This window comes from Edaphobacter sp., from assembly GCF_035763405.1.
In the GTDB taxonomy this organism is placed as follows: Bacteria; Acidobacteriota; Terriglobia; order Terriglobales; family Acidobacteriaceae; genus Edaphobacter.
In genome coordinates, this window is record NZ_DASUBE010000168.1 from 1 (window position 1) to 45,047 (window position 45,047).

Sequence of the window (45,047 nt, forward strand, 5' to 3'; positions counted from 1 at the left end):
CGCGCTGGTCCAGCTTGGCTTTGCCGCCGCCGGAGATCCCGCCGCGCAGTACGGCGCGACCATCAATTCGATGGCCTTTCGCGCGCAGGGAGCGGAGGCGGAGATTGAGTACAGCATCACGCACCACCTCTTTGCGCGCGGGGGCTACACGTATCTCGACGCCGTGGTGCAACGCTCGTTTTCCAGCTCGTCGGCCCCGGTCAAGAACAGCAGTTCCAACTTCAGCGACATTCTCATCGGCCAGTACTCGCCGCTCAAGGGTGCACGTCCATTCCGCCGCGCACCGCACACCGGCTACTTCGACCTGAACTACATGCGCTCGCGCTGGTACGGATCGCTGACCGGAACGCTGGTCGGACGCCGCGACGACAGCACGTATCTCTCGGACGAAAACTTCGGCCCGAGTCTGCTGCTGCCCAATCGCAACCTGCTGGGCGCGTATCAGCGGCTCGACCTCAGCGGAGGGTACGAGGTCAGCCACGCGCTCACCGCCTATGCCGCAGTGCAAAACCTGCTGAGCGAGCACTACTACGAAGCGTTCGGCTACCCTTCGATGCCACTCACTTTCCGGGCCGGGCTCAAGCTCAGCTTCGGCGGCGAATCGTGGAGTTTGAAGTAGAGGAGTCTAAAGTCAACGAGTCTGAAGTCAACCCTGCGCGGATGCCGGATCGTGCGTATCCGGCATCCGCGCAAACATCGGCGTATAAAGGCAGGGACCACCATGAGCATTGCAACGAGACATGGAGACAGCGGCAAGACTGGCCTGGCGGGAGGCGCGCGCGTCTCGAAGGCCGACCTGCGCGTCGAGGCCTACGGCTCGGTCGATGAGCTGAACACGGCGCTCGGGTTCGCCCGCAGCATCTGCTCCAACAAGGAAGTCCACGACTGGACCGAGCAGATTCAGCGAATGCTCTTCACGGTCGGCGGGGCGCTGGCTTCGCCGCCGGAAAATGAGAACGCGCCCGTCATCACAGAGGAGAACGTCGATCACCTCACCGGGCTCGTCCACAGGATCGAAGCGATTGAAGGTATCCTCTCGGACTGGTCAATCCCGGGCGGGCATCCTGAATCGGCTGCCTACGAGGTGGCTCGCACCACCTGCCGCCGCGCGGAGCGCAATGTGGTGCGGCTGGCCGAAAGCGGAGTTGCAGTGCAGCCCACGATCCTCTCCTACCTGAACCGACTCTCGGATCTGATCTGGCTCTTCGGCAGAGTGATTGAGAAGAACGCGGGCGTAGACGCGCGTCTGCGCACGGACGAGACGCAAGGCCCGCGATGGTCACGAGCCTGGAAGTAAAGCCACTTCTCGTCCGCTCAACCTGAAAACACACAGGCAAAAAAACGGCCCCTCATTGAGGGGCCAATCTGCCTTGGTTCTCTCTGGTTAGGAGAGGTTTTTTGCGGGAACAGTCTGAGCCGTTGTCCCGACAAACTTGCGGGCGGCGGGGAGAACGCCGCCGCCCTTGGGGGGAGGGCTACGGATTCATCTCAGGAGGATTGCTGACCCCGGTCTGAGATGAGCCTGCCGGCGACGACGGCGCAACGTTGGCCGCCGAACTTGGATTCATGGTCGCCAGGCTGTTGTGGAGCAACGATACCCGGACGCCATTGGTGATGGTCTCTTCGCCACTATCGGCTTTGGCCACATTGCGGCCCATGCCAGTCTTGTAGATGCGGTACACCGGAACCTGGTGCTCGGTCACGAGATAGCGTGCCACCGAGCTGGCCATCGCCTGCGAAGCGGCAACGCCTGAGCGGCTGTAGCCCTGAATCTCGATGATGTAGCCCTTCTCGTTGGCCAGTTTGGTAGCCAGGTCGTCGAGGTCAGCCTTGCCCTTCGGGCCGAGCGAGGTGCGCCCGGACGCGAACGGAATGGCGGTTGCCGAGACCTGCTGGTACTGATCCAGGTTGCCCACGGTCGTGCTCAATGCATTGGTGCGGCCGTCGGCGTTGTCGGCCAGCGACTGAGCGGCGTTCGCGCGGTTCTGCGCGTCCTGCGCGTGCTGGTCGGCCGTGTTGGCCGCATCCATCGCTTTATGGATGCCTGCCTGCGCGCGGCTGTCTACGTCGCGGATGTCGTTCGCGTTCTTGGCCTGAAGCTGGTCAAGCTCATTGTCGCGGTCGCGGATCGGGTCGAGCTGTCTCTTCACCCACTTCTTGCGGGCAAAGGGGTTCATGTGACCCCAGAAGCCTTCCTTCGACTGCATCTGCAAGGGCTGACCGGTGGCATAGCTCGAAGCGTCATCGGGATTCATGCTGTTCGCCGTGGCACTGGCGGCTGGCTGCGACGCAGGCGTAGCGGGCGGCGCACTCGTCTGAGCAGCAGCGGTCATGCCCAAAGCGCCTCCAAGCAGCAGTACGGAGAAACCTAAATTAAGTCCGGTTTTCATCATTGTCCAAGCTCCTGAATTCTAGCGGTGCCTCATGCGTTGCAAACGACCGCACGCAGTCTCTAGAGCAGGTAGCGTGCCAAAGTAGAGCTACGCCAACATATGATTGAAAATGAATGATTTACACCAGATGAAACGACTCGCGGCTCTCCGGAAAACCTGCCCGTTCCCCGCAATTTGTTCCGGGTGCCCGGAAAGTATTGCTGACCGGCAAGGGCGCCGAATCTACTTCGTCTCTACCTGAATGACTCGAACCTCAGGCATCTGATAGTTCCAGTTGTCAGGAATCGACTCGAAGATCAGGCGAAAGTCCCGGTCGTCGCCGGGTTTGAGCGGGTTCTGCGCCACGGGCTGGGTATCGATATATGGCTCCCGCGTCCGAATCAGCGCCATCGGCAGCGTCTCGATCCGGGGCGGCAACCCTTCGTCATTGCGGAAGATGACCTGCACCATGATGCCCGTCACCGTCTGGCTGCCCCCGTTATGGATATGACCATCGACGAAGGTCGATTTGCCACCCGAGTAGCTGGTGGACTCGCTCATGGAGAACTGCGACAAGGGAAGGTTAGCTGCATAGGCCGCCAGCGGCTGGAGCGTATTCGGCGGCGGTCCGCTCTTGCGACGTCCCGCAAACACCAGGGCCACCAGCACGGCCAGCACCACCACTCCAGCCACCACCCATGCCATCACAGGAACGCGCGCGTCGCTGGTGGGCTTTGCTTGAAACATAGCGGACTCAGCAGCTCCGCTTTCCGCCTTCGCCTCATCGCCACCTGCGCCGCCAGTCCGCTGCTCTTCGCTCATAGGCCAGAATTTTATACTGGCCGCCGACGACGCCCGGACGAAACCGATTCGAGGCATCCCATCAGCAAACTTCACCTGATTTTCATGCCGGGGCAGAACTTTCTGGAGCTAAATGACGTTAAAGATCATCAGAAGGAGTAAGGAAGGTCATGATGAGCCGACAAAATTTCAATGCACCTGACCAGACCGGGCAAGCAGTGCTGACCGCGGCCACCTCGGCTCCTTCGGACCGGCTGTACCAGTTCGCGGCCCTGACCGTCGTGCTCTTCATGCTGGCGACAATGATCTGAGGGAACACACGGCTCAGCCGAAGCTCGCCCGTTTGACCTTCTGGCGGAAGTCTTCTCCCTGCATCTCGACCACAACGCACATCTCCTGCAACCTGGATCTCATGCGTTCGCCAATCCTGTCGCCGAGCGTCTCTTCGCGCACCGCACCTCGCGGCCCCTGCTCCATACCCAGTGGCGCAAGATTGGCGTAGTTCGTGGTGATAATCGTCGTGCGACGGTCGTTGTAGCGCGTGTTTAGGATGTGGGCTACGGTGTCCCAAACCCAGTCGGTGGGTTTGGACGCGCCAAGCTCATCTAAAACCAGCACTTCTGCGTCGAAGACGGGGGCCAGAATCTCCAGCTCCGTTGCCGCAACCTGCCGGTTGTAGCTGTTCTGCACCTGCTTGAGCAGGTCACGGTAATCATAAAAGAGGCCTGTGGCCCCGCGCTCGGCGACCAGCGCCTGCAGGATGCCGACAGCCAAATGAGTTTTGCCAACACCGATCGAGCCGGTCAGCAACAGCCCTGTTCCGGCCGTTTCCAGTGGATAGCCCTCGACAAACTTCCGCGCCCGCAGCAGGGCAGCGCCCAACGACCGGTGCGAAGAGGGAAAGTTCGTCTCGTAGTTATCGAGCGTGCAGTGCTCATAGCGCCGTGGAATCGCCGCGCGGCCCAACCTGCGGGCAGCCCTGCGCTCAATCCGACAGGAGCATTCCTGGGCAAACTGCGTTCCGTCGTCGCGCCGCACAATCCGCAGCCCCGATCCTTCGCACTTTGAGCAAACCTCGATCATTGCCTTCCAGTATCGCAGCACCTGAATCGAATCGGCCCTGTGCGAATCTGTGAGAGATGTAGGATAAGCAGGCCAAATCGGCTAAACTAAAGAGACTGCCCGTACTCCGGAAGCGCGACAGGCACTTCGATGTGACGGTGAGCACACCCGTTCGCAAGCGATCCGCGCGCCGGACGGCAAAAGTTCCGCAAGAGGGCCGACAGGCTCCGTGCGATCAAAAGGATAGATACCATGCCCAAAGAAGGAATCCACCCGAAGTACGAAACCATCACCGTCAAGTGCGCCTGCGGGACCCACTTCGAGACGCGCTCGACCCACAAGGGCGACATTGTGCTCGAAATCTGCTCGGCCTGCCACCCGTTCTTCACCGGCAAGCAGAAGCTGGTCGATACCGCCGGCCGCGTCGAACGCTTCCGCCGCAAGTTCGCCAGGAGCGACGCAGGCAAAGCCGAAGCCGCCGCCGCGAAGTAAGCGGAGCCCATAAACCCGGAGGCCTCCGCCAGCGCGGGGGCCTCTGCATTTCTGATCCCTATTCCCTGACCTCTGTCCCTATGAAGAAGCGATACACACTCGAGCAGAAGCGGTGGGACGACCCCATTGAGCACGCGATGCCCGAGCAGAGCCGCGTCCCGGCCGGCTTCTCCATCGGCAAAGTGAACATCGCTCCTGCAACAGTACTGGCCCCGATGGCCGGCGTGACTGACACCGTCTTCCGCCGCTTCATCAAGAATGCCAGCCAGTTCAGCTCCGCCGTGACCGATGCTGACGTGGCGCAGGAGACCACCAACCAGCAGTCGGGCTGCGGGCTCATCATGACGGAGTTCACCTCCGCCGACGGGCTCTCGCGGATGCGCGAGACCAAGCGCAAGCGTTATCTGACGTACTACGACGACGAGCACCCCATCGCCGCGCAGCTCTTCGGCTCGAACCCCGAGACGCTGGCCGAGTCGGCGCGCATCGTCGAGGACGCAGGCTTCGACATCGTGGACCTGAATCTGGGCTGCCCGGCCAAGCGCGTCGTCGCCTGCAACGGCGGTTCGGGCCTCTTGCGCGATCTGCCGCAGATCGAGCGCATCTTCAAGGCCATCCGCGCCTCAGTGACCATTCCTTTCACCGTGAAGATTCGCATGGGATGGAACGACCAGAACATCGTCTGCGTCGAGTTGGCGAAGCTGGCCGAAGACTCCGGCCTGAACGCCGTAGCCCTGCACGCCCGCACGCGCGAGGACGGCTACACAGGCCAGGCACGCTGGGAGTACATCGCACAGATTAAAGACGCGGTCAACATTCCGGTCATTGGCAACGGCGACATCCGCACGCCGGAAGACGCCGCCGCGATGGTCGAAAAGACCCGCTGTGACGCTGTGATGATTGGCCGCACCGCTCCGGCTAACCCGTGGATCTTCCGCCAGATTGCCCAGTACACCGCCACCAAAGACGCCACGGGCATGGGAAGTTACGATGTTCCCACAAACGAAGACCGCTACCACATGATCCGCACCTACTTCCAGATGCTGGTCGATGAGATTGCCCTCGAAGAGGCCGCCGAAGCCACGCGCGCCGCGGCCATCACCGCCGCCGGACAGACGGCGCGCGAGCAGCGCCACCGCGACTGTGTCGGCAAGATGAAGCAGTTTGCAAGCTGGTTTACGCACGGCGTCCCTGGCGGTGCGGCGCTGCGCAGGCAGATCTTTGAATCGAAGAACGGCAATGCGGTGCTCAGCGCGATCGAGGGGTTCTTCGAGTCGCGCCACGAAGCCGCGTCCGAAGACGCCATCGAGGAGAGTGCGACCTCGCTTGAAGCCCTCGGCACCAGTTGCGGCTGATTGGCCTCTTATCTGTGGGCCTTGGCCTCTTCGCGCCCGAGCGCCTCGTGGATCAGCATCTTCAGATAAGTCTGGTAGCGTAATCCCTTCTTCTCCGCCTGCGTCTTTGCAAGCGACAAGTCCGTCGGATCGAGCCGAATGGTCGTGCTCCTGGCCGCCTGTCGTTCAGCCGCCAGCCTTTTTACCGTGCCGTGTCCTAAACGGCCTTCGGCTTTGGCGCGTTTGAACTCCTGCAAAATAAAATCCGGATTGTCTGCCCACCAATCCGCTTCTTCTCGTTCGGTCTTGAACTTCGGCATTACGATCTCTTTTTTCGTCATGTTAGCCTCTCTCCGCCGCATAAAAGCTCCGCAAACCGGGTGGCGCAGGAAACGCACTGACAACACGGACCAAATCACCACGCCAAGTGACAATCACAACCAGCACTCTCATGGCATTCGTCACGCCAATCTGCATGAACCGCTCCTCGCCATCCTGATGTTGCCGCCAGCCATCGACTGGATCGTTCAAAATAACCTGTTCAGCTTCCTCACGCGCAACCCCGTGACGCGCTATGTGGTCCAAATTCGCTTCGTCCCAATCAAACATTCAACCCCTTAAGTGTACATACAGTGCAGCTACACATCTACCCACCGCTTCGCTTGCGCCAAACCGCCTTCACCTTCTCGCGCCATCGCTCGTCGAGCGCAACCAGCATCCACTCGACACGGGGCGAGAGATGGCGCAGCACCACATCCGTCGCCGGATGCACGCGCAGCGCAGGGGCAACAAGATACAGCCGCGGTGCTTCCTCCGACAGATAGCGCCCACCGAAGTAGCCGTGCCGCTGAAACTCACCCAAACCAGTCATGCGGTCTGGATTTTGCAGGTGATGCCAGCGGACGCGAATCCAGTAGTCCAACCCTTGTAGCGCAAGGTGCAGGTCTTCGTCGGCCTTCAATTCGATCACAGCCAGACGCCCGTCGTTCGTCACACCGAGAAGGTCCAGCATCCCACGATCCGCCGCGGCAAACGCGGGCACCTGCGTGTAGACGTGCGCCGGATCAAGCCGTGCGTCGAGTGGTTCGACATTGCGGCGAAGCACGCTTTCAAGCCATCGCTCCGGCTGCATGCGATAGAGAGGATCGCGCATGTCGCCGCCCGCTGCACGCCGCGTAAATAGTCGTGCCACCAGTTCGCTCAACTGGTCTTCGCTGGCTTCGCCCAGCAAGGTCTCATTCGCGCCGGCGCCGAAGGTAATCTCCTGCGCGCTGTTGAAGGAGTTGCCGGAATAACCCATTTTGACGCGCGCAAACTCTAGTCCATGCAGCAGGAAAGCCATCTCCGTTGCGCTTCGCACGCGCTGTTCGACGACTTCCCGCATCGGCTCGGGAACAAGAGTCATTACACGCGCCGCCGCTTCGGCGAATCTCTCCCGCACCATTTGCTCATTCGGCGCACGCACCAGCCGCGTCAGAAGATTGCCATGGTCGGCGGCGTCGCGTTCGACCAGTTCTTCGGTGCGCTCGTCCAGTTCGTACAACTCCCACTGCGCGACGGCGGTGTTGAGCCACGCCAGCCGCGAGAGCGTCAGCGCCGACATGCCGTGCGGGACGATCACCTTCAATCCCTGATACACCCTGCGTCCGCTGCCAGACTCGCGGCAATGATGGAGCCACAGAATCCCAAGCGTCAGAATGCCGTCCACCGTAACCTGCGTCTCTTCGTCGTTGACTGCGATGACGGCCCACGCCTTCTGTCCCTGCACCAGCGAGCCGCGCGCATAGGCCGGACCGAAGCTGTGCTCAAGATCCATTGCCGTGCGAAATGCCTCAGGCTTGAATTCGGGAAAGTTCCGTGCCAGCACGCGGTCCAGCACGCGCAGATATTTCGCGCGCGTGGCCTGGCGCGTTGACGGCGTGCGACGATCCCGGTCCGCCACCAGTTCCAGTGTCTGCGGTTTCGTCTGTCCGAAGCGCAACGTGCTCAGCAGCAGCATGTCCTTGCGCACTCTGGTGGCGCTGACGCGACGAACCAGATTGTGCTCTTCGCTCCACATCTGTAACGTGCAGCGGCCATGTTCGGTTGCAAGGCTGTACTTCGCCTCTCGCATGTCGAAGATGGCCTTGCCTCCCTCGAGCACGATGGCGCAAGGATGCTCGGCAAGGAATGCCTCGATGGCGGCAGCAATCTGCTCGACCGTCTGCTCGTCTGCAACGGAAGTCCTGCGCGCGGGCGCTGTCTCCATTCGGCGCTACCGGCCCTTCCGCCCGCCGAGTCGCGTGATGCGCGCAGTGTGATGTAGCCTTGAAAACCAGCCAATCGGGTATCGCGGGTCCATCTCCAGCGTGCTCATCCTGCTCTCCTTGAGGCACACCATGCTCTCAAGAGCACGTTAGCACAATAGTTGTGTACCTTAAGAGAAGCATGACCTCCCCTCGTCGCCTGCTCGCCACCTGCCTCACCTTGCTCGCGCTCACGCCATTTCTACAGGCCCAGCAGACTTCATCGGCACACAAAAACTACATCGGCTTCGATCTGAACCTCTATCCCGGCGATGCCGCCCTGCCCGCGCTGCGCAAGGACTTTTCCTTTGCCGGATACTGGCTCAACGCGCCTCCGGGCGAAGACGCAAATACATGGCAGGGCAAGCGCGACACATTGCTGCGTGCGGGCTTCGGCTTCCTCGTTTTGTTCAATGGCCGCCTTGATACGCAGATCGTGAAGGCGCAGCGCGCGCATACAACTCCTGAATCGCTGGGCAGGCAAGACGCCGCAGCCGCCATCGCCGCAGCCGGGCGCGAACACTTCCCCGCCCGCACCATCATCTTTCTCGATCAGGAACAAGGCGGGCGCCTCCTTGACGAGCAGGCGGCGTATCTCTTTGCGTGGACCGAAGCGGTCGCGCACTCCGGCTATCTGCCTGGTGTCTACGCCAGCGGCCAGCCCGTGAGCGAAGGCCACGGCCACACCATTACAACTGCTCAGGACATCCGCGAACACGTCTCGCACGATCATCTTCATCCCATCGCGCTATTCGTCTACCAGGACGCCTGCCCGCCCTCGAACGGCTGCACGCTGCACCCTCCGCCGCTTGAGCACAGCGGAACGCCGGATGCAGTCGTGTGGCAGTATGCACAGTCGCCGCGCCGCAAATCGTCCACGCGCGCCTGTGCGGAGACATACGCCAGCGACGGCAACTGCTACGCGCCGGGGGCGCCGAAGCTGCTACTCGACATGAGCGTCGCCGCTTCTCCAGATCCTTCGCACGGGCGATAGCCAGCCGCATGGGCGATAGCCAGCGCCATTCGGGGCATTTGCCGCACCCGTGTGCCGCGCCTATCATCTAACTCAAGATGACAACATCCGCCCCGGACCACAAACGCTACTTCATCGACAAGCTCGGCGTCTCCGAACGCCTGATGGAACGCTGCCTCGGCGAGGCTCTTTCAGCGGGTGGAGACTATGCAGACCTCTACTTTGAGTCCGTCACCTCGACCTCGCTCGGCATCGACGAGTCGCTGGTCAAGACGGCCAGCCAGGGTATCAGCGTAGGCTGCGGCGTGCGCGTCGTCTCCGGCGAGCGCACTGGTTACGCCTACACCGACGATCTTTCAAGCGACCGCCTGCTCCGCGCCGCGCGCACTGCCGCGCTCATCGCCAGCGGCCCGGCCAAGGAACTGATGAGCGGCTTCCGCCAGCCCGATGGCGCGCCGTCGCTCTACCCCATCACTGGCGCGACCAGCGATGCCGAGATCGCCGCCAAGCTCGCGCTGATCGAGCGCGCCGACAAAGCTGCACGCGCCTACGACCAGCGCATCGTGCAGGTCCGCGCCGGATTCAACGACGAGCTGCGCCGCATCCTCGTCGCTGCGTCTGACGGCACCTTCGCCTCGGACACGCAACCGCTCGCGCGCTTGAACATCTTCGTCATCGCCAAGGACGCCACCAACACCGCACGCGGAACGAGCGGCGGCGGCGGGCGCGTGACGATGGACTTCTTCGAAGGCACCAAGTCACCAGAGCACTTCGCCACGGAGGCCGCGCGTACCGCGATCCTGCAACTCAGCGCCGTCGAGGCGCCCGCAGGCGAGATGCAGGTTGTACTCGGCCCCGGCTGGCCGGGCGTGCTGCTGCACGAAGCCGTCGGCCACGGTCTCGAAGCCGACTTCAACCGCAAGAAGACCTCCGCCTTCGCCGGACTCATCGGCCAGCAGGTCGCCAGCCCAAAGGTCACGGTCGTCGATAACGGCCTGATGCCCGGCCGCCGCGGCTCGCTCAACGTGGACGACGAAGGCACGCCCACGCAGGAGAATGTGCTGATTGAAAACGGCATCCTCAAAGGCTTCCTCTCCGACAAGCTCAACGCGCGACTGATGGGGATGCCCAACACCGGCAGCGGACGCCGCGAGAGCTACCACCATATCCCCATGCCGCGCATGACGAACACCTACATGCTCAACGGCGAAGACATGCCCGAGGACATCATCAAGTCCGTCAAGCGCGGCCTCTATGCCGTGAACTTCGGCGGCGGCCAGGTGGACATCACCAACGGCAAGTTCGTCTTCTCGGCAAGCGAGGCTTACCTGATCGAAGACGGCAAGGTAACGCAGCCGGTCAAAGGCGCGACGCTAATCGGCAACGGCCCGGAGGCGCTCAAGCATGTCTCGATGGTCGGCAACGACCTCGCACTCGATGAAGGCATCGGCACCTGCGGCAAAGCGGGCCAGAGCGTCCCGGTCGGCGTCGGCATGCCGACGGTAAAACTCGACCGCATGACCGTGGGGGGAACAGGGCAATAGATATGGCGTTCGAGCGCGACGAGGTCTATGAGTTCGAAGCGATCGAATCACAATTTCTGCAATAACGTGGCGGATTTCCTCCGCGTGCATGATACCGGAGAGTACGATTCAACCCAACAAGTCAACCGCACCATGGAATGAGGCACGGAATGGCAGTCGAACGGGAAAGTTTTTACCAGTGTGAAGTGAAACGTCGTCGAGTTAGAGCGAGCGGTGGTTACGAACCGTTCTGGAAGGTCAAGACGATCGCCGAAGCGCTCGAGGACAACGACACGGAGTTCCGCTGCATGAATTGCGGCGGTGCGGTCAAGGTATTCAAGCGCAGCCCGGAAGGCGGACAGGAAACTCACATCGGGCACAAGTTCAAGAGCGACTCCGAGTACTGCTCCGCCGGTATGTATTTTCTCAAGGCGACCGACGGCCGAGTGGCGCGTCAGTCCTCATCCCCTGTCCATTGAGGTTTGGAACTTGTCCCAGATAGCACCCGCAATCACCTCCGATCTGAAACAGCTCGCCACGGACGTCGTAGTCAAAGCCATGAAGGCCGGGGCTACAGACGCCGAGGCTGTCATCTTTGAGGGCGATGAGTTTTCTGCGCTCGTCCGTCTCGGGCAGGTGGAGCAGCTTAAGGAGTCCGGCTCGCGCGCCATCGGACTGCGCGTCTTTATCGGGCAGCGCGTGGCGAGTACTTCGTCTTCCGACTTTTCTGCTGAGAGCATCGAGCGGCTGGTCGAAGGGGCCATCACGCTGGCAAAGATTACCAGCGAAGACCCGTTCGCCGGGCTGCCTGAGCCGAATGAGTACGGCAAACTGGAAGGCGAGCTGAACCTCTACTTCGATGACGTGAACCAGATGCCGCCTGCCGAGCGCATTGAGATTGCTCGACGCACCGAGGCAGCGGCGATGGCCTGCGATACGCGCATCCAGAACTCCGGCGGAGGAGACTTCGACACAGCGACAACGCATAAGGTCATGGTGAACTCGCGCGGCTTTGCGGGCGAGTACAGCCGCAGCTACTGCGGATTTTCCACCCAGCCCATCGCGCAGGATGAAAGGGGCGCGATGCAGCGGAACTACTGGTTCTCCGCCGCGCGCACGACGAAGAAGCTCGACTCGCCCGAGGCCGTCGGGCAGGAGGCTGCGCGGCGCACGCTCCAGCGGCTGGGCGCGCGGCAGGTGAAGACGCAGAAGGCTCCGGTTGTCTTCTCGGCCGAAATTGCGAAGTCGATCATCGGCAATATCTTCGAGGCGGCCAACGGCGACGCGATCTACCGCAACGCTTCGTTCTTCGCGGGCAAGCTCGGCGAGCAGGTCGCGGGCGAGGACATCACCGTCATCGACGACGGCACGCTCGTCTTCGATGGCATCGGCGGATTCGGCACACGGCCCTTCGACGGCGAGGGCCTGCCTACGCGCCGCACGGTGCTGGTCGAGCGCGGTGTGCTGAAGAGCTACGTCACCAACACCTACACCGCGCGCAAGCTCGGCATAGCGTCCACCGGCAACGCCTCGCGTGGCCTCGCGGGGAATCCGGGCATCGGCGCGGGCAACTTCTTTCTGGAGCCGGGCTCGCTCACGCCGGACGAGATCATCGGCGACGTGAAGAACGGTCTCTACGTCACCGAGGTGATGGGCTTCGGCGTGAACCTCGTCACGGGCGACTACTCGCAGGGCGCGAGCGGCCTGTGGATTGAGAACGGCGAGCTTGCCTATCCGGTCGAAGAGATCACCATCGCGGGCAACCTGAAGGACATGTACAAGAACATCGTCGCCATCGGCGATGATCTTGTGTTTCGCGGGGCCAGCGCCGCACCGACGATCCGCATCGAAGGCATGACCATCGCGGGAGCCTGATGACGAGGCTACAATGCTGACTGTGACGGCCAGCTTTCACTTCGATCATCTTGTAGACTTCGCTCCGGCCCGTGCTGACGAGATTCTGCGCACCGTTCCCGCGCTGCCCGGTGTTTTTGCTTTGTGCGGAGCGAAGACGGACGACCAGCCTTACCTGACGCGAACGGCTGATCTTCGTCGCAGGATGCGGCGGCTGCTCGATCCGCCGGAGTCGCAGTCGAAGCGGCTGAACCTGAGGGAGAAAGTCGCTCGCGTCGAGTACTCGGTCACGGGCTCGGAGTTCGAGTCGCAGCTTGTGCTCTACCACGCCGCTGCCGCGCTCTTCGGATACGCCGAGGCGCGCCGCAGGTTGAAGCTGCACACGCCTTACTTTCTGCGCATCACCATGACGAACGCGCATCCGCGCGTCTATGCAACCAATCGGCTTTCGAAGCGGGGGCTGGGCGAGATGTACGGGCCGTTCCCTTCGCGGGTGGCGGCGGAACGCTACTCGGATGCGGTGCTCGACCTCTTCAAGCTGCGACGGTGCTACGAAGATCTCGAACCTTATCCGGAGCATCCGGGCTGCGTCTACGGCGAGATGAAGAAGTGTCTGGAGCCGTGCAAGATGGCCTGCACGGCCGAGCAGTACACGGCCGAGGCGGAGGCGGTGAAACGGTTCTTCGACACGCGCGGCGAGAGCATGATCGCTCAGCTCGCTCAGGAACGCGACGAGGCGGCGGCGGCGATGGAGTTCGAGCGGGCGGCGGCAATCCATGCGCAGTGGCAGAAGGTGAAGGCGGCGGCGGCACAGGCTGACTGGCTCGTGCGGCCTGTTCCATGCCTTCGTGCGGTCGTGGTGCAGGCGGCGGCGGCGGGCGCTGAGCAGCGGGAAGAGGCTGCGCTCTTTCTGCTCGAAGGAGGCTGCCTCTCGGGGCCGGAGCGGCTCTCGACGCTTGGCGTGCGGGCGGTGCGGGAGCAGACCTCGGTCGGCAGCTCGCTGTTTGCGCAGCCGCTGATGCTTCAGGCTGTGCCGCTCGAAGGCGAGGCAACGGCGACGGACTCGCCAGAGGAGCGGGCGGCTCGTGTGCTGGCGGCTTTGCAGCAGGACGTGTCTTCCACCGCTGACCTCGCTCTGGTGAGCGATCATCTCTCGATGCTTCGGCGGTGGTATTACCGTCCGGAGAAGCAGCGCGCCGGGGAGATTTACTTCCAGAACGCGGACGGCTCGTGGCCCGTGCGGAAGATTCTGCGCGGGGCGGCGCGGGTGGCGATCGGCGAGCCGAAGGCGATGGCGGAGACCGACCGCGGGGCGGCGAAGGCTGCGAAGGAACGCATACTCGGCGAGGGGCGCGTTGCGGCGGCGGATGAGGCGGCCGGGTAGTACCCCCCATTAAGTACTCAAAGTCCTTCGAACAAAGGACTTAGGTTCGGACTACCCAGCAATGTCTGGGTGGACGGTACGAGGCTGAAGCCCTCCAAATTGCCAGCTCGTTCGCAGTGCTCAGGAAGCCCTGATGTACGTAATCGGAGGGCCGCGGAAGGACTCAGCGCAGAAAAGAAATACAGGGATTCCTCGCTGCGCTCAGAATGACGGGTCAACAATCGGAGACTTAATCAGAGGCCCCTCATTCCATGATACGTGGCGGCGTAAACTCGACCGCCAAATCTACACCGCTCGATTCGCCCTGTTTTGTGCGAGTTGGGAGGGATTTTCCCAGTGGGGGGCTTGACACGATCTGGGTTGGGGCGAGTTCCGTCTGTCCGGCTTTGCGCTGATAGACTTCTGGCAGGAGTGAATCCTTGATCGAACTGGCGTTTTCCATTCTTGCTGCGGACTTCGCGCACCTGGCCGACGAGATTGCCGCGGCGGAGCGCGGCGGCGGCACGATTGTCCATGTGGATGTCATGGACGGACATTTTGTTCCGAACATCACCTTCGGGCCGCCTGTCGTTAAGGCCATCCGGCCCATTACGAAGCTGCCGCTGGACTGCCACCTGATGATCGAGAACCCGGATGCGTTCATCCCCGAGTTTGCCGAGGCGGGGGCGGACATGATCAGCGTCCACCAGGAGGTGTGCCGGCACCTGTACCGCACGTTGCAGTTGATCGAGCAATATAAGGTGCAGCCTGCGGTGGTCATCAACCCGGCCACGCCGGTCGAGACGTTGGTCGAAGTGCTGCCGATGGTTCACCATGTGCTGGTGATGAGCGTGAATCCGGGCTTCGGGGGCCAGCAGTTTCTGCCGCTTGCGCTGGACAAGATCGCCCTGCTCGCCGAGCTGCGGGAGACGATGGGCCTGAACTTCCGCATTGAAGTGGATGGCGGTGTCGCTCACGACACGGTCGCCAGCGTCGTCGAAGCAGGAGCGGACATGCTTGTTGCCGGTTCGGCCGTGTTCAGTCCGGGCAAGACGACGAAGAATGCTCGGGAGCTGCTGAAGGTGGCGCGCGCGGCTGCACCAACCGCTGCAAGAGAACGCGCTGTAGTGACGAATCGTACGTCAGGGGCCAAAGCCCCCAAACAGATGAAGGCCCTACGACACGGCTGAAGCCGTGCCCTTAAGTACGACGGGCATTTTCAGCAGCTTTTCTGCTGGCCACAATCGCCGCCCGAGGTAAGACAAGCGTGGCGGGAAAGACTAAAATAAACGGATGCCTGAGCGCCTGCGTGCGCGAGGCCGATGGGGTTTACAGCCGATGACTCACCGTTCCATCCATTCTTTCTTCCCAACCGTTCGCTCGGGCGTTCTGGCCGGTCTTGTGACTGCCGCCATGCTGACGACAACGCTTGCCGCAGGCGCGCAGGTGACTGGCTCCACGACGACCACTACCGACGCCAACGGTCAGAAGCAGGAAAATGTCACGCTTTCGACCGAGCTTCACAAGAAGAAGAGCAGGAAGGATGAAGACAAGAAGGAAAAGGTCGTCCAATCGAAGGACACCAAGCGCGAGCTGCGCAAGGAAAAGAAGCTGACACCCGAGGCCGCCGAGGCCGCGAAGCTGCCCGATAAGGAGCTTTACGACAAGGCACTCTACGCCACGAAGAAGGGCCGCTTCGACGTGGCACGGCTGGACCTGCAAACGCTGCTGAACACCTATCCGGATTCGCAATATCTGATGCGCGCCAAGCTGGCCGTCGCTGACAGTTGGTACAAGGAAGGCGGCACCGCCGCGCTGACCCAGGCCGAGGCCGAGTACAAGGACTTCATCACGTTTTTCCCGAATGCGCCCGAGGCCGCCGAGGCCCAGATGCGCGTGGGCGACATCTACTTCCGCCAGATGGACAAGCCCGACCGCGACTATTCCAAGGCCACCCATGCCGAGGAAGAGTATCGGCTGATGTTGCAGCAATTCCCCGACTCGCCGCTGGTGCCGCAGGCCAAGCAGCGGCTGAGAGAGGTGCAGGAAGTGCTGGGCTCGCGCGAGTCTGAGATTGCGTCCTTCTACGCCTCGCGGAACAACTGGCCGGCGACGATTGCGCGCTACCAGACCGTCGTCGATACGTATCCCGAATACAGCCACATGGACGAGGTGCTGATTGGGCTGGGCGATGCCTACGAGGCGGAGGCCAACTATGTGCGTTCGGTCCGGCTGCCCGAGGGCCCAAAGGCGCGGCTGGAACAGATCTACGATAACCAGGCAGCCGACGCCTACCGCAAGGTCGTGCTTGAGCACTCCGCAGCGCCGCGCGTGGAAGATGCGCGCGACCGGCTCGCCGCGATGAACCTGCCCATCCCCACGCCGACGCCCGAACAGGTGGCAGCGAGTGTGGCACTGGAAAACAGCCGCCGCCAGTATCGGCTACAGGACCGCGCCAAACTGCTCTTCCTCCACCAGCCGGACGTGGTGATGGCCGCGCGTGAAGGCGAGCCGTCGCTGACGGATCCCAAACCCACGCTTGCGCCGGATGTCACACGATCGATCATCAACAACTTCAAAGAGGCGATGAACCCGTCGCAACCCAAGGCCGCTGCGCCGACGCCAGCCGCCGCTCCAGCGCAAGCACCGGCTCAGACGGCCGCTGCGCCCGCGCAGACACCGGCAGCAACTCCGGCAGCTCCGCTTGCCTTCCAGAACATCCCTACAGAGAGCAGCGTGGACAGCAATTCGTCGGCAGTCGCGACGGAGCCCGGCAGCACGACCGCGCCGGTGACGGCTGCCCCTGCGACGAGCGGAGCAGGCGCGCCTGGCGCTTCGATGGGGGTTGAAATCCTCTCGCCGTCTTCGACCGCTGCACCCGTAGACACGGGCGGCATCAAACCTGTGGGCCCGCCGAACGCCGCACCGCTGCCTCCGGTAGAACAGCCGGCGGCTGCACCCGATACCATCAACGACGTGGCCGGAAAGCCACAACCCGCTGCCCAGCAACCCGCTGCCAATGGCAAGAAGACGAAGCCGGACTTCGACAAGTCCAACGAGTCTTCAAGCAAACACCCCAAGAAGAAGGGGATTAAGAAGATCAATCCGTTCTAGGTGGTGTCTCGAAAGTTTTTTGTATGAATTGAAATCGCAAAACCACAGGTCCTTCGACTCCGTTTGGCGTAAAAAGCCGCCAAACTCCGCTCAGGATGACAACTTGAATGATGTTGCGAACTTCAGAGACAGGGCACTGGGCCGATTCCTTGGCGAGTCAGTTTTGTGCAGCCATAGGCGAAATGCGGGGCTCTTCGCTCTGCTCAGAATGACAAGCGAAGCATGATGCGGCAGGAAGAGCTACAGCAGCAGATAAGCGGCTCTCCTATAGTTTCAAGACGATGGCCCATTCGCTGAATGGGCCATCGTCCTTTGCGCTGTTCGCACGCTTCAATAACGCCGAGGCCCCGGATAGGCGGGATAGCTGTATCGGGCGCGCCGTACCAGATAGACGATGAGCCAGATGATTCCGACCAGGATGAGCAGAGGGGCGAACGGCAACAAGAGCCACGCTCGACCTGGAATCACCGTGCGCGAGCCGTGAATCGCTGCATCCTCGGCGAGGTTGGGGCTTCCGGCGATGACCGACACATCGCCGCCCACCTCGGACTCAGGGCCAAGGTTGAGGTCGCCGCCGATGACGGCAACATCGCCACCGATTCGGTGGCCGGAGTCTACGGTGACGCTGCCCAACACCGCGACCACGTCGCCCCGCGTGTCGCCGTGGATATGTATGGAGCAGAAGACGCAGACGACATCGCCGCCGGTCTCGCCTGCCGCGATGGTGATGTCGCCGCCAAGGCTGACGCGGTCATCGACCGAGCGGGCCATCGCGGGCCTTACGGCATAGAGCAGTACAACGGCTGCAAACAACCATCGAACCATGGAAGCAGACCTCATTCGGCGGGCAGGCCGCGGCCCCGGGCATTGCCCTCTGGATGCTACCCTTAAATCACACATGAGTCACGAACTGCCGAAAGCATACGACCCGTCTGTCATTGAAGAACGCTGGGCCCGGTACTGGGTCGAGGAACGTCTGTTTGACGTAGCAACCCCGGCTGAAGATACGCAGGATACAACAAAGAAGTTCACTATCCTGCTGCCGCCGCCGAACGTCACCGGCCGGCTGCACATGGGCCACATGCTCAACCAGACGGAGATGGACATCCTGACGCGCTGGCGGCGGATGCTGGGCGAGACGGCGCTGTGGGTGCCGGGCACCGATCACGCGGGCATCGCCACGCAGATGATGGTCGAGCGGCAGCTTGCGAGCGAGGGCAGCTCGCGCCAGCAACTTGGTCGCGAGGCATTCATCGAACGCGTGTGGGACTGGCGCGCGCACTACGGCGGGGCCATTCTGGACCAGATGAAGCGGCTGGGCGCTTCGGTGGACTGGTCGCGCGAGTACTTCACCATGGATGAGCGGCTGAGCCTCGCCGTCCGCGAGGCCTTTGTGCGACTGTGGGAGCAGGGGCTGATCTATCGCGGGGCATACATCGTGAATTGGGATCCCGTGCTGAAGACTGCCGTCAGCGATCTGGAGGTGACGCACGAGGAGAGGCAGGGCAAGCTCTATCACATTCGCTATCCGCTGGCCGATGGGACGGGTTCGATCACGATCGCAACGACGCGGCCCGAAACGCTGCTCGGCGATACGGCGGTTGCGGTGAATCCGAATGACGAACGGTATCGGGCGCTGATTGGCAAGAAGGTGCGCGTGCCGATGACTGGCGTGAACGGCGGGGCTGACCGCGAGGTGCCTATTGTTGCCGACGACTGGGCGAATCCCGAGTTCGGCACCGGCGCGGTGAAGGTGACACCTGCGCACGATCCCAATGACTTTGCCATCGGGCAGCGGCACAAGCTGCCGTCGCTGACGATTCTTGATGAGACGGCGCATGTGCTGCTGCCTGGGTCGCCGTACCACGGGCTCGACCGCTATGCAGCGCGCGAAAAGCTGCTGGCCGATCTTGAAGCGGCGGGGATGCTGGTCGCGGTGAAGGACCATGCGCTGGCCATTGCGCTCTCGCAGAGAAGCGGAGCAGTGATTGAGCCGCGGCTCTCGGATCAGTGGTTCATCGCAGTGAATAAGCAGCCGGCGAGCGGTGGAAACTCCATCGCGCAGAATGCGATCGACGCCGTTGACGCAGCGAACGGCGCAAAGCCCGCCATCCAGTTCACGCCGGAGATGTACAAGAAGATTTATCTGGAGTGGATGACGAACATCCACGATTGGTGCATCTCGCGGCAGCTCTGGTGGGGGCATCGCATCCCCGCGTGGCATTGCGGCGAGTGCAAGGAGATTACCGTCGCGCGTGAGACGCCGACGAAGTGCGGCAAGTGCGGCTCCGCCAACATCACGCAGGAGACGGATGTGCTCGACACGTGGTTCTCCTCCGGCCTGCTGCCGTTTACCGTCTTCGGCTGGCCGCAGAACATGGCTGACATTCGGGCGTTCTATCCGACGCAGCTTCTTGTCACCGGCTTCGACATTCTCTTCTTCTGGGTGGCGCGGATGATTATGCTTGGGTGCCACTTCATGCTCGACGTGCCGCTGCCTGACGGCTCGAAGCGCGAGTTGAAAGACGCTGTGCCCTTCCGCGAGGTTTATATTCATGCGCTGGTGCGCGATGCTGAGCGGCAGAAGATGTCCAAGACGAAGGGCAACGTGATTGACCCTATCGAGATTGTCGAGAAGTATGGGACCGATGCGGTGCGGTTTACGCTGGCCAGCATGGCCTCGCCGGGAACCGACATCGCCTTCAGCGAAGGCCGCACCGAAGGCTATCGCGCGTTTGCCAACAAGATATGGAATGCGGCGCGGTTTCTCTTTATGCAGATGGACGCGGCGCAGAAGGCGGGGTACACGGTCAGTGTGGGTGCCCCGCCTTCGCCGTCGGCCTCATCGTCGGCCCAGGTGGGTGCCCTGCCCGAGACAACTCCGCTTGAAACGCGCTGGATGTTCTCGCGGCTGAGCGCGGTTTCAGCTGAGGTGGAACGCGCGCTCGCCGCGTATCGCTTCGATGAAGCCGCCAGCGCCGTCTATCAGTTTTTCTGGGGCGAGTTCTGTGACTGGTATCTGGAACTGGTCAAACTGCGGCTCGACTTCGGCGAGAACCACACGAAGAACGACATCACCGCAATCACACTCGCCTCGCTGGTGGCCGTCTTCGAGAGCGCGTTGCGGCTGCTCTCGCCCTTCATGCCCTTCCTGACTGAAGAGATATGGCACGCGCTTTACAACAACGCTGCTCCCGCGAAGTCGATCGCGCTGACGCGCTATCCGCTGGCCGCTGACTTCCCCGCCGATGCCGCCGCCGATGCGGCGATGAAGACCTTGCAGGACCTGATCGTCACGGTGCGTGCGCTACGCAAGGAGCTTGGCGTTCCGGAGAAGGAAGCGGCACCCATTCAGCTTCACGCGAGCAATCGTGTGCTCGCTTTGGCCGATGCGAACTGCGACATGCTTAGTCGCCTTGCGCGTGTGCAGTCGGTCGAGTTCGCCAACGAGTCTCTGACCGGCACCAACGCCCGCTCGACTTCGGAGTTCGACGTGACCATCGTCTACGAGCGCCAGATCGATGTGGCCGCCGAGCGTGAGCGCCTGACGAAGGAGCTCGCGAAGTTTGAAAAGGGTCTTGCCGCGGCGCAGAAGCAGCTTGGCAACGAAGCCTTCATGGCCAAGGCCCCGGCGCATATTGTCGATGGGTTGCGCAAGCAGGCTGCCGAGACGCAGATGCTCTACGACAAGGCAAAGACCGCGCTGGAGGCGCTGCCGAAGTAGAGCGGTTTGAGGCGAAGAGTTGTGCAAGCATGAGCGGAATGCCGGGATTCTTCGCTGCGCTCAGAATGACAGGCGAACGGCCGCACTCTTTCAGCATGATCGATGCGGGGTTTGCGGACTTGACTATAAAGAGACACTGCCTGCACTTGATTTCTGCGAGAATGCAGCAGGGCTTAGGATGACGCAATGGACTGGAACAGCAAGAAGATTCGCTCGATCCTCGAAGCCGCGCTGGCTGAGGACAGGGTTGCAAACGACGTCACCACCACGCTTACGATTGACCCGGGCCTGCGCGCTTCGGGCACCATCATCGCCAAAGAGCCGTGTGTGATCTCCGGCCTCGGCTGCATCCCTGTCATCCTCGACATCTTCAGCAAGATGAACCCTGCGACGGTGGGCCGCTTTCAGGTGGTGAGCCATCCGGAGATCTTCGACGGCGTCAAGGTGAAGAAGGGGCAGTCGCTGGCCGTCATCCGGCACAACGCGCACGCACTGCTCTCGACCGAGCGCGTCATCCTGAACCTGATGCAGCGCATGTGCGGCATCGCTACGCTGACCAACGAGTACGTCAGAGCCATCTCGGGCACCAAGGCCAAGGTGCTGGATACGCGCAAGACGATTCCTGGCCTGCGCGTGCTCGACAAGTATGCCGTCTCCTGCGGCGGCGGCGTGAACCACAGGCTCGACCTACAGGACGGCATCCTGATTAAGAACAACCACATCTCGCTCGGCGGCGGACTTCCGGCGGTGCTGGAAAAGGCGCTCAAGTGGCACAAGGCGGGACAGATTGTGCAGGTAGAGGTGCGATCGCAGACGGAGTTGGACCAGGCTATCGCGGGTGGAGCAGAGTCGATCCTGCTCGACAACATGACGCCGTCGCAGGTGAAGAAGGCCGTTAAGCAGATACGCTCCGCTCCGCAGAAGATTTTGATCGAGGCCTCGGGCGGCATGAATCTCAAAGGGATTCGCAAGTACGCCGAGGCGGGCGTGGACTTCATCTCCGTCGGCGCGCTGACCCACTCCGCTGTTGCTGTCGATCTGAGTATGCGCATTACGGCGGACTTGTATTAGGAACGCGCGTGTTCGATTTAGAAAAAGTAGAAGCCGGAATTGCCGGGACAGCGTTTGCCGGGCGTGTGATGCACTTCGCTTCGGTCGGCTCGACAAATGCGCTGGCGCTTGAAGCCGCGCAGACCGGCGCGCGCGGCGGCGTCTATGTAACGGATGAGCAAACGGCGGGCCGCGGTCGCGGCGGACATCGCTGGCACTCGTCTGACGGAGACGGCCTCTACGTCAGCGCGCTGGTCGCTCCGCCGATTCCGATGGCGATGGCGATGTGGGTCCCGCTGGCTACGGGACTTGCGGCGCAGGCGGCTATCCGCGATGTGGCCGGCTTATCGGTCGATATTCGCTGGCCGAACGATCTGCTGCTCAGCGGCAGGAAATGCGGCGGCATCCTGGTCGAAAGTGCTTCCACGGCAAAGACCGCGACGGGGGCGGCGATGCTGCGCTATGCGGTGATCGGTGTCGGCATCAACCTGAACCATCTCGCGTTTCCGCCGGAGATTGAGCCGCTGGCGACTTCGCTACGCAGGGAGAGCGGCCGGGCGGTATCGAGAGATGACCTGCTGATTGCGCTGCTTTGCGCGCTGGATGAAGAGATTCGCTTGCTCGTGCGGCAGTATCGGGGTGGCCATAACGGGCGCGGCCTCCTGGAACGATTTGCCTCTGCCTCGACCTGGGTCATGGGCAAGCGTGTCCATGTGGACGAGGACGGCGGATATACTGGCGTAACGAATGGATTGAATTCAAGCGGCTTTTTGCAGGTCGCAGGCGACGACGGCGTGCAGCATACAGTGCTCTCGGGCGGCGTGCGGGAGCAGCAGAGCTAACGGGCAGGAGAACCGATGCTACTGGCGATTGACGTAGGTAACACCAATACCGTGCTGGGGTTGTATAAGTTGGCGAACGGGACGGGGGCGGAACTGGTGGCGAACTGGCGTATCACGACGCCTTCGCGCCAGACGACGGACGAGTTCGGCGTGCTGCTGAGGAGCCTGTTCGGTTCGCAGGGGCTGGAGATCGGCCAGGTGGACGGAATCGCCGTCGCCTCGGTGGTTCCGCCGCTCGACTCGACGCTGCGCAAAGTGTGCGAGGTCTACTTCAAGGTGAAGCCGCTGTTCGTTGAGCCGGGTGTGAAGACCGGCCTGCCCGTGCTGACCGACAACCCCACCGAGGTCGGGGCAGACCGCATCGTCGATTGCATTGCGGCGTTTGAACGCTTCGGCGGACCATGCATTGTGGTGGACATGGGCACGGCGACGACGTTCGACGCGATCTCGAAGAAGGGCGAGTTTCTGGGCGGGGCGATTGCTCCGGGGCTGGGCATCTCGGCGGACGCGCTGTTTGCGCGGGCGGCGCGGCTGCCGCGCATCGACGTGAAGAAGCCGGCGAAGGTCATTGGCACCGGAACGGTGGACAACATTCAGATCGGCCTCTACTACGGCTACATCGGGCTGGTGGACGGCATCCTCGAACGCATGATCGCGGAGATGGGGCCGGAGACCAAGACGGTCGCTACGGGCGGGTTGGCCAAGCTGATCGCCTCGGGCTCGAAGTACATCGGAGCCGTGGACGAGATGCTGACGCTGAACGGGCTGCGCATCATCTACGAGCGCAATCTGGAGCGGCAGAAGAAGCGGAACGGTTGAGCCGGGTTCGGGCGCGATTTGGGCAGATGCAAAATTACTTCAATTATTTCACTGAGATCGAAGAGCGGTTTCAGCAGAGGCGCGGTTCGCTCTTGATGCTCTCGACGCTGGACTGGGCGCTGATTGAGACCTGGCGAGAGGCCGGGGTGCCGCTTGAAGCAGTGCTGCGCGGCATCGACAGCGCGTTCGACAAGCATGATGCGAAGGCGTTGCGGCATCCCGGCAGGACGAAGAAGGTCAACGGGCTGGCGTGGTGCTCGCAGAGCGTGATGGAGGCGGTGGAGCAGGCGATGGAGGCGTCCATCGGCGCGGAGAAGCCGGGAGGTGATCCGGCAGCGAGCGGGTTTGAAGCGGAGCGCATCACGCGCTATCTGAGCAAGAATGCAGAACTGCTGGAGGCTGCGAATCTGGCCGCTCCTGCCGATGCGGTCGCGCGCGAGGTTGCGGGACGTCTGCGGGCGTTGGCTGCGGAGGCTGGGCCGGAGCGTTCACTGGAGGAGTTGGACCGGACGTTGAGTGCGCTCGAAGAAAGACTCTTTGCCGCGCTGATGACAGCGACACCGGAAGAGCGTCTGGTGCAATTGCGTGAGCAGGCTGCGCGTGAGCTGGCGCCGTATCGCGGCAAGATGCAGGCCGTGCAGATCAAGCAGGTACAGCAGCAGTTTCTACAAAAGCGGTTGCTGGAAGAGCAGGGCCTGCCGCGGCTGAGCCTGTTCTACATGGGACACGAATGAAGCTGCGCATTGAGAAGGCGGTCTATGGCGGGTCCGGCCTTGCGCGCCAGACGGAGGGCAGAGGCGCGGGTAAGACTGTGTTTGTGCCGTTCGCGCTACCGGGCGAGCTGGTAGAGGCGCGGCTAACGGAGAAGAAAAATGGCTTCGACGAAGCTGCGCTGCTCAGCGTGATCGAGCCTTCCGCCAACCGCGTGAAGCCGGGTTGCGGACACTTCGGGCAGTGCGGCGGCTGCCAGTACCAGCACGCGGAGTATGCGGCGCAGGTTGCGATGAAGACGGAGATCCTGCACGACACGCTGGAGCGGGCTGGACTCGCGGAGTTGCCTGCGATTCAGACTCACACGGGCGAGCCGTGGGGCTATCGCAACCGGATTCGTCTGCGGGTGGAGGCGAGCGTTGAGACGTTGCAGGTGGGGTATAGCAGGCGCGCCTCGAACGAGTTTCTTCCGGTGCATGAGTGTCCGATTGCCACGCCGCTGCTGTGGCGTGCGGCGCAGGCATTTGTCGAGATTGGGCGCGAAGGTTCGGTCGCCGGACGATGGGCGCGCGAGGCGGCGGAGGTCGAGTTCTTCTCAACCGGCGATGAAGCGAAGCTACAGATGACGGTGTTTGTCTGCAAAGAGCGCGTCGGCGGGTTTGGTGAGTTGTGCGAACGGATGCGCGTCGTCGTGCCGGAGCTGGTTGGGGCCGGTGCCGCACTCATCACAGGCGATACTGCGCGCCGCGCCCAGAAGGTGCGCCCGTTGCAAGGCTGGGGTGCGGATGGGCTCGCCTACCGCGTCGGAGATGAAGAGTATTGGGTGAACCGCGGCGATTTCTTTCAGATCAACCGGCTGCTTGTCGATGAGCTGGTTGAGGCGGTCACGGCCGGGCGCAAGGGTTCGGTTGCGTGGGACCTGTACGCTGGCGTGGGATTGTTTTCGCGGGTGCTGGCCGGAGAATTCAAGCAGGTCACGGCGGTCGAAGCGGCTGGCGATGCTCTGGCGAAATCATTCAAAGGACCTAGAAAACGCGGAGTCGCGGCCACGACGGTGGAGTTTTTGCGCCAGGCGGTGCTCGAACGCGAGAGACCGGAGCTGGTCATCATGGACCCTCCGCGCGCGGGTGTTGGTGCGGAGGCGTGTGCTCTGCTGGCGCGGGTCACGGCAAAGGAGATGGTGTATGTCTCGTGCGACCCAGTGACACTGGCTCGGGACCTGAAGTTGCTCGTGAGCGACGGCTACCGGCTGGCGGAGGTCCATCTCTTCGATCTGTTTCCCCAGACCTACCATCTGGAGACGGTTGTGGTGCTGCGCAGATAAACTGCGTGTGTTGTGAATTGAAGCAGGCGGTCGGCAGGCAGAGTGGTGAAGACCGAAAGAGTAGAGGAACGCTCCTCGGCGAAGGAGCTTCGGGCCAGGTTGTGGCCACGCGCGGCGGCTCCGGTGCAGGCGCTCGAGTTCAGGCGCGCGCCGGTGCTGATGGCCGTGTGTTGGTTCGCGGCGGGCGAGGTGCTGGCGCGGCACTGGCAGCCTGCAATCGTACTGCTGGTTGCGTTGGTTCTGCTGTATGGACTTCTGCTCACGGCGCTGAGGCATTCGCTGCGGCTAGCGGTGCTGCCTCTGGCTGCAACGTGGATGGCGGTGGGTTTCTGGTGCGCGGAGATGCAGCCTGCACCTCCAACGCAGCAGGCACTGCTGAGCTACACCGATGGGTTGAGCCGTCAGGTGGTGGGGCGGGTGGTGCGCGTGCGGGAGCTTCCCGCCACACCGAAGGCGCCGGATCAGGACAACGAGCCGGGATGGTGGGTCGGCAAAGAAGAGGCCGAGTCCGAGGCGGCGGTTGGCGCACTCTCGGTGGATTTAAACGTCCAGGAGATCGAGTATCTGACGCAGGACATCTCGCGGCTCATTCCGATGACCGGCGGCGTGCGGATGAATGTGGTCGCGGACAAGGCGCGACCCGGATCTACGGACAGTTTTCATCCTCTGCCTGAGTTTCACTGCGGTGATGTGGTTGAGGCACCGATGCGACTGCGTGTGCCGGAACGCTACCACGACCCCGGCGCGTGGCAGTACGCGGATTATCTGTTGGCGCAAGGCTTGGGAACACATGCAACTGTGCGGGCCTCGAAGATCGCCCTGCTGGGCGCGGATGCAGTGCCCGCGGCTGATGGAGGCGTGCGGCTTCTTCAGCGAGCAAGCTGGACAGCAGTGGCGCAGTGCAGAGTCTACGCAGCACAGGCGTGGGCCTCAGGGCGCGTGCTGCGGTATGTGCATTCGCGGGTGAATCGCGGTCTTCCCCCTGCACTGCGATTGAACGCCGACGACGCGGGCATGTTGAACGCGATGCTGTTTGGCGACCGGGCGGGCTTGAACAAAACGCTGCGTGTCGGGTTTGAGCGTACAGGGTCATTTCATCTCTTTGTGGTCTCGGGGATGCACGTTGCGCTCATCGCGGGTTTGCTGTTCTGGATGGTGCGGCGGCTCAGACTGGGGGAGTGGCCGGCAATGCTGCTGACGATTGCCTTGACCGGAGGCTATGCGCTGCTGACGGGCTTCGGCCCTCCGGTGCAACGCGCACTTTTTATGACGGCGGTCTTTCTGATGGCGCGGATGATGTCGCGCGACCGCAATGTACTGAACGCGCTGGGAGCTGCGGCGCTGGGCGTACTGGTATGGTCGCCGGACGCACTCTTCGGGGCGAGCTTCCAGATGACGTTTCTGGCGATTGCGGCGATTGCCGGCATCGCCGTGCCGCTGGGCGAGCGGAGCTTCCTGCCCTACGCACGCGCAGCGCGAACGCTCGGAGACGAGTGGCTGGACATAACCTTTGCTCCCCCGCTTGCGCAGTTTCGCGTGATGCTGCGGCTGTGGAGCGAGACGTTTGCGCGTGTGCTCGGGCGATGGGCGCGCGGGCTTCCCGCTCTGGCGGTGCGATGGACGCTGTGGGCGCTCGAGCTGGCGCTGATTGGCCTCGTGACGGAGATGGTGATGGTGTTGCCGATGGCGGTCTACTTTCACCGCGCTACCATGTTCGCTCTGCCGACGAACATGCTGAGCGTGCCGCTGGTGGCTGTGCTCATGCCGATGGCCGTGGTCGCGTTCTGCGCCATGCTCGCTGGCCCGTGGGTGGCGGCCTTGCCGGGTGCGGCAACGGCGCTGCTGCTGCATGGCGTAACGGGAGTGATTGGCCGGGTGAGCGCGGTCCATACGGCAAACCTGCGCGTGCCTGCGCCGGTGTGGTGGATTGCGGCACTGGCTGTCGCAGCGTGGGCCTTCTGCTGCTGGGCCGTTCGACAGTCACGAATATGGGCGTGGGTTGCAGTCACGCTGCTGCCTCTGGTGGTGGCGATGGTGCTGTGGCCCGAGCCGGAGTTGGTCGCGCCTGACAGGCTTGAAGTGACGGCCATCGACGTGGGGCAGGGCGACTCGATTCTAGTGGTGGGGCCGACGGGCAAGACGATGCTGGTGGATGCGGGCGGGCCCGTGGGCGGCTTGAATGAGGCGGCGCAGGCTACCAGCAGATTCGACGTGGGCGAAGAGGTGGTGTCGCCGTACCTGTGGTCGCGGCGGATACGACGGCTCGACGTGCTGGTGCTGAGCCACGCGCACAGCGACCACATGGGCGGAATGCCGGCGGTGATGCGCAACTTCATGCCGCGCGAGCTGTGGGTGAGTATCGATCCGGACTCGGAGGCGTATCGCACGCTGCTGGCCGAGGCGCGCGGGCTGGGCGTCCGCGTGCGGCATTTCTACGCAGGCGACCATACGGAGTGGGACGGCATGGGCGTGACGGCGCTCTCGCCTCAACCCGGTTACACCAACGTCGGCGAGCCGGTAAACGACGACTCGCTGGTGCTCAGGATGCAGTATGGCAAGGCTTCGGTGCTGCTGGAAGGCGACGCCGAGGCCGTGAGCGAGTGGCAGATGCTCCGCAGCGGACGGATGACGCAGGTAACGCTGCTGAAGGTGGGGCACCACGGCAGCAAAACCTCGACCACGCCCGCGTTTCTGGCCGCCGCTGCCCCGAAAGATGCAGTGATTTCCGTGGGAAAAGGGAATACATTCGGTCATCCTCGGTTTGAGGTGGTCGAGAGGATTGAGGATGCGCACGCGCAGCTCTACCGTACCGATGAGTTTGGATTGACCAGGTTTCTGCTGGACAGCGGCGGAGGAATCCGGGAGGTCAAAGGAGCGTCTAATTAACCGGCAGGCGGCAGGAGGGCAAAAGCAGGTCCTCCGGCTGCGCGGAGGATAACAGCTTTAGGGAGATTGGACTGGAGTTCGGACGGGGGGTCGGATGGAACTGAACGAGATGAAGGCGGAGGTACGGGTCCCGAGCGCGGAGGAGCGGGCCGAGGAGCAGCGGCTGATTCGCCGGATGCAGGTGATGATGAACATGGTGATGGCAACCATCGCGCAAGACCCCTCGCTGACCGTGGACGAGGCCTCGCAGATGATCGCCGACAGCCGCAAGGCCGCGCTGGCGATGTTCCCGGACAAGGAGCTGGCGTATGACCTGATCTGGAAGCCGCGATTTCAACGGCTGATGCGCGAGCGGTTCCGGATCATGTAACGGAAAGGCTTAACGCCGATTTGCACCGATTACACCGATTTTAAAAGGCGACCGCGGATTGACACGGATTGCACGGATAAAACAAAATCCGTGAACATCCGTTCAATCCGCGGTCGTTTTCCTGCGGTTAGAGGTTAGAACTCCAGGCGGCCCGAGAGCTGCAGATCGCGGGAGAGGTTGCCCTGGCCGCTGACCTGGCCGAAGTTGGAGCTTCCATACGAAGTGCCGATGCCGCTGAACTGCGTGTGGTTGGTGACGTTGTACATGTCGGCCTGGAGGCTCAGCTTGCTGGAATCGGACAGGTGCAGCGCGAAGCTGCGGCGCAGGCTGATGTCGAGCCCGTAGTTGCCCGGGCCGTAGAGGTTGTAAGGCGCCGTCCGCGGCGAGTTGCCGAAGGTATAGTCAGGCGTCGCGATGAAGGCGTTGGGGTCGATGAAGTTGACCTTGGTGTTCGAGGCCGTGACGCCGTGTCCCCAGTCTCCGTTGATGCGAGCATTGCCGGTGAAGGCTGGGTTCAGGGTAGGCCGGCAGCTGGCCTGCGCCGGGTTGGTGCCGCAGTTCGAGGCAGTGATGGCCAGGGGCGAGCCCGAGTTCGCCTGGAAGATCTCAGAGAACTTGAAGCCGCCGAAGATGGCGCGCTGCCATGCCGTGTTGGCGAAGATGGACTTGCCGAAGGGCAGATCCCAGACGCCGGTCAGCACAATGTGCTGAGGCTGGTTGCTGGTCGAGACGGTGCGGTCGAACGAGTCGGCCTTGTGGAACTTGCCATCCGGCGAAAACTGTGCCGGGATGTCATAGCCGGTGAGGAAGGTGCCGCCGTTATCGATAGCGCGCGACCAGGTGTAGTTCAGCATAAAGGTAAGTCCGTGCGACGGACGCTTCTGAATCGAGACCTGAAGGCCGTTGTAAAAGGAGTTGGACACGTTGCCGTAGCTATCGCTGACCGAGCTGAAGGGGAACGGCTTGAGCGCGGTCTGGAGCTTCTGCTTGGAGGTGAACAGCCCCGCAGGCGGGCAAGGCAGGTTGTTGGCAACGCAATAAGCCTCCATGCTGGAGCCGGCCAGGTTGAGGTTGGAGCCAAGTGCGAGGTACTTGGGATCGAGCTGATTGGACCAGTAGCCGCGCGCGTCGCTTCCGTCGGAGATGAGGAAGTGGCCCTCGGAGCCGACATAGCTGATGGTCGAGGTGATGGAATCAGTCCACGAATGCTGGAAGCCGAGGCTCCAGTTGATGTACTGCGGAGCGCGGCCGCCCAGGTACGGATCGGCGTAGCCAACGCCCGAGGGATTGCCGGTGTAGCCGGAGACGGTAGTGAAGCCGGTGCCGTATCCGTTGCCCGAGGCAGCGCCCTGAGCGGGAGTAAACGATGGGATGGCCGTCTGGCCGGGGCCGAGCGGCGCGGTCGAGAGCAGGAAGCCGTTTGCGCCGAACGACGGGGCCGCCGAGAAGCCGAGCGTGCCGGTGCCGGTGCGCGAGTTGGCCGCGCCGCCGACGCCGTTGCCGTGCGTGTACATCACGCCGTAGCTGCCGCGAATGACCGTCTTGGAATCGGCCTGGTAGGCAAAGCCAAGACGCGGGCTGATGTTTTTGTAATAGTTGTTGACCGGCGTCGAGCAGTTGCAGGTATTCGGGCCGTGACCGGCGTATTCAACCGCGCCGGGAAGATTGGTGACGGGGTTGATGAGCGTCGGGTTGAAGAAGCTCATGTGGTCGTGGGCTTCGTGATAGCTGGGGTAGAAGTCGTAGCGCAGGCCCAGGTCGAGCGTCAGCTTCGGCGTGACCTTCCAGTTGTCCTGAACATAGGGAGAGATGGCGCGGAAGCGGGCGCCGTACTCAGGAATGAGATATTGGGTGAGCTTGGCGCTGTCGATCTGGCCGACGAGGAAGCTGGCATAGGCGAGGCCCGTGTTGGAGGTCGCGGCATACGCCGGCGTGGAGTTGCTGGAAGGGGTGATCGCCGCAGTCTCGGTCGGGCTGTTAGAGAGTGTCAGGGGTGTGGTGCCGGTGTTGGCCGGGGTCTGCTGGTATTGCAGCCAGGCAACCTGTCCGCCGATGGTCAGCGAGTGCTTGCCCAGCTCCCACTGTACGTTGTCGAGCAACGTATACGAATTGGCGATGTTGATGGAAGCGGTAGTGCCCGCCCACTGGGTTGGCGCGGCGGTCCCGCTGAAGCTGGTAATCGGAAACGCCTGCTGCGCCTGTCCCTGAGGAAGATTGGTGATGCCCATCGCGGTCGCTGCGTAGGTCGGAGTCTGGTCCGCGTTGATCGTGGGACCGTTGTAGCGCGCGAAGCCGTATTTGAACTGGTTGACGACAGTGGGCGAGAAGATGTGCGTATCTTCGATGATGCCAACGGCAGTCTTTGGCGCGTAGGCCTGGCTGTAGTTGTAAGGCAGCCCAGCGGTGTTCCGGCCACTGCTCGTCTGACCCACGGGAACCGAGCTGGCCTGGCGTCCGATGGCGGCTGTCAGGGTCAGGGTATTCCTTGAGCTCACGGTATAGTCGATGCGGTCGGTCGTGGACCAGTTGGAAAGAGCGGAGCTGTTTGGCGCGAAGTAGTTGTTTTGCGCGTCCTGATTGGCGAGCGCGGGGATGTAGCTCTGCATCTTCAGCGCGATAGGAGAGAACTGCGCGGACGGGATCACATTTGCCGGGCCGACCTGTGTCGGGCCGCCGGTGGGGCCGGGGGTTCCGCTGTAAGCATAGCCGTATTGATAGCGGCAGGGCCCCTTGGTGCTATGCGAGGTGCACTCGGCCTGCGTGCTGGGGTCGTAGATGTTGATGTGATTGCCCTTGGTGTCGACGATGGCGCTGAAGTCGCCCTGCTGCTCCGCCAGCGTGGGGAAGCTGACCGCCGTGGGCTTGACGCTGGAGTAGCGGAAGCCGTTGTAGTTGCCAAAAAAGAAGAGCTTGTCCTTCCACGAACCGAACGGGACGAGCGGACCGCTGAGGGTGATGCCGTACTCGTTCTGGTGTTCGATGGGCTTTTGCGGAAGACCGGTGACGGGATTGGTGACGCGGAAGAAGCCCCAGGTGTCGAGCGCGGTGTTCCGGAAGAACTCGTAGACGGAGCCGTGATACTTGTTGCCGCCCTGCTTGACGGTGTAGTTCTGGACGCCCTGGCCCTCATAGAGCGCGGAGTAGCCGCTGGTCTGCACCTGGAACTGGTTGACGGCATCGACCGAGATGGCCGTCCAGACAAAGCGCGGGTCGCCTTCGCCCGAAGCCTGCGTGAACGGTATGCCGTTGATGTACACGGCACTGGCTGCGCCGCGGCTGCCGGAGCCGTTGACGACGCCGGTATTGGTGGTGGCGTTGCCGTTGGTCTCGTTGCCCTGCACGCCGGGCATCAGGAGAGCGAAGTCGGTGGCGCGGCGCTGGTCGGGCTGGCCGAAGGCTCCCATCTGGATGGGCAGGGCGGAGTACATCTCCTGCTCCATGGTTGCGCCGAGGGTGGCATTGCTGGTCTCAAGCGCGGGCGGCGCCGAGGAGACGGTGACGCTCTGGGTCTCCGCGCCGAGCTTCAGGCCGACGTTCACGTTCGCAATTTCGAGCGAGTTGACGTGGACGTTCTCCTGCTGGGTGGTCTGGAAGCCGGGTGCGGTGACGGTCAGGGTGTAGATGTCGGCGTCGAGCGGCGAGACCGAGTAGTTGCCCGAAGAGTCGCTCGTGACGGTGACTCGGGTGCCGCGCGTGGTCGAGGTGGCCACGACCGTGGCGTTGGGGACGACCGCTCCGGTCGGGTCGGTGACGACGCCCTTGATGGCACCCTTGCCGGCGAGCTGCGCGCCTGCAGGCAGGGTCAGGAACAAGACCGCCGCGGCGAGGACGATCGACAAGAACAGAAATGGACGGGCTTTCGCAAGGCTGAGATGTGCGAACACAGAACGCTGGTTTTTGCAGGGCGTCATTTTGAGTGACCTCTTCTCTGAAGGTTTCCGCAAAGCGGATTTCTCTGGCGCCCAATTCGTTGGGCGCTCCTGGACTTCGGTCCCGAGGGCTGCCGTATGGTCAGACCACATGTGCCGGTATTTGCAAGCTTCTGTTATCCCAATAAGCACTGTCAAGAGCTTTCGGGAAATATTTTCTCGTGAATTAAATATGGAAGTAGTTATGGAAAATGGGATTAGCTGTCATTCCGCGCATGACACACAGCAACCGACACCGGAAAAGAACGCTATTTCTATTGGTTGTACCTTGCGAACTCAGGACAATAACAATAGGTCTGGGTGGATTGGAGGAAACACCCGCAGCTCGCCTTCACTCCTCGACTCTTTGGCGTTGAACAATGCGTGTGGCGCGCCTCGTCCTCCGAAGCGAGACTTGTTGTCATTCCCGAAGGGAATCTGTGTGAGGCTTTGGCGCACTGGACTACGGTTAAACTACGGTTCGAGGGAAAATGCTAAGGCGCCTGGGGAAGGCCGAGGAGCGGGGTCTTGACCGGGGTGGCGAGGCCGACGAACTCGATGAGCGTATTGCTGCCGAAGTTTGTGACCCAGATGTTGCCGCTCGCGTCGATGGCGATGGCGAAGGCCTGAAGCAGGGCGGCATCGGGCGCAAAGCCTGCGGGCGGCGAAAGGACCTTGCCGGGCGTGCTGGACGCCGTGCCAGCCAGCTCCGTAATCGATGGGCCGCGATAGTTCGCCACCCAGACGTTGCCGGCGCCATCGACGGCGATGCCCTGCGGGTGGTTGAGCCCCCCGCCAGTGTATGGGTTGGGCACGGCGCTGCCTGAGCTTGAGATCTCGCTGACGCTGTCGCCAAAGTAATTGGCGACCCAGAGATTGCCGGACGGGTCGAAGGCAAGCCCCGAGGCCCCGTCACAGCAGGAGATGTTGGTGAACTGCTTGCCGTCCGGGGAGACCTTGGTGACGGTGGTATCTCCCTGATTGGCGACCCAGGCGTTGTGGTTGCCGTCGATGGCGATGGCAACGGGAAAGACAAGGTTGGTCGAGGAGTAACCTGTCGCGCCGGAGAGCGGCTGACCGGACGAGTTGTACTGCGTGAGGTGCGAGTTGCCGTAATCGACGACCCAGGCGGTGGAGTTGGCGTCGATCGCAATGGCGATGGGGTAGTTGAGGCCGCCTGCGCTGTAGCCCTTCGCACCGGACATGAACTGCCCCGACGGGCTGAGTTCGACGACGCTATCGGAGCAGGGCGGCGATGAGGACGCCTCGTTCGTGATCCACACGTTATTGCCGGGGTCGATGGCCAGGCCGTAGGAGTTGCACAGGCCGCCGCCGGTGATGCCGTTGGCGAAGACCGGGCTGCCGGTAGGAGAAAACTCCGAGGCGACGGCGAAATAGCTGGCGACCCATACGTTGCCTTTGGCATCGACGCCCAGAGCGCCGGGGCTGTTCATGCCGCCGCCTTTGTAGTTGATAAAGAGTGTCCAGTCGGCCGGGGCCACGGTAAGCGCGGGGGAAAACGCAGTGCTCGTAGTGGACTGCGTATAGAGCGCGGCCACATTGCTGCCCGGGTTGCGCGCCATGTCGAGCGCGGCGATGAACGTGTTGGTGGGAGCAGTGCCGCCAGTGGGTGTGGCGGACGCGAAGAGCTGGCTGCATGGAGCTGTGGTAGCAGCAGCCGTGCAGGCGTTGAGCAGGTTGGCAAGGCTGTTGAGCTTGGCGGCAGGAGAACTGGCCGTCGCGGGAAAGCCAGCTCCGGGCGATGCGCCCGTAGTCAGGTTGACGAGGTTCGCCACATTCGCCACGGCGTTTGCCAGACCCTGCGCGTTGGTCGAGGAGGCACCGAGGTCGCCTCCGGTGCTCAGAAACTGCGAGAGTCCCCAGGCGGTCGCCGCGGTCGTCACTTCGTTGACGGCAAACTGCGTGGAAGCCGTGAGCTGATTGCAGGCCCCGAGCGCCGTAGCCAGCACGATGGCGGAGTTTTCCGCAGCAGTACCCACTTTGCCGCCGCTGATCTTCAGCAGAAGCTGCGAGCTGCCCGAGGGGCACTGGTAGCCTGCGGGAACAGTGAAGGCTCCCGTGGCATCGGTCGTAACGGCTGAAGTGAGCAGCGCGGTTGCGGCAGAGCCGTTGCCTGTGGTGCCCGCAGCATAGAGCTGCACCGTGGCTCCGCTGATGGGCTGGGTGCCTGCCATGGCCTTGCCGCCGAAGGTAACGCCGGAGCCGGGGGGCGGAGGTGGCGGCGCGGTCCCGGAAGAGTTGCTGCCGCACCCGCCCAACAGGACCAGCAGGCTGAAGGCAGCCGCTGCTCCAGCTATGCGGCGCGGGCTGGAAGCTGCGGCGGCTTGAAGGAATGTCTTCAACAGTGCGCTCATGGATGCCTGTAGGGGCTGGTCAGGGCCTTGAAGTCGACCGAGGCGAGAAAGCGGGTCAGGTCCGCGGTCAGTTGTGCGCGGGCAACGTTGACGGGCAGGGTGGTATTGGTGGTCTCGGCGTGGAGCAGGATCGGAATAGGACGCGCAGGGTCCTGCGTGAAGATGGACTGCGGATCAGGCTTGCTGTAGAGGAAGCCGAAGTGAGCGCGGTCGGTCGAGTACTCGCCGCAGGAGGTCCTGTCGCAGAGCGTGGTGGCCTCCAGATACTGCACGGCCCCGGTGTTGAAGAACGATCCCGAGAAGTTGATGGGAACATTGCCTGCGGTGGAGATGGTCATCTGTTCTGCCCAGAGTGGGTCTTCGCCGCGTGCGGAGTGACAGATGAGCGTGTCGTGCGCGCCGAGCACGGGCGAGACACCGAGCGAGATGTGTGCGCCGCCATCCGCGGGCGCATATTCCGCCCAATGGTAAACAAGCGGGCCGGTATAGAGGTTCTCGTTCCATGTACGGACGAGTGTGTAGCTGCCGATGTGGGCCGGGAACTGCCCCATCGCCTTCTCATCTGCCTGGGCCTGGGCGCGGTAGGCTCGGGTGTGTGCATAGGCGCGCGCGACTCCGACCCAGCCGACCACAGCGAGCAGCAGCATGGCGGCCAGGCGCGCGTAAATCGACGCACTTCCTGCCTGCACGGATGATGCGGCCTCCACCGGCGGAGGCTTGATCTGGCCGGGGTCTTCGCCGAGGCGGCGGATGGCATAGAAGAGCAGAATGGTGGCTAAAAGAAACAGGCACGCACCAATGATGTAGTCGCCCATCTCCGCCTTGTCCTGAAGCCAGGTGATGCGGAGTGCGACGAGATAGTAGAGAACCAGCGTGCAAAGACGCGCAAAGTTGAAGACGTAGCCCAGCATGACCGCGCCTGCGACGACGGCGGCGTGCGCGTACCAGCGGAAGCGGTAGACATAGCCCGCAACGAGCGCGATAAGGCCCATTGTGACCGCACCGCGAATGCCGTTACAGCCCGGCGCGATGAACATGCCGAACTTCGGCGTGAACATCAGGCGCAACTGGTCGGGACTGAGCTGCTGGCCGAGCGCAATGGCAAATGATCGGGCAACGTGCGCGGAGACGCGCTGCAAGGGCAGATCGACGTAGACGTTGAAGACGTGCGGAATGGGGTTGACGAACCAGATGAGGATGATGGGAAACAGCGCCGCCCGATAGAGGCGTGTTCCGCCAAAGAGCAGGACGACCCCTGAGACGTAAGCAAAGGCGACCAGCGAGTGCGGAGGAAAATAAATCGACCACTTCGGCGAAAGCACAAAGACCAGCACCGCCTGGTCGCGCACGTGAACAATGGCCGCGGTGACGACCAGCACCACAAAGCCCCACCAGGTGCCATTCATCTGCCATTTTTGCGAGCGCCAGACGCGAAGGATGAGCACCAGGCTGACCAGCGGGATGAACATGCCGATCGACTTCAGCGCATCGTCGAGCCACATGCCCCAGAGGGCCGCCGCCGTCGAGGAGATGGTGGAGATTCCGAGGACAACAAGCAGCACCGCCGCGGCGGCCTTCAAGCGCGTCGGCTTCGCGCCCTCTGCGGGAAGCAGAGGACGCGCTTCAGCAACGGCCGGAAGAGTTGGCATACCTTGTTCGATTCAGAGGACCGCGATGCATGCCCGACGGTCAGTTAATGGGGAGTTGGGGAGTTGGGGAGCATTCTGACCGATTCTGCAAGCTTACCTGGACGAGTTGCGGCGTGCCTTGATGCGGGCGCGCACGGAGACGAACAATGCACCGGCGGAACCTACCGCAGCGAGGATGGCTGTCGGATTCTCCGGGGAGTTCACGCACCCTCCTGCGTCCGCAAATAGAGGAACAGTGGTGGATGAGAGGAGGGCAATAGCGATGAGTAAGAAAAGCCAATGTTTCTTCATAAGTGTCCTCTCTTCGGAAGGTACTTTCCCAAAAGTGGAAAGTCAACGCAGATTTGGCTTGTGTTCATAACACTTTTGGGGAGGGAACATATTTCATCATCTTGTTTCCTCATCGTGCCGGTCGCTCAGCGCCGGGCTGAGCTTCGAGCCATTGGCGAAGGTTCGGCCCCTGCTCCGCCCGTAACTGAATGCAGGCATTGATGCTGTCGATCGCCTTGGCGAGCGTGCGCGCGGCGGCATCCACTTTGTGCGCGGCAAAGAAGTCTGCCACCTCATCGCGTTTTTCCACAGTGCAGAAGCCTCCGGCGGCTTTGACGACATCAGCACCGGAGCTGACAGTGAGCCGTGCCTGGACCTTGTCCCAGTTGTGGCGGATGTAGTCCCATGTCTGGTCCTGGGTCTCGCGCTGGCGGAGGAGGCTGGCAAAGAGTCTCCAACTGTCCTGATTGCGCACCTGCCCGGAGACGGCGTAGTCGAGCGTGCGCGTCACCAGCCCCGGCAAGCGGAAGCGGGTCAGCGAGCGCAGGGCCTGGGACTGGAGATTGGGGTTGGACCCATCTTTGCTTGCCGTGAGGAGGCGGTCATAGAGCGCGGCGTCGCCATGAGCTGCCGCGACACGGAGAGCGGCTTCGGTGAGTACAGGATCGAGCTTCGCATCCGGAAAGCCTATGGCAGGATAGGCGCGGTTAGCGATCTGGGTGGCTTCAGCGAGGACCGCCGGGTCTCCGGCGTTGCCGAGAATCTCGAAGAGCTTGGCGCGAAGCTCCTGGCGGTCGAAGGACTCGCCTTTTTGCGGGCTGCCGAGCGCACGGTAGACCGGCTCGAACTGACGGCGAATCACAGCGTCGAGCCCGGTGCGGCTTTTACCCGTAGCGATGTCGGAGTCGATCCGCTCCAGTTGCAACTCGGCCAAGTCGAAGAGCGCGGCGGTAGAGTCCTGCCGGAGCGCGAAAAACAGGTCGAGATAGTCGCCGATGGCCCCCTGCCCCGAGCGGACGAGCGCCCAGCGGTCGCCCAGCAGGCCGATGCGCTCGCGCGGCGTGAGGCCAGTCTCCGCATTCGCCACAATCGCTTTGAACTGCGAGGGAGTATACGCGGTGCGGTAGTACCCCTTGTCTGCCGCATTGACGTAGACGAAGGGAGCATTGCCCGGAACAGCGAGGCTGTTCTCTTCCGGCGTGAGCAGATGGCAGACAGGCTGGCCGCTCGTCTTCAGGCAGACGGGAATGGTCCATCGCTGGTCCGTGCTGTCCTTCGCGTTCGCCGAGAGGAAGAAGCGGCTCTGCGCAACGGAGATGCTGTCTGCCTGCCTCTCCGAGAGCGTAAGCAGCGGCACCCCGGGCAGCGTGACGAAGCTGGACATGATCTTGTCCACGGGCAGGTGCGAAGTTGCGGTCTGGGCGTTCCAGAAGTCCTGCGCCGTGGCATTGCCATAGAGATGCGCGGCGAGATAGTTGTGCACGCCCTGCCGAAAGGCCTCCTTGCCGACGTAGTTTTCGACCATGTTCAGCACGGCTCCCGCCTTGCCGTAAGCGATGCCGTCGAACATCTCGTTGATCTCGTCGGGCGTATTGGCGTGGGCGCGGATGGTGCGAGTCGTCTTCTGCGCGTCAAGGTTCAGCGTCTCGTCGAGGTCCTGCGCCTCGTCCTCGGCAAAGTTCCACTCGGGATGCCACTGGGCGACCGGCTTGGTCTCCATCCAGGTGGCAAAGCCCTCGTTGAGCCAGAGGTTGTCCCACCATTGCATCGTCACCATGTCGCCGAACCACTGGTGCGCCATCTCGTGCGCGACAACCAGGGCCACGCGCTTTTTCGAGGGCACCGAGCCGGTCTTCGCATCGACCAGCAGGTCGGTCTCGCGGTAGGTGATGCAGCCGAAGTTCTCCATCGCGCCTGCCTCAAAGTCGGGCAGCGCGACCATGTCAAGCTTGGGCATCGGGTACTTGATCCCGAAATAGGTGTCGTAATAGTGCAGGACGTACTCGGCGGACTCGACCGCAAATTTGGTGAGGCCAACCTTGTCCGGCGTGGCACAGGCGCGGATGGGCACGCCATCGGATTTACCCGAGGTGCATTTGAAGTCGCCGACGAGAAAGGCGACCAGGTAGGTAGACATCTTCGGCGTCGTGGCAAAGTGGATGGTGTGCTTGCCTGCAATGGGGCCGGGCGTGTCGGAGATGATGTTCGTGTTCGAGATCGCCGTGTCGCCTTTGTCTACGATGAGCACGATGTCGTAGGTGGCCTTGAGCGCGGGCTCGTCGAAGCTGGGATAGGCGCGGCGCGCGTCGGTGGGCTCGAACTGCGTGACAGCGTAGTTGCGGCGCACGGTGCGCGAGAGATAGAAGCCGCGCAGTTTGTCGTCGAGGATGCCGGTGTAGCGGATATGCAGTTCGGCTTTGCCCATCGGGAGAACATTGGGAAAGGTAAAGGTAGCCTGCTCCTTGGTGGGGTCAAGCGTGACTTCAGCGGCTTGCGCGCCGGACGTCACAGAGACAAAGGTCAGTTCCGCCGCGTTGAGCGTGATGGCGCGACTTGGCGCGTCAAGCGTCACGTCAATGGTCTCGTCGCCAGTGAAGGTGGCCGCCTTCAGGTCCGGCGTAAGGACGAGCTTGTACGCCTCCGGGTGAACGCCGGAGGGAAGACGCTGGGCTTGCATGGCGGAGGTAGAGGCGAGAACGAGAACTGCTGAAAGAAGAAGGGTATTGCGGATGGGCATGAATCGGGCCTTGATCGTGTACTGTATTCGAGCGCGGTTTAGAGTAACGGTACGGGGCTACGGCTGGCAAACGGGGCAAACGCTTGACTGGCCGCAGACGCATCTCAGATACCTATGTTTCGAGACCGCCGACATGCCGGAGAGCTGCTTGCAGGTCTGCTTGGAAGCTATCGCGGACAAGCGCGGACGATGGTGCTTGCACTGCCGCGAGGCGGTGTCCCGGTTGGCGCGGTCGTTGCGCGCGACCTTGGCCTGCCGCTCGATGTCTTTACCGTGCGCAAGATCGGCGCTCCGCACCAGCCCGAGTTGGCGATTGGCGCGGTGGCCGCTGGCGGAGTCCTCGTGCTCGACGAGCGCGCGACCGGCTCGATGAACATTTCACGGGAGACACTCGATGCGGCGGTCGCGCGCGAGCGAGAAGAACTGCTGCGGCGCGAGCGGCTTTACCGTGGCGAGCGGCCGCCACTCAACCTGCAAGGATGCACAGCGATTCTGGTCGACGATGGCCTGGCGACCGGCTACACGATGCTCGCCGCCGTCCGCGCAGTCCGCACACAACAGCCAGCGCGGGTCGTGGTCGCCGTTCCCGTGGCTCCGCCAAGCACCATAGAACGCCTGAAGAGCGAGGCAGACGAGATTGTCTGCGTCCACAGCACCGAGAACATGTTCGCCGTCGGCGAGTTCTACGAAGACTTCCGCCAGGTGACGGACGACGAGGTACGCGCCACGATGAACGATATTGATTAGAGCATTTTCCCTGGAATGTTCCCTGGAGATATAGTCCTCGCGGCTTCATCGTCCGTCGCGGGATTGGTTGTCATTCCCGCAGGGAATCTGCGTTTCGCTTCGGGTCACACCGAACTACAGTTCAGGCAAAAATGCTTGAGAAGCTGGCGCCAATCAGGTATGCATCGAAGCAGCGCGTTCGGAGCGGCCGGAGGTCTCGGTGGCACGCGCCTCGGCGTAAGCGGCCGCGCCCAGCAGCGCGCAGGCGTCGTCGAGGATGACGCGCACCGGCACGGCCTGGAGCAGAGGCGAGAGGCGGCCCTTGTCGAGGAAGGCGTGGATGAACGCGCCGTTCTGAAGCGTCTTGAGGATGCGCGGCGGGATGCCTCCCCCCAGATAGATGCCGCCCATCGAAAGCACCTTCAGCGCAACGTTGCCGGCCTCGGCTCCATAAGCGGCGGCAAAGGTCTTCATGGTCTCAAAGCAGATGGAGCTGGATCCGTCTTCGGCACACTGGCCGATGACGGCGTTGGGGTCTTCGGCGGCCATGCGATCGCGGAGCCACTGCGGCTCATCGAGCTTCTCGACATCGCGTAGGTAGGCATAGACGTTCTTGATACCAAGGCCCGAAACCACACGCTCGAAGCTGACGCGACCGTTGAGCGTGCGGCGCAGATAGTCGAGCAGCGCCACCTCGCGGTCGGTGCGCGGCGCAAAGTCGCAGTGGCCGCCTTCGGAGGGAATCGGGCGGTGCTGTCTGCCGTCCCAGATGAGCAGCGCCTCGCCGAGACCCGTGCCCGCCGAGACCAGTCCACGATGACCCACGGCGCTCGCATCCCCAGCATGGAGCGTGAAGATCTTGTCGGGCGCAAGCTCCGGAATGCCGTGGCCGTTGGCCTCAAGATCATTGATGAGAAAAACATTGCGAATGCCCAGCGAGCGCGTGAGGTCGCGCACATCGAGCGTCCACGGCAGGTTGGTCAGCTTCAGGCGGCCTTCGCGCACGGGGCCGGGGCAGCCGAAGCAGGCAGCGAGAATCTCCTCGGCCTTGATCGCGGGGTGGCCTGCATCACCAGCAAGAAATGTGCTGACAACCTCGTCAAGGCTCGCAAACTGGTGCGCGGGAAACTTCTGGCCGCGCATCGGCTCCAGATGGCCGTTGACAAAGCTGTAGAGCGCAAGATGGACCTTGGTACCGCCGACGTCGCCAGCGAGGATCATTTATTTCAGCTCCAATGTTCCCTGATTGCCGTTGTCCGCCGGCGCGGGGAGTTTGGAGGCCGCTGCGGAGTCAAGAAGAAATGCGAGCCTGCCGCTGGCGGGCCGGATAACCTGCGAAGGATACGTGTCGGGCTGGTAAGGGCCGAGCAGGACATCGTGCAACACCTGCGCCTTGGCCGCGCCTTCGATGAGAAACGCCACTTCCCTGCCCTGATTGATGACCGGCCACGTCAGCGTGATGCGCCAGGTATCCTTCTGCGGAACGAAGTTAGCCGTGACGATGTCGGTCAGATCGTTGAGCGCCTCCGTGTCGGGAAAGAGCGATGCCGTGTGGCCGTCGTCGCCCATGCCGAGCAGGATCAGATCGAAGGTCGGCGTCTCCGCCCCCTCAAGACGAAACGTATTGCGGATGGTGGACTCGTAGCGCGCGGCGGCGACCGCCGGGTCAAGCTCGCCTTCCATGCGATGCACGCGCTCGGGCGCAAGCGGCACCTTCGAGAGCAGCGCCTCATTGGTCATGCGATAGTTCGAGTCGGGATGATCGGGCGGAACGCATCGCTCATCGACCCAGTACAGATCGAGCTTCGACCACGGAACCTCTTTGGCAAAAGGCTTCGCCGGGTCAGCGAGCAGCGCGAACATCGCCTTGGGCGTAGTGCCCCCGGAGATGGCGATGCGCGCCCGGCCACGCGCGTTGATCGCGTCGATGGCCGATTGCGTGAAAAGCTGCGCCGCCGCCGTAGCGACTTCGGCAGGCGTGGAGGAGACGCGGTAGGTAACGGTGACAGATCGAGGCATCGTGTAGTTGTCAGTTCTTCAGTTACAGTTTGCGCCACTTGCGATTTTCCGACTCAAGCAGCGCATCGGCTGCAGGCGGTCCCCATGTTCCGGCGGCGTAGTTGGGGAAGTCCTTCACCGGATCTTTCGCCCAGGCCTGAAGAATCGGCGTTATCAGCGCCCAGGTAGCTTCGACTCCATCGCGGTGCGCGAACAGCGTCGCGTCGCCGAGCATGGCGTCAAGCAGCAGACGCTCGTAGCCGTTTGCCGACGATTTGCCAAAGGCCCCCGCATAACTGAAGTCCATGTTGACCGGGCTGATCTTCATACCCGCGCCCGGCACCTTCGCGCCGAAGCGCAGGCTGATGCCCTCGTCCGGCTGGATGCGCATCGAGATCAGGTTCGGCTGGATGCCTTCGGCGGCCGCGCCTTCGCGGTCTTTGAAGAGTAGCAGCGGCGGCAGCTTGAACTGGATCGTGATCTCGGTGACGCGCTTGGCCAGCCGCTTGCCCGCGCGGATGTAGAACGGCACACCGGCCCAGCGCCAGTTTTCAATCTCCAGCCGCAGCGCAGCATAGGTCTCGGTCTGAGAACGCGGATGCACGCGGTCTTCCTGTCGGTAGCCGACGACGTGCTGGCCATCGACCGTGCCCGGACCGTACTGCCCGCGCACCGTGTCCGCAGGGTGGATGGGCGTAATAGCCTTCCACACCTTGACCTTTTCCGCGCGCACGGCGGCTGCCTCGAACGAAACAGGCGGCTCCATCGCAACAAAGCTCAGCAGCTCCATCACATGGTTCTGCACCACGTCGCGCAGCGCGCCGGCAGTCTCGTAGAAAGGCCCACGCCCTTCGATGCCGATTGACTCAGCCGCGGTAATCTCCACGTGATCGATATAGTTGCGGTTCCACGAGTTCTCGAAGATGCCGTTGGCGAAGCGGAAGACCAGGATATTCTGCACGGTCTCCTTGCCCAGATAGTGGTCGATGCGGAAGATCTGATCTTCGTCGAAGACCTTGTTGACCTCGTCGTTCAACGCGCGCGCGCTTTCGAGGTCGTGGCCAAACGGTTTTTCGATGATGACCCGCACCCACGGCGTGCGCCCCTCGGTCGCCTCGCACGGCTTCGACATGCCGTGCTCGCCGAGGAAGTTGATGATGTCGGAGAAGTATTCAGGCGCGGTGGCAAGGTAGAAGAGGCGGTTGCCGCAGGTGCCCGATTGCTTGTCGATGCCGGTGAGCAACTGATTGAGCGCATCGTAGCCCGCCGGGTCGTCGAAGTTCATCGCGTGATACTGGATCCTGTCGATGAACGGCGCGAGTTTAGGATCGTTGGCATCGACGCCGCCACCTGCGAGGATGCCTTCCTTCATGTCCCCGGCGAACGAATCCCGCAGCGGACGACGGGCCACGCCGACGACGGAGATCTTCTCCGGCAGCAGGCCCGCCTGTTCCAGGTGATAAAGCGCAGGCAGCAGCTTGCGCTTGGTCAGGTCGCCCGACGCTCCGAAGATGATGACGACACAAGGATCAGGAATGCGTTCCGGTTGCAGTGTAGCGGGAGCAGCGACTGGCGTGACGTGGAGTTCTTCAGTGGTTGGCATAACGTTACCTCTCGTGCTTTCTATTCGCGCCTGGTGCGGCCGGGCTTGTTGTTAGCTGTCCAGCTTCTTAACATCATGGCCACCAAAGGCCCCGCGCATAATCGAGATCATGCGATCGGTAAAGTTGTTCTCCTCACGCGAGCGCAGGCGGCGGATCAGCGACTCGGTGATGACCGGCGCGGAGATGTTCAAGTCGATGGCTTCCGTCACGGTCCAGCGGCCCTCACCCGAGTCGGGCACCCAGGCTTCCAGACCTTCGAGCGTCGGGTTCTTGTCGAGCGCGCCCGCCGTCAGGTCGAGCAGCCACGAACGCACCACCGAGCCGTACTGCCAGATGTGCGCAATCTGCGTGAGGTTGAGCGCGAGCGGCGTCTTGGCCTGCAGGATCGAGAAGCCCTCGGCATACGCCTGCATCATGCCATACTCGATGCCGTTGTGGACCATCTTGACGAAGTGGCCCGCGCCCGAAGGCCCGACGTGTCCCCAGCCTTTGTCCGCGTCGGGAGCAAGCGCCTGCCAGATAGGATTGAGACGGTCGACCGCCTCGCTGTCGCCGCCAATCATCAGGCTGTAGCCTTCCTTCAGCCCCCACACGCCGCCCGAAGTGCCGCAGTCGATGAAATGGAAGCCCTTGGCGGTCTCGGCCGCGTGACGGCGCTGCGTGTCTTTGTAGTTCGAGTTGCCCCCGTCGATGAAGGTATCGCCCTTTTGCAGCAGCGGTTCAAGGTTGGCAATGGTCTGATCCACCGGATCGCCCGAAGGGACCATGATCCAGATGGCGCGCGGAGCGGCAAGATTCTTCACCAGGTCGGCCAGCGAGTTGACGCCGAGTGAGCCGCTTGCGGTCAGTCTCGCCGTCGCGTCCTTGTTGAAGTCGAAGCC

37 protein-coding genes are annotated in these 45,047 nt (G+C 62.5%); 21 read left to right on the forward strand and 16 right to left on the reverse strand.

Annotated elements, in window-relative coordinates; genetic code table 11:
• Positions 1-619, forward strand: a 619-nt coding sequence (locus VFU66_RS15500) for a TonB-dependent receptor domain-containing protein (RefSeq protein WP_326447176.1), incomplete at its 5' end; no start/stop codon positions are given.
• A gap of 102 nt (positions 620-721) precedes the next feature.
• Positions 722-1,297, forward strand: coding sequence for a cob(I)yrinic acid a,c-diamide adenosyltransferase (locus tag VFU66_RS15505; protein ID WP_326447177.1), 576 nt, complete (start codon positions 722-724; stop codon positions 1,295-1,297).
• Positions 1,298-1,475: 178 nt separating this feature from the next.
• Here VFU66_RS15505 and VFU66_RS15510 read toward each other — a convergent pair whose 3' ends face one another.
• Positions 1,476-2,333, reverse strand: coding sequence for an OmpA family protein (locus VFU66_RS15510; RefSeq protein WP_326447178.1), 858 nt, complete (start codon positions 2,331-2,333; stop codon positions 1,476-1,478).
• Between the two features lie 282 nt (positions 2,334-2,615).
• Positions 2,616-3,194 (reverse strand): DUF2393 family protein, encoded by a 579-nt coding sequence (locus VFU66_RS15515; protein WP_326447179.1) that lies wholly within the window; start codon positions 3,192-3,194, stop codon positions 2,616-2,618.
• Between the two features lie 152 nt (positions 3,195-3,346).
• Between VFU66_RS15515 and VFU66_RS15520 the strand changes: the two genes are divergently transcribed.
• Entirely contained in the window at positions 3,347-3,484 is a 138-nt protein-coding gene (locus VFU66_RS15520) for a hypothetical protein (protein WP_326447180.1), read from the forward strand.
• A gap of 13 nt (positions 3,485-3,497) precedes the next feature.
• Here VFU66_RS15520 and VFU66_RS15525 read toward each other — a convergent pair whose 3' ends face one another.
• On the reverse strand, positions 3,498-4,256 hold the full coding sequence (locus tag VFU66_RS15525) for an ATP-binding protein (protein WP_326447181.1): 759 nt from the start codon (positions 4,254-4,256) through the stop codon (positions 3,498-3,500).
• A gap of 231 nt (positions 4,257-4,487) precedes the next feature.
• Between VFU66_RS15525 and rpmE the strand changes: the two genes are divergently transcribed.
• Entirely contained in the window at positions 4,488-4,727 is a 240-nt protein-coding gene (gene rpmE, locus VFU66_RS15530; RefSeq protein ID WP_326447182.1) for a 50S ribosomal protein L31, read from the forward strand.
• Between the two features lie 80 nt (positions 4,728-4,807).
• Complete coding sequence (locus VFU66_RS15535; RefSeq protein WP_326447183.1) at positions 4,808-6,082, forward strand: tRNA dihydrouridine synthase; 1,275 nt, start codon at positions 4,808-4,810, stop codon at positions 6,080-6,082.
• 8 nt (positions 6,083-6,090) lie between these two features.
• On the opposite strand, the gene VFU66_RS15540 is transcribed toward VFU66_RS15535, so the two are convergent.
• The 3 genes from VFU66_RS15540 to VFU66_RS15550 are packed head-to-tail and all read right to left on the reverse strand — an operon-like array spanning position 6,091 to position 8,309.
• Entirely contained in the window at positions 6,091-6,402 is a 312-nt protein-coding gene (locus VFU66_RS15540; protein ID WP_326447184.1) for a hypothetical protein, read from the reverse strand.
• A gap of 1 nt (position 6,403) precedes the next feature.
• Positions 6,404-6,670: a BrnT family toxin gene (locus VFU66_RS15545; protein WP_326447185.1), complete on the reverse strand. Its 267-nt coding sequence runs from the start codon at positions 6,668-6,670 to the stop codon at positions 6,404-6,406.
• Between the two features lie 37 nt (positions 6,671-6,707).
• Positions 6,708-8,309 carry a hypothetical protein gene (locus VFU66_RS15550; protein ID WP_326447186.1) on the reverse strand — a complete coding sequence of 534 codons (1,602 nt, stop codon included), beginning with the start codon at positions 8,307-8,309 and terminating at the stop codon, positions 6,708-6,710.
• Positions 8,310-8,488: 179 nt separating this feature from the next.
• On the opposite strand from VFU66_RS15550, the gene VFU66_RS15555 reads away from it, so the two are divergent.
• The 7 genes from VFU66_RS15555 (at position 8,489) to bamD (ending at position 17,173) form a co-directional block, all read left to right on the forward strand.
• Entirely contained in the window at positions 8,489-9,340 is an 852-nt protein-coding gene (locus VFU66_RS15555) for a glycoside hydrolase domain-containing protein (protein WP_326447187.1), read from the forward strand.
• 77 nt (positions 9,341-9,417) lie between these two features.
• On the forward strand, positions 9,418-10,863 hold the full coding sequence (gene tldD, locus VFU66_RS15560) for a metalloprotease TldD (RefSeq protein ID WP_326447188.1): 1,446 nt from the start codon (positions 9,418-9,420) through the stop codon (positions 10,861-10,863).
• 149 nt (positions 10,864-11,012) lie between these two features.
• Entirely contained in the window at positions 11,013-11,321 is a 309-nt protein-coding gene (locus VFU66_RS15565; protein WP_326447189.1) for a hypothetical protein, read from the forward strand.
• A gap of 79 nt (positions 11,322-11,400) precedes the next feature.
• Positions 11,401-12,717 (forward strand): TldD/PmbA family protein, encoded by a 1,317-nt coding sequence (locus VFU66_RS15570; protein WP_326447212.1) that lies wholly within the window; start codon positions 11,401-11,403, stop codon positions 12,715-12,717.
• 13 nt (positions 12,718-12,730) lie between these two features.
• A complete protein-coding gene (locus tag VFU66_RS15575) occupies positions 12,731-14,080 on the forward strand; it encodes an excinuclease ABC subunit UvrC (RefSeq protein WP_326447190.1) in 1,350 nt (449 codons plus the stop codon).
• Between the two features lie 419 nt (positions 14,081-14,499).
• Complete coding sequence (gene rpe, locus VFU66_RS15580) at positions 14,500-15,249, forward strand: ribulose-phosphate 3-epimerase (RefSeq protein WP_326447191.1); 750 nt, start codon at positions 14,500-14,502, stop codon at positions 15,247-15,249.
• A 148-nt stretch (positions 15,250-15,397) separates the two neighbouring features.
• Positions 15,398-17,173: an outer membrane protein assembly factor BamD gene (bamD, locus tag VFU66_RS15585; protein ID WP_326447192.1), complete on the forward strand. Its 1,776-nt coding sequence runs from the start codon at positions 15,398-15,400 to the stop codon at positions 17,171-17,173.
• 330 nt (positions 17,174-17,503) lie between these two features.
• On the opposite strand, the gene VFU66_RS15590 is transcribed toward bamD, so the two are convergent.
• The gene (locus VFU66_RS15590) at positions 17,504-17,998 is read right to left on the reverse strand and encodes a hypothetical protein (RefSeq protein ID WP_326447193.1); all 495 of its coding nucleotides are present in this window, start codon (positions 17,996-17,998) and stop codon (positions 17,504-17,506) included.
• 73 nt (positions 17,999-18,071) lie between these two features.
• On the opposite strand from VFU66_RS15590, the gene VFU66_RS15595 reads away from it, so the two are divergent.
• From VFU66_RS15595 to VFU66_RS15630, 8 genes are all read left to right on the forward strand, one after another.
• Positions 18,072-20,897 (forward strand): valine--tRNA ligase, encoded by a 2,826-nt coding sequence (locus tag VFU66_RS15595; protein WP_326447194.1) that lies wholly within the window; start codon positions 18,072-18,074, stop codon positions 20,895-20,897.
• Positions 20,898-21,083: 186 nt separating this feature from the next.
• A complete protein-coding gene (gene nadC / locus VFU66_RS15600) occupies positions 21,084-21,968 on the forward strand; it encodes a carboxylating nicotinate-nucleotide diphosphorylase (protein WP_326447195.1) in 885 nt (294 codons plus the stop codon).
• Positions 21,969-21,976: 8 nt separating this feature from the next.
• Positions 21,977-22,789 carry a biotin--[acetyl-CoA-carboxylase] ligase gene (locus VFU66_RS15605; protein WP_326447196.1) on the forward strand — a complete coding sequence of 271 codons (813 nt, stop codon included), beginning with the start codon at positions 21,977-21,979 and terminating at the stop codon, positions 22,787-22,789.
• A gap of 15 nt (positions 22,790-22,804) precedes the next feature.
• Entirely contained in the window at positions 22,805-23,608 is an 804-nt protein-coding gene (locus VFU66_RS15610; protein ID WP_326447197.1) for a type III pantothenate kinase, read from the forward strand.
• Positions 23,605-24,342, forward strand: coding sequence for a hypothetical protein (locus VFU66_RS15615; protein WP_326447198.1), 738 nt, complete (start codon positions 23,605-23,607; stop codon positions 24,340-24,342). The genes VFU66_RS15610 and VFU66_RS15615 overlap by 4 nt, the downstream gene beginning before the upstream one ends.
• Positions 24,339-25,643, forward strand: a complete 1,305-nt coding sequence (gene rlmD / locus VFU66_RS15620) for a 23S rRNA (uracil(1939)-C(5))-methyltransferase RlmD (protein ID WP_326447199.1) — start codon at positions 24,339-24,341, stop codon at positions 25,641-25,643. Before VFU66_RS15615 ends, rlmD begins: the two co-directional genes overlap by 4 nt.
• A 45-nt stretch (positions 25,644-25,688) precedes the next feature.
• Positions 25,689-28,529, forward strand: a complete 2,841-nt coding sequence (locus VFU66_RS15625) for a ComEC/Rec2 family competence protein (RefSeq protein WP_326447200.1) — start codon at positions 25,689-25,691, stop codon at positions 28,527-28,529.
• Between the two features lie 94 nt (positions 28,530-28,623).
• On the forward strand, positions 28,624-28,899 hold the full coding sequence (locus VFU66_RS15630; RefSeq protein ID WP_326447201.1) for a hypothetical protein: 276 nt from the start codon (positions 28,624-28,626) through the stop codon (positions 28,897-28,899).
• A gap of 134 nt (positions 28,900-29,033) precedes the next feature.
• On the opposite strand, the gene VFU66_RS15635 is transcribed toward VFU66_RS15630, so the two are convergent.
• From VFU66_RS15635 to VFU66_RS15655, 5 genes are all read right to left on the reverse strand, one after another.
• Positions 29,034-32,783: a TonB-dependent receptor domain-containing protein gene (locus VFU66_RS15635; RefSeq protein ID WP_326447202.1), complete on the reverse strand. Its 3,750-nt coding sequence runs from the start codon at positions 32,781-32,783 to the stop codon at positions 29,034-29,036.
• Positions 32,784-33,301: 518 nt separating this feature from the next.
• Positions 33,302-35,170, reverse strand: a complete 1,869-nt coding sequence (locus VFU66_RS15640) for an NHL repeat-containing protein (protein ID WP_326447203.1) — start codon at positions 35,168-35,170, stop codon at positions 33,302-33,304.
• An 8-nt stretch (positions 35,171-35,178) separates the two neighbouring features.
• Positions 35,179-36,831 (reverse strand): exosortase J, encoded by a 1,653-nt coding sequence (gene xrtJ, locus VFU66_RS15645; protein WP_326447204.1) that lies wholly within the window; start codon positions 36,829-36,831, stop codon positions 35,179-35,181.
• 93 nt (positions 36,832-36,924) lie between these two features.
• Complete coding sequence (locus tag VFU66_RS15650; RefSeq protein WP_326447205.1) at positions 36,925-37,122, reverse strand: PExPT-CTERM protein; 198 nt, start codon at positions 37,120-37,122, stop codon at positions 36,925-36,927.
• A gap of 109 nt (positions 37,123-37,231) precedes the next feature.
• Positions 37,232-39,838, reverse strand: a complete 2,607-nt coding sequence (locus VFU66_RS15655; protein ID WP_326447206.1) for a M1 family metallopeptidase — start codon at positions 39,836-39,838, stop codon at positions 37,232-37,234.
• 114 nt (positions 39,839-39,952) lie between these two features.
• Here VFU66_RS15655 and VFU66_RS15660 point away from each other — a divergent pair, with 114 nt between their 5' ends.
• Complete coding sequence (locus tag VFU66_RS15660; RefSeq protein ID WP_326447207.1) at positions 39,953-40,585, forward strand: phosphoribosyltransferase; 633 nt, start codon at positions 39,953-39,955, stop codon at positions 40,583-40,585.
• A 153-nt stretch (positions 40,586-40,738) separates the two neighbouring features.
• On the opposite strand, the gene glk is transcribed toward VFU66_RS15660, so the two are convergent.
• The 4 genes from glk to gnd form a co-directional block, all read right to left on the reverse strand.
• The gene (gene glk, locus VFU66_RS15665) at positions 40,739-41,785 is read right to left on the reverse strand and encodes a glucokinase (RefSeq protein ID WP_326447208.1); all 1,047 of its coding nucleotides are present in this window, start codon (positions 41,783-41,785) and stop codon (positions 40,739-40,741) included.
• Positions 41,786-42,583: a 6-phosphogluconolactonase gene (pgl, locus tag VFU66_RS15670; RefSeq protein WP_326447209.1), complete on the reverse strand. Its 798-nt coding sequence runs from the start codon at positions 42,581-42,583 to the stop codon at positions 41,786-41,788.
• A gap of 22 nt (positions 42,584-42,605) precedes the next feature.
• Entirely contained in the window at positions 42,606-44,165 is a 1,560-nt protein-coding gene (gene zwf / locus VFU66_RS15675) for a glucose-6-phosphate dehydrogenase (RefSeq protein ID WP_326447210.1), read from the reverse strand.
• 51 nt (positions 44,166-44,216) lie between these two features.
• Positions 44,217-45,047 (reverse strand): phosphogluconate dehydrogenase (NAD(+)-dependent, decarboxylating) (gene gnd, locus VFU66_RS15680; RefSeq protein ID WP_326447211.1); only part of this gene is annotated, 831 nt, incomplete at its 5' end.

Excerpts from the sequence above, each read along its gene's own strand:
- VFU66_RS15505 (WP_326447177.1), top strand. The coding sequence starts at position 722 with ATGAGCATTGCAACGAGACATGGAGACAGCGGCAAGACTGGCCTGGCG.
- VFU66_RS15510 (WP_326447178.1), bottom strand. The coding sequence starts at position 2,333 with ATGACCGCTGCTGCTCAGACGAGTGCGCCGCCCGCTACGCCTGCGTCG.
- VFU66_RS15515 (WP_326447179.1), bottom strand. The coding sequence starts at position 3,194 with ATGAGCGAAGAGCAGCGGACTGGCGGCGCAGGTGGCGATGAGGCGAAG.
- VFU66_RS15520 (WP_326447180.1), top strand. The coding sequence starts at position 3,347 with ATGAGCCGACAAAATTTCAATGCACCTGACCAGACCGGGCAAGCAGTG.
- VFU66_RS15525 (WP_326447181.1), bottom strand. The coding sequence starts at position 4,256 with ATGATCGAGGTTTGCTCAAAGTGCGAAGGATCGGGGCTGCGGATTGTG.
- rpmE (WP_326447182.1), top strand. The coding sequence starts at position 4,488 with ATGCCCAAAGAAGGAATCCACCCGAAGTACGAAACCATCACCGTCAAG.
- VFU66_RS15535 (WP_326447183.1), top strand. The coding sequence starts at position 4,808 with ATGAAGAAGCGATACACACTCGAGCAGAAGCGGTGGGACGACCCCATT.
- VFU66_RS15540 (WP_326447184.1), bottom strand. The coding sequence starts at position 6,402 with ATGACGAAAAAAGAGATCGTAATGCCGAAGTTCAAGACCGAACGAGAA.
- VFU66_RS15545 (WP_326447185.1), bottom strand. The coding sequence starts at position 6,670 with ATGTTTGATTGGGACGAAGCGAATTTGGACCACATAGCGCGTCACGGG.
- VFU66_RS15550 (WP_326447186.1), bottom strand. The coding sequence starts at position 8,309 with ATGGAGACAGCGCCCGCGCGCAGGACTTCCGTTGCAGACGAGCAGACG.
- VFU66_RS15555 (WP_326447187.1), top strand. The coding sequence starts at position 8,489 with ATGACCTCCCCTCGTCGCCTGCTCGCCACCTGCCTCACCTTGCTCGCG.
- tldD (WP_326447188.1), top strand. The coding sequence starts at position 9,418 with ATGACAACATCCGCCCCGGACCACAAACGCTACTTCATCGACAAGCTC.
- VFU66_RS15565 (WP_326447189.1), top strand. The coding sequence starts at position 11,013 with ATGGCAGTCGAACGGGAAAGTTTTTACCAGTGTGAAGTGAAACGTCGT.
- VFU66_RS15570 (WP_326447212.1), top strand. The coding sequence starts at position 11,401 with ATGAAGGCCGGGGCTACAGACGCCGAGGCTGTCATCTTTGAGGGCGAT.
- VFU66_RS15575 (WP_326447190.1), top strand. The coding sequence starts at position 12,731 with ATGCTGACTGTGACGGCCAGCTTTCACTTCGATCATCTTGTAGACTTC.
- bamD (WP_326447192.1), top strand. The coding sequence starts at position 15,398 with ATGACTCACCGTTCCATCCATTCTTTCTTCCCAACCGTTCGCTCGGGC.
- VFU66_RS15590 (WP_326447193.1), bottom strand. The coding sequence starts at position 17,998 with ATGGTTCGATGGTTGTTTGCAGCCGTTGTACTGCTCTATGCCGTAAGG.
- VFU66_RS15595 (WP_326447194.1), top strand. The coding sequence starts at position 18,072 with ATGAGTCACGAACTGCCGAAAGCATACGACCCGTCTGTCATTGAAGAA.
- nadC (WP_326447195.1), top strand. The coding sequence starts at position 21,084 with ATGGACTGGAACAGCAAGAAGATTCGCTCGATCCTCGAAGCCGCGCTG.
- VFU66_RS15610 (WP_326447197.1), top strand. The coding sequence starts at position 22,805 with ATGCTACTGGCGATTGACGTAGGTAACACCAATACCGTGCTGGGGTTG.
- rlmD (WP_326447199.1), top strand. The coding sequence starts at position 24,339 with ATGAAGCTGCGCATTGAGAAGGCGGTCTATGGCGGGTCCGGCCTTGCG.
- VFU66_RS15630 (WP_326447201.1), top strand. The coding sequence starts at position 28,624 with ATGGAACTGAACGAGATGAAGGCGGAGGTACGGGTCCCGAGCGCGGAG.
- xrtJ (WP_326447204.1), bottom strand. The coding sequence starts at position 36,831 with ATGCCAACTCTTCCGGCCGTTGCTGAAGCGCGTCCTCTGCTTCCCGCA.
- VFU66_RS15650 (WP_326447205.1), bottom strand. The coding sequence starts at position 37,122 with ATGAAGAAACATTGGCTTTTCTTACTCATCGCTATTGCCCTCCTCTCA.
- VFU66_RS15655 (WP_326447206.1), bottom strand. The coding sequence starts at position 39,838 with ATGCCCATCCGCAATACCCTTCTTCTTTCAGCAGTTCTCGTTCTCGCC.
- VFU66_RS15660 (WP_326447207.1), top strand. The coding sequence starts at position 39,953 with ATGTTTCGAGACCGCCGACATGCCGGAGAGCTGCTTGCAGGTCTGCTT.
- glk (WP_326447208.1), bottom strand. The coding sequence starts at position 41,785 with ATGATCCTCGCTGGCGACGTCGGCGGTACCAAGGTCCATCTTGCGCTC.
- pgl (WP_326447209.1), bottom strand. The coding sequence starts at position 42,583 with ATGCCTCGATCTGTCACCGTTACCTACCGCGTCTCCTCCACGCCTGCC.
- zwf (WP_326447210.1), bottom strand. The coding sequence starts at position 44,165 with ATGCCAACCACTGAAGAACTCCACGTCACGCCAGTCGCTGCTCCCGCT.